The 57,671-nt window shown below is 39.0% G+C and carries 45 protein-coding genes (1 of these 45 running past the window's edge); 19 read left to right on the top strand and 26 right to left on the bottom strand.

The genetic code is table 11. The features are described from left to right. The 7 genes from BM176_RS25545 to BM176_RS25515 form a co-directional block, all read right to left on the bottom strand. Positions 1–24 carry the start of a hypothetical protein gene (locus tag BM176_RS25545; RefSeq protein WP_090107191.1) on the bottom strand. 417 nt of this gene lie to the left of the window's left edge, so only the first 24 of its 441 coding nucleotides appear in the window; its start codon is at positions 22–24; its stop codon lies off the left edge, out of view. 188 nt (positions 25–212) lie between these two features. Beyond that, positions 213–1,880 (bottom strand): recombinase family protein, encoded by a 1,668-nt coding sequence (locus BM176_RS25540; RefSeq protein WP_090107190.1) that lies wholly within the window; start codon positions 1,878–1,880, stop codon positions 213–215. Continuing rightward, positions 1,877–2,095 carry a hypothetical protein gene (locus tag BM176_RS25535; RefSeq protein WP_090107189.1) on the bottom strand — a complete coding sequence of 73 codons (219 nt, stop codon included), beginning with the start codon at positions 2,093–2,095 and terminating at the stop codon, positions 1,877–1,879. The genes BM176_RS25540 and BM176_RS25535 overlap by 4 nt, the downstream gene beginning before the upstream one ends. Positions 2,096–2,175: 80 nt before the next feature. Next, positions 2,176–2,406, bottom strand: coding sequence for a hypothetical protein (locus tag BM176_RS25530; RefSeq protein WP_090107188.1), 231 nt, complete (start codon positions 2,404–2,406; stop codon positions 2,176–2,178). A gap of 317 nt (positions 2,407–2,723) precedes the next feature. Beyond that, positions 2,724–2,906 carry a helix-turn-helix domain-containing protein gene (locus BM176_RS33175; RefSeq protein ID WP_369823757.1) on the bottom strand — a complete coding sequence of 61 codons (183 nt, stop codon included), beginning with the start codon at positions 2,904–2,906 and terminating at the stop codon, positions 2,724–2,726. A gap of 61 nt (positions 2,907–2,967) precedes the next feature. Beyond that, entirely contained in the window at positions 2,968–3,876 is a 909-nt protein-coding gene (locus BM176_RS25520; protein ID WP_090107186.1) for a HEPN domain-containing protein, read from the bottom strand. 51 nt (positions 3,877–3,927) lie between these two features. Next, complete coding sequence (locus tag BM176_RS25515) at positions 3,928–4,665, bottom strand: sensor histidine kinase (protein ID WP_177230545.1); 738 nt, start codon at positions 4,663–4,665, stop codon at positions 3,928–3,930. Between the two features lie 557 nt (positions 4,666–5,222). Between BM176_RS25515 and BM176_RS25510 the strand changes: the two genes are divergently transcribed. The 8 genes from BM176_RS25510 (at position 5,223) to BM176_RS25475 (ending at position 14,789) form a co-directional block, all read left to right on the top strand. Beyond that, positions 5,223–5,441, top strand: coding sequence for a helix-turn-helix transcriptional regulator (locus BM176_RS25510; RefSeq protein WP_090107184.1), 219 nt, complete (start codon positions 5,223–5,225; stop codon positions 5,439–5,441). A gap of 132 nt (positions 5,442–5,573) precedes the next feature. Further along, positions 5,574–6,779, top strand: a complete 1,206-nt coding sequence (locus BM176_RS25505) for a DNA/RNA helicase domain-containing protein (protein WP_090107183.1) — start codon at positions 5,574–5,576, stop codon at positions 6,777–6,779. A 65-nt stretch (positions 6,780–6,844) separates the two neighbouring features. Then, positions 6,845–8,653 (top strand): hypothetical protein, encoded by a 1,809-nt coding sequence (locus tag BM176_RS25500; RefSeq protein WP_090107182.1) that lies wholly within the window; start codon positions 6,845–6,847, stop codon positions 8,651–8,653. Continuing rightward, on the top strand, positions 8,654–10,075 hold the full coding sequence (locus BM176_RS25495) for a hypothetical protein (protein WP_090107181.1): 1,422 nt from the start codon (positions 8,654–8,656) through the stop codon (positions 10,073–10,075). A 4-nt stretch (positions 10,076–10,079) separates the two neighbouring features. Beyond that, the gene (locus BM176_RS25490) at positions 10,080–10,697 is read left to right on the top strand and encodes an alpha-ketoglutarate-dependent dioxygenase AlkB (RefSeq protein ID WP_090107180.1); all 618 of its coding nucleotides are present in this window, start codon (positions 10,080–10,082) and stop codon (positions 10,695–10,697) included. 278 nt (positions 10,698–10,975) lie between these two features. Then, on the top strand, positions 10,976–12,235 hold the full coding sequence (locus BM176_RS25485) for an ABC-three component system protein (protein WP_090107179.1): 1,260 nt from the start codon (positions 10,976–10,978) through the stop codon (positions 12,233–12,235). After that, complete coding sequence (locus BM176_RS25480) at positions 12,232–12,741, top strand: three component ABC system middle component (RefSeq protein WP_090107178.1); 510 nt, start codon at positions 12,232–12,234, stop codon at positions 12,739–12,741. The genes BM176_RS25485 and BM176_RS25480 overlap by 4 nt, the downstream gene beginning before the upstream one ends. Further along, entirely contained in the window at positions 12,741–14,789 is a 2,049-nt protein-coding gene (locus tag BM176_RS25475; RefSeq protein ID WP_090107177.1) for a DUF3732 domain-containing protein, read from the top strand. The genes BM176_RS25480 and BM176_RS25475 overlap by 1 nt, the downstream gene beginning before the upstream one ends. A gap of 142 nt (positions 14,790–14,931) precedes the next feature. Here BM176_RS25475 and BM176_RS25470 read toward each other — a convergent pair whose 3' ends face one another. Then, positions 14,932–15,918 carry a hypothetical protein gene (locus BM176_RS25470; protein WP_143097931.1) on the bottom strand — a complete coding sequence of 329 codons (987 nt, stop codon included), beginning with the start codon at positions 15,916–15,918 and terminating at the stop codon, positions 14,932–14,934. A gap of 1,216 nt (positions 15,919–17,134) precedes the next feature. Here BM176_RS25470 and istA point away from each other — a divergent pair. Beyond that, complete coding sequence (gene istA, locus BM176_RS25465; protein WP_143097930.1) at positions 17,135–18,679, top strand: IS21 family transposase; 1,545 nt, start codon at positions 17,135–17,137, stop codon at positions 18,677–18,679. Positions 18,680–18,723: 44 nt separating this feature from the next. Continuing rightward, positions 18,724–19,458: an IS21-like element helper ATPase IstB gene (istB, locus tag BM176_RS25460; RefSeq protein ID WP_090107174.1), complete on the top strand. Its 735-nt coding sequence runs from the start codon at positions 18,724–18,726 to the stop codon at positions 19,456–19,458. Positions 19,459–19,659: 201 nt separating this feature from the next. Here the strand turns inward: istB and BM176_RS25455 are convergent, their stop codons facing one another. Both BM176_RS25455 and BM176_RS25450 read right to left on the bottom strand, forming a co-directional pair. Continuing rightward, complete coding sequence (locus BM176_RS25455; protein ID WP_090107173.1) at positions 19,660–20,721, bottom strand: nucleotidyl transferase AbiEii/AbiGii toxin family protein; 1,062 nt, start codon at positions 20,719–20,721, stop codon at positions 19,660–19,662. A 1-nt stretch (position 20,722) separates the two neighbouring features. Beyond that, the gene (locus BM176_RS25450) at positions 20,723–21,496 is read right to left on the bottom strand and encodes a DUF6577 family protein (protein ID WP_143097928.1); all 774 of its coding nucleotides are present in this window, start codon (positions 21,494–21,496) and stop codon (positions 20,723–20,725) included. 312 nt (positions 21,497–21,808) lie between these two features. On the opposite strand from BM176_RS25450, the gene BM176_RS25445 reads away from it, so the two are divergent. Beyond that, entirely contained in the window at positions 21,809–24,784 is a 2,976-nt protein-coding gene (locus tag BM176_RS25445; protein WP_218162284.1) for a DEAD/DEAH box helicase, read from the top strand. A 143-nt stretch (positions 24,785–24,927) separates the two neighbouring features. Here BM176_RS25445 and BM176_RS25440 read toward each other — a convergent pair whose 3' ends face one another. The 7 genes from BM176_RS25440 to BM176_RS25410 form a co-directional block, all read right to left on the bottom strand. Further along, entirely contained in the window at positions 24,928–26,874 is a 1,947-nt protein-coding gene (locus BM176_RS25440) for a sigma 54-interacting transcriptional regulator (RefSeq protein WP_090107171.1), read from the bottom strand. Next, on the bottom strand, positions 26,871–29,210 hold the full coding sequence (locus BM176_RS25435) for a tetratricopeptide repeat-containing sensor histidine kinase (protein WP_090107170.1): 2,340 nt from the start codon (positions 29,208–29,210) through the stop codon (positions 26,871–26,873). The genes BM176_RS25440 and BM176_RS25435 overlap by 4 nt, the downstream gene beginning before the upstream one ends. Before the next feature lie 150 nt (positions 29,211–29,360). Continuing rightward, positions 29,361–30,761 carry an alginate export family protein gene (locus BM176_RS25430; RefSeq protein ID WP_255373586.1) on the bottom strand — a complete coding sequence of 467 codons (1,401 nt, stop codon included), beginning with the start codon at positions 30,759–30,761 and terminating at the stop codon, positions 29,361–29,363. Positions 30,762–30,811: 50 nt separating this feature from the next. Beyond that, positions 30,812–31,798, bottom strand: coding sequence for an alpha/beta fold hydrolase (locus BM176_RS25425; RefSeq protein ID WP_255373585.1), 987 nt, complete (start codon positions 31,796–31,798; stop codon positions 30,812–30,814). 62 nt (positions 31,799–31,860) lie between these two features. Continuing rightward, on the bottom strand, positions 31,861–32,643 hold the full coding sequence (locus BM176_RS25420; protein ID WP_090107168.1) for an alpha/beta hydrolase: 783 nt from the start codon (positions 32,641–32,643) through the stop codon (positions 31,861–31,863). A gap of 414 nt (positions 32,644–33,057) precedes the next feature. Beyond that, on the bottom strand, positions 33,058–33,966 hold the full coding sequence (locus BM176_RS25415; RefSeq protein WP_090107167.1) for a helix-turn-helix domain-containing protein: 909 nt from the start codon (positions 33,964–33,966) through the stop codon (positions 33,058–33,060). 10 nt (positions 33,967–33,976) lie between these two features. After that, positions 33,977–34,888, bottom strand: a complete 912-nt coding sequence (locus BM176_RS25410; protein WP_090107166.1) for an alpha/beta hydrolase — start codon at positions 34,886–34,888, stop codon at positions 33,977–33,979. 265 nt (positions 34,889–35,153) lie between these two features. On the opposite strand from BM176_RS25410, the gene BM176_RS25405 reads away from it, so the two are divergent. The 3 genes from BM176_RS25405 (at position 35,154) to BM176_RS25395 (ending at position 39,018) form a co-directional block, all read left to right on the top strand. Beyond that, positions 35,154–35,633 carry a Crp/Fnr family transcriptional regulator gene (locus BM176_RS25405; protein WP_177230544.1) on the top strand — a complete coding sequence of 160 codons (480 nt, stop codon included), beginning with the start codon at positions 35,154–35,156 and terminating at the stop codon, positions 35,631–35,633. Between the two features lie 191 nt (positions 35,634–35,824). After that, on the top strand, positions 35,825–36,715 hold the full coding sequence (locus BM176_RS25400) for an alpha/beta fold hydrolase (protein ID WP_177230543.1): 891 nt from the start codon (positions 35,825–35,827) through the stop codon (positions 36,713–36,715). Positions 36,716–37,044: 329 nt separating this feature from the next. Beyond that, complete coding sequence (locus BM176_RS25395) at positions 37,045–39,018, top strand: hypothetical protein (RefSeq protein WP_090107163.1); 1,974 nt, start codon at positions 37,045–37,047, stop codon at positions 39,016–39,018. A gap of 348 nt (positions 39,019–39,366) precedes the next feature. Here BM176_RS25395 and BM176_RS25385 read toward each other — a convergent pair whose 3' ends face one another. Beyond that, the gene (locus BM176_RS25385; RefSeq protein ID WP_090107161.1) at positions 39,367–40,197 is read right to left on the bottom strand and encodes a class I SAM-dependent methyltransferase; all 831 of its coding nucleotides are present in this window, start codon (positions 40,195–40,197) and stop codon (positions 39,367–39,369) included. Positions 40,198–40,712: 515 nt separating this feature from the next. Here BM176_RS25385 and BM176_RS25380 point away from each other — a divergent pair. After that, on the top strand, positions 40,713–41,750 hold the full coding sequence (locus tag BM176_RS25380; protein ID WP_090107160.1) for a DUF3667 domain-containing protein: 1,038 nt from the start codon (positions 40,713–40,715) through the stop codon (positions 41,748–41,750). A gap of 125 nt (positions 41,751–41,875) precedes the next feature. Here the strand turns inward: BM176_RS25380 and BM176_RS25375 are convergent, their stop codons facing one another. The 3 genes from BM176_RS25375 to rpiA all read right to left on the bottom strand — a co-directional run bounded on the left by BM176_RS25375 (position 41,876) and on the right by rpiA (position 43,480). Continuing rightward, complete coding sequence (locus BM176_RS25375) at positions 41,876–42,151, bottom strand: hypothetical protein (protein WP_090107159.1); 276 nt, start codon at positions 42,149–42,151, stop codon at positions 41,876–41,878. 80 nt (positions 42,152–42,231) lie between these two features. Then, positions 42,232–42,786: a methyltransferase family protein gene (locus BM176_RS25370; protein ID WP_090107158.1), complete on the bottom strand. Its 555-nt coding sequence runs from the start codon at positions 42,784–42,786 to the stop codon at positions 42,232–42,234. Between the two features lie 19 nt (positions 42,787–42,805). Further along, on the bottom strand, positions 42,806–43,480 hold the full coding sequence (gene rpiA / locus BM176_RS25365) for a ribose-5-phosphate isomerase RpiA (RefSeq protein WP_090107157.1): 675 nt from the start codon (positions 43,478–43,480) through the stop codon (positions 42,806–42,808). 95 nt (positions 43,481–43,575) lie between these two features. On the opposite strand from rpiA, the gene BM176_RS25360 reads away from it, so the two are divergent. The 3 genes from BM176_RS25360 (at position 43,576) to BM176_RS25350 (ending at position 46,200) form a co-directional block, all read left to right on the top strand. Then, positions 43,576–44,883: an MFS transporter gene (locus BM176_RS25360; RefSeq protein ID WP_090107156.1), complete on the top strand. Its 1,308-nt coding sequence runs from the start codon at positions 43,576–43,578 to the stop codon at positions 44,881–44,883. A 68-nt stretch (positions 44,884–44,951) separates the two neighbouring features. Next, complete coding sequence (locus BM176_RS25355) at positions 44,952–45,836, top strand: carotenoid biosynthesis protein (RefSeq protein ID WP_177230542.1); 885 nt, start codon at positions 44,952–44,954, stop codon at positions 45,834–45,836. Positions 45,837–45,861: 25 nt separating this feature from the next. Beyond that, positions 45,862–46,200, top strand: a complete 339-nt coding sequence (locus BM176_RS25350; protein WP_090107154.1) for a hypothetical protein — start codon at positions 45,862–45,864, stop codon at positions 46,198–46,200. Here the strand turns inward: BM176_RS25350 and BM176_RS25345 are convergent. Beyond that, the gene (locus BM176_RS25345) at positions 46,190–50,878 is read right to left on the bottom strand and encodes a DUF3320 domain-containing protein (protein ID WP_090107153.1); all 4,689 of its coding nucleotides are present in this window, start codon (positions 50,876–50,878) and stop codon (positions 46,190–46,192) included. The genes BM176_RS25350 and BM176_RS25345 overlap by 11 nt on opposite strands. A gap of 162 nt (positions 50,879–51,040) precedes the next feature. On the opposite strand from BM176_RS25345, the gene cls reads away from it, so the two are divergent. Further along, entirely contained in the window at positions 51,041–52,519 is a 1,479-nt protein-coding gene (gene cls / locus BM176_RS25340; RefSeq protein WP_177230541.1) for a cardiolipin synthase, read from the top strand. Between the two features lie 7 nt (positions 52,520–52,526). Here cls and BM176_RS25335 read toward each other — a convergent pair whose 3' ends face one another. The 4 genes from BM176_RS25335 to BM176_RS32790 form a co-directional block, all read right to left on the bottom strand. Next, a complete protein-coding gene (locus BM176_RS25335) occupies positions 52,527–52,880 on the bottom strand; it encodes a hypothetical protein (RefSeq protein WP_177230540.1) in 354 nt (117 codons plus the stop codon). A gap of 63 nt (positions 52,881–52,943) precedes the next feature. After that, on the bottom strand, positions 52,944–54,077 hold the full coding sequence (locus BM176_RS25330) for a lactonase family protein (protein WP_090107151.1): 1,134 nt from the start codon (positions 54,075–54,077) through the stop codon (positions 52,944–52,946). 657 nt (positions 54,078–54,734) lie between these two features. Beyond that, complete coding sequence (gene mnmG / locus BM176_RS25325; RefSeq protein WP_090107150.1) at positions 54,735–56,603, bottom strand: tRNA uridine-5-carboxymethylaminomethyl(34) synthesis enzyme MnmG; 1,869 nt, start codon at positions 56,601–56,603, stop codon at positions 54,735–54,737. 847 nt (positions 56,604–57,450) lie between these two features. Beyond that, the coding region (locus BM176_RS32790) for a hypothetical protein (protein ID WP_218162283.1) at positions 57,451–57,671 on the bottom strand (221 nt) is incomplete at its 5' end.

Here is a 57,671-nt window from a genome sequence, read left to right as displayed (position 1 = left end):
TTGGTTTACAAACTCTTTATTCATAGTATCTTTTTTATGGATAAATAATTACTCAATTAAAGAAAAATTACGTTTTCTAAATATAAATAACTTTGAAAATAAACCGAATAACTATTTTTTAATAGTAAGCGATCTCTATAATTGTTTAATAAGCGGCCCTAAAATGGCAAAAGGGTGCAGATCATAACCACACCCTTAAATAATTTACTCAACTAGTAAAGCGCCTTTATCTGTTCCTTGTATCTGTCAATAAACGTTTCCACCGCCAAAATATCAGATACTAGAATGTTCGATAAGCTAGGCATACAGTCCACCTTAGCGGGAACAGTACAGTAAAATGTATTGTTCCCGTTTTCTTTTTCCCCCAAGACCTGCACCAGATCAGCCATTTGGCGAAACACTTCATTCACTCGCGGAGTTCGACACTCGTCATTTTTACGATTATATAAAATCCCTTCGGGAAAGATTGAAAACTGCAGCTTCTGCTTTTCTGCATATCCGCCTAAACTCCATGTAGTAGTAAGTTTTGAAGCATAATTAATTATTTCATCTACGCATTTTTCAAGGTTCGACACCCTATTTCCACCTTGGGCCAATTTCTCTGCTATCGCAACGCGTTCTTCCTGAAATTTCGCCTTGTATTCCTCATACATTTCTCTGTCTATTTCTTCAGTAGCGTGGCGATCTCTGAGACGACGGATTTTTTTGTCGATCTCTGCTAACTGCAATTCTACCTCTTTTTCCTGCTCGCGACTTTCTTCTGTCAGCTGGTTGTAGGTAGCAATGGTTTGTATCTTTAACAATTGGCGATAATCCTCATTTACATCCAATGTATAACCTGCCAGCAATTCCTTAAAAGCCTCATGTAAGCTATCGGCCCTTTTATTGCATTTACAACCTGGAGTATTACACTTATAATAGTACTCCTGATTTTTGTAGGCTTTGTAGGCCCGCAGATAATTACCACAGTTATCACATTTAAGGAACCGCTTTAATGGGACTATATCATTCTCCGGTTTAAGATTATACCCCTGATGACGGTTAGAAAGGATTCCATTCACTTTCAGGAATACCTCTTTTGATACTACTTTTTCCTGTATACCCTCAACGACCTTACCTTCCAGTGCATTATGCACAATCAAACCGCAATAAAATGGATTTCGTAAAAAATCAGATACCCGCTGATTACTGAGCTTTAATCCATGATCAGCCAGCCGTAACCTGACCCCTTCATTAGAAATTCCCTCTGCTTTCCAGAGGAACCCCTTCCCTATTAACTTACCCTTTTTATTGATCACAAACTCTTTCCTCCCCTCCCTTTTTACAATATCATAACCCAATGGCGGAGGTGCGCACCAAATCCCGATCAACAATTTCTCTTTTACCCCATCCATACATTTCTCCCTGCGCAATTGGTTATCATATTCACTGAAAATGAACTGGATATTCTGCTGCAATGTGCCACTGGCCGTAGATGCATCTGTCGGCTGGGTAACAGAATATACAATTATTCCTTGTTTTTTCAGCTGAGCAGCAATATACATGGCATTGGCACCGGAACGGCTGAAACGATCTACGCTGTAGACTATGATATAGGCTATTCGCTCTTTACTTTTCTTTACGAAAGCTAACATCTTATTAAACTCCCGCCGTTCATCTGTCTTGGCACTTTCATAAGTACCTCCGAAATATCCATTAATTTGTAATCCTACTTTGTTGGCGTGTTGCTCACATGTCTTACGTTGTGTCCCCAGGCTCATATTATTGTCTGCCTGTTCTTTAGTTGAAACACGGGTATAGATCACACAATTGTTTCTAAGGGTATGCTCTGTCTTCTTCCCTTTAGCAAAGGAATCAAAAAGTGATAGTGCGCGGTTCATGCTGCTTTCTGTTTGTGTTTGATACTTAATATGTCTATTACTTTCCCGGTTTCAAGCTGCTTCATGAAAACGGTGTACCCCAATAGGGTAAATGCTTTTATTGTGTGAATGAGTTGTTCTATTTCTTCCGTCGAATAGTCTTTAAAACTGTTCAATGCTCTGACCTCTTCTACTGTTATGTCGTGTAGTCTATTGGTTGAAATCTGTCCTTTCATGTTAATGGATATGATAGTGAATGAACATTAAATAGAAACAGGAATGAGCGCATTTAATGCACTCATTCCTGTAAACAAGGCTATTCATCGTCGTCATCATCATCGTCCTCACTGTTATCTGCTATCAGATCCTCTATTTGGTGAATCACCTCCCGGTCCTGCTTGGAATATTGTATTTCAAGACTGATCGTATCTGCATCCTCGTCTACCTCCACGATTGCATGTTGTAGCTCATGTTCGCAAATCAATCCGCATACTTCTAACATAATGCCGGACGGTACATCAAATTGTTCTTTTGTAAGTTTAATCATGTTGATATGTTTTATGCATATCAAAACTACGATGGCGCAAAAAATCACTTTAACACTTATGCTCAAACGTTTACAAGAATGTCAAACATTTCCAAATTGTGTCAAAGAATGTTATTTTAGGCAATCATTTTGGCTAAGAAAATGAACACAATCAGATTATTTACAATATATCAACCGGTTTATAAAATCAAACTCTGTGCTATCGCCTACCTATCGACCGCATGTCGATTACACATTGCCCACCTATTGAAAATCTTTAAATTTATTTGCGTTCCATTCAATCTTATTCGAGAACCAGTTAAAATAGTATTATAACTTTATTCACACGATACTATATCTATTATATTCACTTCATAGTATCTGCAAAGCCGGAGTAATCTTGATAGACAAAGGTTATCATATTGCCCCTTTTCCACTTTACTAATTATGCCGGTGGACATTCTTGTAGCCTTCGCAACCATCTTTATGCTTTTATTACGGCTTTTCCGCAATTCAAACATTTTGCTCCCTATACATTGCAGGTAACGATCCAATTTCTGTGCAAGATTATTCTTGTTGATTTCAGGCTGGCTCATTTGCTACGTTTAATGGGAATAAGATAGGTTGGCTGTTTTTCAGGCTAAGTAATTTCTCCTCATAAAGCCTTTGTGCGAGAGTTAATAAATTGGCCACCCGCTCCATTAATATCTGAACTGTCTCCGCAGATACTGTGTATTTCTCATTATACCGGGCCTCTGAATATGCTCTGTTTAATGTATTAAAAAGATCGGTTTCCTCCTCTGTCAAACAAGGGAAAATAGCTATCGGTTGATAAGAGAAAGTGGTGATTAACGCTAGTAACCGGGAAAGGTTATGTGTATTAGACCGGTAACCGGAAAAAGCCTTCAGCATTGCCATGCAGGTATGTTGTGCTGACTGATGCAAGTCAAAAGTAGCTTGTTCATACCATCCATTGTCAAAACAATAGGTTGCTGTCTTGAAAAAGCATTGTGCAATCCCAAAACATTTATTCCAGTTCGTTTCTATTCTGTTTCTTAAAATAGCTATATCTGGTTCCTCTGGAGGTATTGTTAACGGTAAGCCATCACCGTCATATACCAATACCCCTTTACGATAAACGGTAGAAATAAACCGGCTGCCATTTTCCAATGCTTTATTAGCTGCGCCTAGTTGTTGTACAATAACTGTTACCTCACAACCCAATGGGGTTGCTTGTTGTTCTGCTATCTGGACAGTTTCATGATCGGCTCGTTTTTCACCATCATTGGTTAAGATCAGGAAGTCATACGTGGGATGTATTACAGTCTTACAAGTATCTTCTTCCAGGAAAGAATTCCAACCCTGCATGGTCGTAATACGATTACCATAGCAAATAACTTTGTTAGGGCGGATGGCTCGTACTATCTTTTGTACTAATTGTATAAGCTGGGGTAATTGTCCTTGTGGCAAGTATTGGAACGTAGTCAGCATATTTATAGATTAATAGTTTGTAGTTTGATTAGCAATAAGACTTTGGAATAATCAGGCATCAGCCTGGGTTGCTATCAGCAATAAAAATGTGGTTCCCCTTTCATCATTACTACCAAGCATAATATCACCTCCTAAGGAGGTTGCATATAGCTTACTGATGTATAAACCTAACCCTGTTCCGGCAAGCCCCTGATCTAATAGCTGGAATGGCTGGAATAGCAGGTGAGTCTTATCCTCAGGAATACCCCTTCCCTGGTCTGCTATCATAAACAGAAGACGATCTCCTCCTAAAGCATTAAGATAAATGGAGATACTTGTCCCGGTTGGCGCAGATTTTAAAGCGTTGTCTATTAGATTTTTCAGTATCTGGCCGAGCTTTATAACATCTGTGGTAATATATTCCGGCACTGTACGGCGAGCCATAGTCTTGATCTTTATTGATCTGGAGGCTGTAATCAGGTCATACTGGTGGATATGAGATTTTAACCATTTGCGGATATGGATGCTTGTTTGCATTGGCTTTATATCCAGCTTACCGTCAACAACAGTTGTCGATGCCATCATATTATTTAAGACATGCAATACATTTAGGCTCATAGAGTTAATATATGAAAGATAGAAGCCCTTATTCTTTGTACTACCTTTCTCTTGTAATAACATGTTACTGGCGGTACAGATACCCGCTATTTGTGTGCGCATCTCATGGGCGAGCATTCCCATAAAGGTTTGCATTGTTTCTGTATCAGTTTGTGGGATTGATTCGGATGGGGGATTTGTTGCTACTAACATAATAGATGTTTTGAGAGTTAATGACATAGAGAGCTATATCCTATTGGGAATAGCATTGTAGTAATGATTAACATAAATATTTAAGCAAGAGAATTGCAGCAAGAGCAGAGGGGGAAATATAAAAAAAGACGCAGAACTCAACTTGCCATCTGCGACCCGTAGGAAGGTTTGGGAATGGTCAAGAAGAGCCCGCGCCATAGCTTGGGCTTTAACTTCCTGATCTCATCCCATTTGAATTTCCTACGTTCGCAGGTGAGAATCTAAGAAGCAAGCTTCAAATACGTTGAAGATTGCAAAAGTAGTTTTACTAACTGATTTATACCATAGGTGAATATTTAATTCTTATCTGTTATAACGCTTAAAGGCTTTGTAATAATTCCAGTAGAATCTATTTAAATCCTATTAGAATCAAAAATAAAATAAATAAACGAAAAAACAACCTTTTAGAATTAAATATAGTTCCAAATGAATCATTTATCATTCTTTTTGAACTAATTGGTTTAAAGTCAATGCTTTATTCTTTTGCTATATTTAGATTATAAGAGACTTCATTAGAAATGAACAAACCTAAATACAATAGAATTAAAGCCGTTTTAGCTGAAAAAGGAGTTTCGAATAAAGAGTTGGCGGAAGACCTTGGCGTAACAGAAGGCACTGTTTCTACTTGGTGTCGGAATTTTAAACAGCCCAAAATAGAGACCCTTTTTGAAATTGCTAAACATTTGAACGTTGAAGCAATAGATTTGTTAAGTTCAATGAAAAACTATAAGTCATAAAAAGCAGACCTTTTATCCATCCCTTATTATAACTATTTTCATTTTTAATACAAAATGACTTAAAATTGAACTAATATTACTAATAATTTTAGCAATTCATGTTACGCGAGGGGATAATTTAAAATATACTTTATGCCTGATTTTAAATTCAGATTACCTTCTATAAATGATTTAACTGATTTGCAACAGGTTGCCTATTACGATCGCCGTCCGATGCTTATAACTGGAGGCCCGGGTAGTGGCAAAACGGTAGTATCTCTATTCCGGTTCCTACGCCAGATAATGGAAGACCAAAACGCAATTTTTTTTACATTTAATCGAACATTAATGTCTGCGGTTCGTGGCACATTACGTCAGCAAGCGGATATAAGGCTACCACTTTTAAAGCAGCATGAAATAGAAGAGATTATTAACACTAAAGTTGCTTCCGTATTTGAATGGTATGGAGCGAATTTTCATGAGCAATTAACAGCAGAAATTGATGAGGCTATCAAACTTAATTTTCAAAATTTTTCTGTTTTACACCTTGCCGGTAAAAAATATAGCGAGCTATTTATAGATGAATCTCAAGATTTGAGGCCAGGAATACTAGCAGCATCCTATGAGCTGGCGAATAAAGTGTCCTGTGGTGCAGATCGTTCCCAAGATTTACAAGGCCATTATGTTGGCCCTGCTGATGATGTAATTTTCAACCTATTATATGAGCAAGAACGAACAATTCGTCAAGGCTTAACATCAAATTTTAGAAACACAAAAGAAATATTTGATTTTGCTAGAAATTTTGTCCCTGAGGATGATAATGTTCAACAAATAGATATTGACGAGCTTCCTGTTGGTGAAAAACCTGAGATTATGGGCAATTTGTCAGAACAAAAACAGTTATCAACTATCCTTCAAATAATACAACAAAATCCTAATAGTAATATTGGAATACTAGTACACACTAGTCCTCAAATTAAAATTATAAAAGAGTTTTTGGAGAGTAATAATTACTCGTGTGCAGATAATACTCCGGACGATCGCTCCTTCTCTTACTATTATAGCAACATGCCTCATGCGGATAAAATTATTGTAGAAACAAGATTAAAAACGCCTTTTATTCTAACCTTTGAGTCATGCAAAGGATTAGAATTTGATATAGTTATCATGCCATTATTTGAAAAATCTGATTGGGCATTAAACAACTATAAACCTAACAATAGCAACCCGGATAAAGACGCGAAAGGTAATGCTAAAACATGGTCTACACCAAATCATTACTATGTGGGGTGTACGAGAGCAAGGAGTTTGCTATATGTGCTTTATAATCAAAAACCTAGGATTCTTGGTTTTCTATGATTTTAGAGCCCCCTTTGGATAATATATTAGATGATCTGCCTTTCTAATTTCAAAAATACTTGATCATGGCAAAAGATAGAAATAAGATGAATATTAAGAAAAAAAAGAGTGAAAAAGATATTACAGAACTGGCATTCGATACTGAAAAGGCCAATATTACAGAGAATCAAGATATTGATTCAAAAACAACTGACATAAAAGAAGGGGTAATTACCGAACCCGAAAAGGATAAGGATATTACGAGCGAAAATAGCAATATTTCTGAGACAGCATTCTCTTCCTTTACTTTCGAAAAACCAGTATACTTACAGATTCACGTAGGCAATATTTATTCAATTTTCGGTTCTGGTATAGTTGCTCCTGCTGAATATATTTCAAATAGAGCATTTGTGGATGTTCAAACAATAATACCAAATGGTTTTATTCTTTCTAATAGCTACATTGAAAATCTCGGTAATTCTGTTCTCCTTCTTGATATAAATTTTGCCCGTGAAGAATACTCTGATCTTACCATAGAAAATGATCATGCATATTACTTTAGGCCTATTCCAATTTCTCGCATTAAATGCATGTATGCGTCCGACACAAAAGTGAAAAATGATATTATTTTAACAGCATTATCTAATGATGGAGGCATAATTCCCGATTCATTGGTTGTTGAGCATTTTCCCGCAGGTTTGCAAGCAGTGCAATTTCATAATTTTTCTGGAGAACAATCTAAGATAGATTATAGCAGCCAATTGCTAAAATATGATAAAGTATTAGGCACATTTGCTTTTTTGAAAAATTATTCACTACTGCTATCGAACAGAACAAATGCCCTCTCTCCCATTCCAGATCATTATTTATATGCAATACAAGCTCTAAATGATGCAATGCCATTAAAGACGGTTAAAAATGATAGAATAGTTTCATTCTATGAGCAATTATTTAATGTAAACAATAGTATTGAGAACCCGTTATTAAATTGGCTCTTTCAACGAGTGGCTCTATCCAAAAATTTTTCTGATGAAGACATTCAGGAGTTTCAAGAATTGTTAATCAATTTCTCTAAAAATCAAGAGTTTACAAAGGCATCAATAAACATCTTACAATCTCTTTCCAAAAGCTTGGAAAGAAAAAATGTTTTATCTAAAATTCTATCTCAAAATGACGCAGATAAATTTTCACTATATCTATTTGCTTTATTGAGAAGCTACGCTAATATAAATTCTGAAAATAAGTCTATCTCACGTCTAGATATGCCTGGATTTATTGCACTTATTTATGGTGAGTATGTTTTTGCTTTATTAGGATATTTTTTTGGCTATAAAACCTTAAGGAACCATGAGGATAGGATTTCAATATCTGACCCCGTGTTTGCACGATATATCGACTCTCCCAAACGTGTTCCTATGAAATTTGAAATGACAACTATGTTAGATTATGTTGTCATTGAATCCATTTTCCGGAATTGCTTTTCATCTTTCTCGTCAGTAATTGATACTTCATTTATTGAAGCCCATAGTATAAAAAAAGAATGGATTAAAAAACCGGAGCAATTACCTAATGGATACACTTTTAAGGCTGAAGAGATTTTTGGTAAATATTTATATTTATTAAAAAAGGAGTCCGTATTAGATCAATACAATGATATATTTAGCAAGCTACCCTCTAATATTCCTGTAGTATCAGAAGTTGGCATATTTTGCTTTAGAAATGGTATAAATAGACATTATGGTAACTTCGGCGAAATCATACTGAATCCTAAAATGATAATATATTTTATCCAATTTAAGAAAGAGGATGTAATAGAAGCCGCCCAATCAAACAAACTTAACATTAAAGAACTAATCCAAAGAATTGAGTTAAGCAATCAACATAAAGAATGGTAAATGAAACCAGAAGACCTATTAGAAAATGTAGTTTTACTTGATAGTGACAATCTTATACGTTTCGTTACCGATAACGAAAATGGAATGCGTTTATGTTTTTTGCAGGCCCATCCATCGACAGAGACAAATAAAATCTTTCAAAGAGTAATAAGCTCATTAGCACAGAAGTCCCTTGCTGATTGGGAAATTAACACTCCTGAAATACAGTCTCTTTATACACATCTTGCTTTTTTCTTCAAAAAGGCAAATAAATGGCAATACGTTGATACATGCACTACAAATATAGAAGGAAACATTTTTAAAAGACGCTTGTCAGCATGGTTGCATTATAAAAGATATAATACATATCAATTACATCTTGATGAGTTTGAGAATTATTTAAGCAAATTAAGTCTTGCCCTTGATGATGGAGACGATGATTATACTTATGAAATATTAAGCGATTTACATGAGTATAAAACTATTAGCATCGGAAATTTACCCGAAAAATATAAAACAGCAGTAATTGCGCTATTTGAGGATAATGTACTAAATGAAAAATATCCACTTTTAAAACAGCACAAAGCTGAAGAATTAAGTAAACTACCTGATATTGATGTTGTTAAAGACAATGGTAAAATACATATACCAACATTATTTGCACAATCAATTTTCTTAGAGACGTTTATCACTTACGTTAAAGACAACGATTTGTTTGGATATTCTATACAACAGGCTGCTGAAGAAGTAATTAAAAAGGGTCAAGCAAATTTCGATCTTGGATATCAAACATTAACGTCTACACAAGTAGTAAAATTATATTGCTATTGTAATATGAGGATGCATTATTTTTCCTCATTAAGCATTTTTGAGCGAAGCAAGCTATTGGATCTTTTTTACAAGACAAATGGCAAAATTAAATTTATTGATATTGGATGTGGTCCTGCAACCTCTGGCCTGGCATTTGTTGAGTATATATATGCAAGAACAGGCTTACCGAGTATATTTGATTACTTCGGAATAGATATATCTATCACTATGCAGCAGCAAGGAAAAGAAATGATGACAAATGTTGCATTTCCTAGTACAAATACAATAGAATTTTGTACAGACATAGAACAAATAGACGAGTTTTATCTAGAAAACTCCTCCTGTATAATTTTAAATGCGTGCTATGTATTTGCAAGCGAGCACTTGCCAATAGATAAAATAATTACTTATATTAACAGAATAAAAATACGATTTCCCTATACTCCTAAATACTTGTTATTTCAGAATCCGGTATATGAGCCTTTGAATCGACGATACCTCGAGTTTAAAGCTTCCTTAGTAGAAAAAGAGGTTATTTATACAAACAAAGAGAGAATATTCTATTATAATCAGCGTAATCAGTATGGCGAACCGAAGTATAGAGATGTTTTTTTTGAAATTTTAAAATTATAAAGCCATGTACGATTTATTTAATCCAATTCCAGAAGTAACACTGAATGATTCTAACGATTTATCTATTGTTCAGGGTCTTACGTACATACCAAATTATATTACAAAACAGGAAGGGAATAATTTAATTAATGCTATAAATGGAGAAATATGGTTATCTGATATAAAAAGAAGGGTTCAGCATTATGGCTATAAATATGATTATAAGGCACGATCTATTGACTATGCAATGTATTTAGGAGCACTTCCACATTGGGTTTTGCCGATATCAAAAAGATTATATGCTGAAAATCACATAGAACATGAACCTGACCAATTAATCATCAACGAATATCATCCCGGACAAGGAATTGCTAACCATGTAGATTGTGAACCTTGTTTTGGTGAAACAATAATTTCTCTTAGCTTAAGTTCTTACTGTATAATGGACTTTATACATCTGAAAACAAAAGAGAAAGTAGAGGTCATGTTAGAACCATGTAGCCTGGTGGTAATAAATGGAGATGCACGACATAATTGGTCTCATGGCATTGCACAACGTAAAACTGATATTCATAATAATCAAAAAATCAATCGAACATTGCGTATTTCAATGACCTTTAGAAAAGTATTATTAAAACAATGAATGTGAATTACGTCTTCATACAAAAGCCTGTGTAACTAACTCATTGACCGAGCTTCAGGAAAACAAACCTATTAATCTTGTTCCAACCCGATGAAGAGATTGATATCTTACCTGCAAGGCGAACCCTACCTTCGAAAACGGATGGTCGACAATCAAAATGGTGAATCAAGGACTAAAAGAATTGACTATCTCAAGAATATCACTACAAGCAATTGATATTTAATGTTTTGTAGGATTAACTTGAAAACAATATATTAGCAGTACTAATTTGCTTTAATTTGCCACCAAAACCTCTTAAAAAAGATAATGAACTCCGAGATGCTGCTCAAGGATCAATCGCAGGATTCATTTTCCAATTCCAGTATGCGTTAGTCCTTCTATCTGACCTGACCACATCGGGACAGAGCATCTCAATCGAAAAAGTAGATGACGTGGGCGTTCACAATTCCGACGGAACTGTAATCCTAACGGTTCAGGCAAAGCATTCTATCGCAGTTAACGGCGCGACATTCAGAGATACAGGTCGATCCCTTTGGAGAACTATCGAGATTTGGATTAAAAAACTGAAAACCGGTGTATTCTCAAAGGAAACAAAGTTTCGCTGTACAACTAATAAAGGTATTTCTACAACCAGTCTTCTTTATAAGATGACTACGCAATCTTTTGATAATGTTATAACGGAGATCGCAAGATTGATGAAAACGCAAGAAGACAAGCTTGCGAAGGCTGAGGCTAGTGGAAAAAGCGGCCTAAGTCTATCTGAAGGTATTGGATTAATGAAGTTCGCCCTCGAAAACAAAGATGAGCTAAAATTAATAGTGAGTAACCTACAGTTAGATAGTCCAGTGGACGCAAAAAATGCCTTCTTAAACAAGATCTACACCAATACTAAGTATGTTTCTGACGAAGGCCGAGATCAAATTTATCAGTCATTCTATGGATGGATTTTAGATCGTTCTAATGCATTATGGCTACATTTTAAAGACGCCATTTTTACTAAGGAGCAGTTTGATGATAAGCATCATCTAATTGTTCACGCTCATTCTATAGTAAATGCGATATTTAGAACAAAACAGAATTTGGGTTCAATCACCGAGAACGAAATAGTCGGGAAGCATGGAAATATCTTTGTTAAACAGCTTGAGGATATGAACTGGAGAGAGGATGTGAAAGAAAGAAGGATTAAAGAAGCCATTTTAGACTTTATCTGCCACGATATCGAACTTGAGCATGTTGTAGAGAACGGTGATTTCACGAAAACTGATTTTGAACAATTTCTGACAAACTGTACAAAAGCATGGCAAAAGGTTTTCGATAGACATTTTAGTTATGAATTACATAAGTACAACGAAGATGAGAGAAATAAAATCGCTGACTCAGTTTACAATGACGTAATGGATGGGCTAAAAGTTGAGTTTAGCGGAGGATTCTGTTTCAGCACCGAAAATGAATATGTCCGCAACGGTGCATTTTATAAACTCTCAGATGTTCCCTCTATTGGGTGGCATCCTGAATGGGAAGACAAATATAGAAAATGAAACAACAGAACCTCTTCGAATTGCTACAGAATACAGTTCTCGGAACTATTGCACTCCATTCATTTACTCTCGGCTTTCATATGGTCGCCAAAGATAAGAATCCGGATAACCCATACCCTACACTAAACTACTTCTTCTATGTCCTTCCTATCGTTTACAATAAGAAGGCAATGGAAACAGTTAAGGGTTCGAGAGAGCTTTATTCTGTTTTGCTTAAAGATAATTCAATCATCTTGGAGTTGCAGGAAAGAGCTAACAAGATGACTACTATGACTTTCGATTGTTTAAATATGGCATTTAGCAAGGATCTCCTTTACCTAAATTGCGACACAAAGATGATTGAACTCGGGGAACGATTTAAGTCAAAAAGATTGCCGCTACCAGCAAGTCTCAATAACCAAGATAACAGTGTCAAGAAAATTCAAGAATGTGCGGTAAAGCTTGGGGCTATCTTTGCGAAAAGGGATATTAAAAATATTCAGTTCGAATTAAATATCACGTTGTAATGTTCTTAAAAATCAAACATATAATTCTTTTCCCAAAGAATGTAGAGCTTGCGCCTAGAGTAATAGAATTCAAAGAGGATAAAGTAAATGTCATAACCGGTTACAGCCAAAGGGGCAAATCTGCCCTAATCCATATAATTGATTATTGCCTCGGAAGTTCAGATTGCAATATTCCTATCGGCAAAATTCGATCAAACGTACAAAGATGCGCTATTAACATTCGACTTGGCGATAGATACATGTTCATTGCGAGAGATTTACCTGAAGGATCGAAAGATACATTCATATACTATGAAATGTACACAAAAGAAGAAGGTCGGGTGTTTAAATTTGATCGCTGGATTGATAATGCTGATGGCTTTAAAACTAATCGTAACGATTTAAAGGGAATGCTAGGTAAGATTGCTGGTTTCGAAAACATCCTGGAGAAAGATGATTCTGACAAGTCATTAAGCCCTTTCGATTATCCCGCTAGCTTTAGAGATACTGCAGCATTTCAATTTCAACCGCAGAATATTATCGCTAACCCAACAACCATATTTTTCAAGACCGATACTTTTGAACATTTGAAGCGACTGAAAAACATGTTTCCTCTGGTTTTAGGTTATAAATCATTTGAGATACTTCGTACAGAACGTGAGATTGAGATTTTAGAGAAAGAAGAGCGGGGAGTCTCAAATAGGTATGAAGAGGTTAAACTTATGTATGAAAATTGGCAGTCTGACGTATATCAACTTTATTCAAAAGCGGTACAATTGGGATTGTCTATCGCGGATATAAATATTGAAACTTCCAGTGTAGAACAAATTAATCAGGAATTGTCGTCAATACTTCTAAACATTAAAAACAGAGATTATTTTAAGGAAGGGTCAACGTTTCGTTACACTGAAAACGTGGAGGAATTAGACAATCGGAGATTAGAACTTATGCGTTCTCTTGATAGTCTTAGAGCTGATCTGTTAAAGATTGAAAATTTTGATCGGGCAAAGGAAAAATATGTTAATAAAGTAGCTAGTGAAGTTGATGTAAGACTTAGACCAATTGATTGGTTTCTAACCTTGAAGGGAAACAATACCTGCCCTTTTTGTGAATCAGAAACAAGCAAATCAATATATGACCTATTAGATTTAAAAGATAAGCAAGTCGAGAATGCTCAAGCTTTATCTGCCGCTAAGGTTGTTTCTTTTGAAGAGGAAAGGACACAATATAAAAGTAAAATAAGGGAAACCGAAGGAGCTATAAAAAAGATCCAGCTAAATATCGACATTCTTATCGCAGAAAATAAGGAATACTATGCTCGCTATCAAGATATTTTCGAATATGCCGGAATGCTTGAAAATGTACTTGATAATTTGAACAAGATAAAACCTTCTGGTCAATTAGCAATCGATCTTGAAGAGATACGTGGTAAGTTACTAGATAAGAAAAAGAAGCTCAATAGGTTATTGCAGAAATTCGATATGAAACAATGTCTTCGCAAGGTCACAAATTCAATCGATACCTACATTAAGATCCTTCCAATTGAGGAAAATACGAAAAGACGTGTGTTGCTTGATCCGGAAAAAAGTGTAAGTATTAAGATAGAAGATACCGAATCGAAAAATATCACCTTCTTATCAAAGTTAGGCAGTGGTGCGAATCACATGGGTTATCACCTTGCTACTATGCTTGGGTTGCACGAATATTTCTTGAAGTTACCTGCGGAAGGGAAAATCAATTATGTACCATCATTTTTAGTTCTTGACCAGCCAAGCCAGGTGTATTTTCCTGAGAAATTTCCTGACCCTTTAGCCGAAGGGAACATCCCTGATAGCGGAGATAAAAAGACCTCGGAGGATATCGAAAACACCACAGCTATTTTTAAAGCCTGTTCTGAGTTTATGAAACGAACAGAGTGCAAAGGCCAAATTATCATTTTGGAGCACGCTCCTGAATCCACCTGGACTGGAATTGAACATATGCATTTGGTTGCCGAGTGGAGAGGTAATTTAGATACCCCTGAAAGTAAATTTGATGCACTGATACCTGCTAACTGGTTAATCGATTGATAACCATTCAGCTACTTATCAAGTTGGCATTCATTTCTCTGAGCATCTACAGTTGTTCGAAATAGGCTAAATCTCGAATTTAAGCAAATCGATTACTACAATTTCAATTATCTTGTATCATCAGGGGTTAACATTTGGGCGACTATTTATAAAAACAATCCATTTTTTCGTGTACATATTCCCACTTATCTTGGGGTTTTGATGCAGCGATTAGCGAAACTTGAAAACTGGTGCTCGTACCACTTTCTAGTTGAACCCAGTGCACAGCGCGAGCAACAATGTTGCCTTGATATTTCATATAAAACCATATCTGATTACATCGTATGGTCTTAGAGCCTGTATTTGTAACTGTCACTTGTAGCGTGGTACAAAATCTTCCACTAGCATCGTCACAAAAGCTAATTGCCTTAGTCTTCACGACCATAAATTCCATAGCATTGACTTCCCTTAAAGGATCTTGTTGTGGTGGAACTTGTGGAGGGGCGGACCTTTCAATACTGTCAACTGCTTTACAAGCAGGAATCGCGATCCAGTCGGTCTGAAGATCTTGTACTCCCGATTTTTTCTTGATTCGTAACCGCATTTGTGTCTCTACAGAAGAGTTAGGCACCCTCTCAATTGTGTAACCAGGCCCATCTCGTACTATGGATAAGATTGCTTGAGGATTTGATAGATCATAAGTAACACTATAAGTACTGGTGTCAAATTTTGAAAGATCAAGTTCTCCAACACCCCACTGGCTGAATCTAACATTGTAACGACAGTTTGGTTTTCCGACGATTAATACTTTAAAAGAATCAATTTTATTCAGCTGCCAGCCGATTGGCAAGTACTCTACTATTAAATCTCTTTTGACTAACTCCTCGGGATTAATGATTATCACCCTAAATTTATCAGGACCAAGACGTTCAACCTTGAAAGCCTTTTCCGGTTGAACCTCAAACGCATATTCATTGGTGGCACCTGGCACAATCATATCGAAAGTGCGATCACGAAGTTTTGACACTTCTGAGAAAGGCGTTTTTTGAATAGTCTCTTTAAGAATAGCCCAGCCTTGAGGATCATTCCATGAGACTACTGCTGCCTGAAGCATTGCAAATAGGCAAATAATAGATGAGCTATATGTCATAAGCTTAAAAATTAATATTACTTTGACCCGTAAATATTTTCATGATGAGCTAGGCAACTGTAATCTCGGTAAGTGCAAGATTATAAACTGTTGCAAAAGTTTTGTACTTAATCGGTTATGATTAAATTTCTATACTTGCTGATTTGTAAACATCTATTACTTGTATAACAATCAAATAGCATTTAAATAATCTATTTAACTAATCACACCGTATTGGATTATAATGTGTATGCTCCTCTCACAATATAGTTTATACCGCATAACAGCAATTTCTTTGTAGAAGATGACGGAATTAGCTAATAAGGTATCGTATTGCTGCATAAATCGAGGTTACATATCTTAAAAAGGAGCTATTTCTAAATCTTTACGTTGTATTATCATGAAATTGGGATTAAGATCCTATGTAATATAACGATTTAAATACAGTATCGTCAGACTGAAATAAATTAATGCGGCAAAAAAGAGGGCACCCCCAATAGCTTTTATCCTTGGGTTCTGGCACCATACATATGACTTTGAATAAAGATGGAAATTTATCCTGGTCAGCCGGTTTTGGAGCAAAAACTAAATATTTCTGATTAGTTAAAACGCTAGCCTTTACCTGTCTTCTGAATATAATAACTTCATAAGCCTAAATGTGCGTATAACCGGATGAAATCCTCCACAAAATACTTCGACATCTCCCCGTCCCTCTCCACCTTCGCGGGAACAGTACAGTCAAATGTATTGTTCCCGTTTTCTTTTTCCCCCAAGACCCGCACCAGATCAGCCATTTGGCGAAACACTTCATTCACTCTCGGGGTTCGACACTCATCATTTTTACGATTATATAAAATTCCTTCAGGAAAGATTGAAAACTGTAACTTCTGCTTTTCTGCATATCCACCTAAAGCCCATGTAGTAGCGAGTTACTGGTACTTAATTCCCATTTACCTTCAGATTGTCTAGAACGGAGGCCATTGGGCCATCGATTTCGGTGATACTGGGCCACCCATTTCGGGAATCATTGGGCCAAAATTAAACGATCTATTTCGGAGGTCATTGGGCCAAATTGCACAACCGTAAAACGGAGGTCACTGGGCCAATTATCCATACTTATCCGGAAACGGAAGTCATCGAGCCGCTAAGACTGGGATGGTCGTAAAACGGAGGTCATTGGGCCACTTTCCATGATTTTATAATAGCCTTGTATCTGAAACACCAAAATCCAGATACCATGGCAGGTCAACGAATTGAAATCATGGAAATACGCAATTTGATCTCACTAAAAGCCAAAGGGCTGAGCAACCGTAAAATTGCAGATCTGTTAAAGATCAACCGTAAAACAGTCGATTCTTATATCAGCCGATTCTCTTTTCTGAAGCTCAGTAGCGAAGACTTGCTGGGGCTCGAGGAAGCAGATTTACGGGATCTGTTTACAGAAGATAGCCAGACGGAAAAGGCACGCTATGAGTCTTTATCCGGTTATTTCTCTTATTTTGAAAAGGAACTTTGTAAGCCTGGTTGTACCCTCCAGGCACTATGGAAGGAATATATTACCAGACATCCAGATGGCTATAAATACACCCAATTCACCTGGCATTACAGACGCTGGCGTAAGCTTAATAACTACAGCGGTAAACTGGAACACAAGGCAGCAGAAAAACTCTTTGTTGATTTCTGTGGAAATAAACTTTCTTATGTTGAAAGGTCTACCGGTGAGCAGATTGAAGTAGAAGTATTTATCGCTGTACTGCCTTGCAGCCAATATACGTTTGTGAAGGCGGTACCATCCCAGCAACGGGAAGATGTGATCGACTGTTTGGCAGCTTGTCTGCATTGGTTGGGCGGAGTTCCTCAGGCTATTGTATCTGATAATCTCAAAGCGGCTGTTAGCAAAGGATGTAAGTATGCCCCCATCATCAATAAAACACTGGCAGATTTTTCACTTCATTATGGTTGCGCAGTCGATCCCGCCCGTCCTTATCATCCGCAGGATAAAGCCCTTGTTGAACGAAGTGTAGAGATCGTTTATCAGCGCATCTATTATCCATTGAGTAAACAGATCTTCTTTGATATCTCCTCATTAAATAAAGCCATCAGCAGCCTTTTACAAGAGTATAACGACTACCTGTTCTCTCACGGGAATGGTACCAGGCGGAGCCATTTTATAGACCTGGAACAAGCATATCTGCACCCATTGCCATCTGGTTCATATACTATCCGCCACTTCAGACGGGCTAAAGTACAGAAGACTGCACATATATACATGAGCGAAGATCACAGTTATTATAGCGTTCCATACCGCTTTACCGGCATGCATGTAGAAGTACAATACAATCAGGAGGTAGTGGAGATATTTTACAACCATGAGCGCATTGCCTTGCATAAACGCAGCCATAAAGCAGGACATTACACAACTATCTCAGATCATATGCCCTCTACTCATCGGGCTTATGGACAGTGGAGCCCTGAATACTTTGAAAACCGGGCAGTGCAGGTTGGGCCTTGTACACTGGAATATATCCGCAGGCTCCTCGCCCAATATAGTTATCCGGAAATTGCCTATAAGCAATCGCATGGCATCTTATCTTTTGTAAAATCTTATAACAAAGAGCGCCTGGAAGGCGCTTGTAAGCGTGCCTTGGAATACCACAGAGCATCTTATCATACCATCGCTAATATTCTGAAAAGTGGATTGGATATGGAACCAATACCAACAGATCCTGTCATTGATATTGGTGATCACGATAACATCCGGGGAGCCGCCAATTACAAATAGAACTCCACTCACTATTAGAAATACTTACCTAAACTACATGTATTATGAATGAACACAACACCGTAGAAAAGATGCGCAGAATGCGCATGAATGCCATGGCTAACCTTTACCATCGCAGCGTAACTGAACACCTTTATCAGGACTACACCCTGGATGATTTTTTAGCGCTGATGGTGGATACAGAATGGGAGAACCGGCAGAGTCGTAACATTGAGAATCTGGTTCAGCGAGCTGGTTTTAAACAGGCGGCTTCCGCCGCTGATATTGACTATCAGACTCGCAGAAATCTGGATAAAACTACCCTGGAACGACTGTTAGGTCTAAACTTTATGCATAACAAGGAAAACCTGATTATCACCGGCCCCACTGGTTCGGGGAAAAGCTTCCTCGCCCAATGCATAGGGGTTAAAGCCTGTCAAATGCTCAGCAAAACCATATACTATAATACCGCCCGGTTCTTTGACCTTGCCAAGCTGGCGCGCTTGGAAGGAACTTATGCTAAACTGATCAAACGGATACAAAAAGCACAACTACTCATCCTTGATGACTTTGGCCTGGTCGCAATCGACCAGGCTGCACGGAATGTATTGCTGGATATAATCGAAGAAAGGTATGATAAGGCTTCTACTATTATTGCTACGCAAATACCTGTAGCCAAATGGCACGGCCTGATTGGGGAAAATACAATTGCAGATGCTATACTTGATAGGATCGTATTCTCCTCTCACAGAATCGAACTTGAAGGAGAATCTTTAAGAAAGAAAAAACAGTTAAACTGATTAACTAAAACCTTATTATTGCATATGGAAAGTGGCCCAATGACTCCCGAAATACCTGGCCCAGTATCAGCCGTTTTCACTGGCCCATCATCACCGTTATAGACATCAGATAAAGGCAGATAATTATATTCTAATCGCACCAGATGCAGTAGTGCAGGAATCTTAACTCTTGAATTTTCATTGAATGCCATCTACCAGTTTTTATTGGGTTATTATATGGTACCAATAATAAAATGCTTCGGGATTAGACTTTTTGAGTTTATTTAGCTTGTTGAAGGCTGGATCCTCAATGTTAAATTCCTTTATTTCTGAAACATTATTGCTATATCTATTGAATTGTCCATCACCCTTACTTATCCAATTGGCTAAGTAAGCAGCTTTGGCTGCCGCTGTAATGGCCTTATCTAAATGAAACGTTTCAGCGAATATAAACCGCGATACTCTTTGTATCCCATCCTGTAATTGCGAGTAATTTCCTGCTCCTAAAACTCCTCTTGAACAAATTGTAAGAGATGTGTCTATAATATCTTTATAAACATCCTCAATGCTTTTGTCGGTATGATTTCTATATTGTAACTCTACTTGAGCAATATTTGAAAAGCTGTTACGGACTTCTTCCATATTACTTGAAATATCAAATAGGTTGCTAATGTCATATAGCTGTTTGATAATTTCCATAGTCATACTATCGCCATTCTTTTCATACGGGATACCTGTGGTGTTAGGGGCAAAAGCAGTTAACTTGTCGCCCAACAGTCCCTCACAAATAGGAGCCACTACCATTATCTCTTCCCCTTCTAATTGAAGAAAGGATGACTTAATAGGATATTTTGTAAGCGATGGGTAATGGTTGGCTTCAAACAGAATATCTAATAAAATATACTCTTCCTCTTTATTTGTTTTATGTATAGGAGTATAAAAAAACTTATAGTGTGCTTTTTCAATTGTTGACGATTTCTTTCTTGCTTGCTCTTCCCACCTAATAAAATTTGTGTCTGAAGCTATTTGGGTAAAAAGCGCTTCCAAATCAATAGCATGATTATTCAAAATAATATCTATATCAATGGATAGTCTTTTAGGATGTTCAAAGAGTAAAAGAAGGGAAGTACCCCCTTTAAATACAAAATCCAGCTTATTTATTACTAGAGCCTGTAATAAGGCTAACGCTCTTATAGCCTTCTCAATTAGAATAGGATCCGCATTACGGTGGTTACGAGATACGTTCTTTATCCATTCTATTGTATAAGTATCCTTTTTTATCATACTATAAAACGGCACTTTTTTCAAAAAGATGCCAAAAATTAGTTCTGGTTTTTATGTATTCAAGAAACGCTTCCTTTTTCTTCCGTCTCATTGCATATCTCAATAACTTATTGATATTCAAAGTATAAGTAGAAAGAATACTATTATAAATGTTTTTTAGTTCGGTTCCTTGCTGCGCGTTAAATACAATTTCATCACAGAACACGTCTACCATAACCTTTTCTATTGAAGGAGTACTAATTTCAATGTCATTATGTAGCGTCGCTTGAATAGGCGCTTCTGAAACTAATGGAAGAATTAAGATTACACCTGGTTTATTTTTAGAATATCGCTCCAATATTTCCCGATCTGGTTGTAAAAATGAATCGGGAAATCCCTCTTGAATAATATGGAAAGCAGATTCTAAAACGTCTTTCTCAACCTCAACTATATTATAAAAATAGGCGGGTTGGTGAATCATCCATTGGTTAAAAACAGCAGTATTCCATAAACAAGTCTTTGCAAAAGGCAATTGATCTATAAGAATCTTATTAATATTTAACAGTATATCATTAATTTCCGGATGATATTCTATAGAAGTACCAAGAGCATAAAGTCCCCGGCCTAGCCTTTTCATTATACCTTGGTTAACGAGGACATGTATTCTCCAGTTTAATGTTGATTTAGTGATATCTGGAGCTTTATCAAGATAAAAACTCATCAATTCCGAATTAGAAAAAGCACTGTGGTCTTTAAAATGCTTTTTTAACTCATTAATGTAGAGTGACTTTTGCAAGTTAAAAGAGGTTTGCTCAAAAATACTAATTTTTGGCACAAAAAAAGGAAAGTGCCAAAAATTAGAGATAATCGGACATGTAAGTCCTTAACAACAATAGAATCCAGGTTAGAGTTCATAGCCTATTAAAAAGCCGACATTTATGAAGAGTAAAATGCTGTATAACACTTGGACGACGTGAGAACCTATACAACATTTCTTATTTTGTAACCAAATCAGCTACTTGGTTGCGCAATTTCAATTTAATGATAATGAACCAGTTATTAATAAATCTACTTTATAGCAGCCATTTAAACCAGTCAAAAATTACTGATGAATCCCACTGAAATAGAATCATTTACTTCCCTTTTTAAAGGCCGGAATGATGTTTTTGCTTTACACTGGGAAAAGGGCGCAAAATCTGGATACATGCCCGCCTATCATTTTGACCCTTACCGATATAAGGTGCATAAAATGAAAGGCGGTACGCTTAGTAATTTCCCCGAAAAGACTTATCAACACTTAACAGAAGAGCAGATAAAGCGACATTTACAAGGAACCCAGCTTATTGGCCTTTATCCTCTTTTAACAGATAATACATCGTGGTTTATCGCAGCAGATTTTGATGAAGAGAACTGGACTGATGACAGCCGTAAGTTTCTGGCTCTTTGCCAACAAAAAGGCATTCCTGCTTACCTTGAACGTTCCCGTTCCGGAAATGGCGCACACGTCTGGGTTTTCTTTCAACAGCCCTACCCGGCAATGAAGAGCCGGAAAATACTACTTTCATTACTAACAGAAGCCCGTATCATTTCAACATTCGATAAGAATTCCAGTTTTGACAGGCTGTTTCCCAACCAGGATACACTTTCCGGAAAAGGCTTAGGCAACCTGATAGCCCTGCCTTTTCATAAACCAGCTATGGATAATGGGAATAGTTGCTTTCTTGCCCCCGAAACTATGGAAGCCTATCCCGACCAATGGCACTTCCTTACAACCATACAAAAAGCACAGGGATCTACCTTAGATAATCTATATGAGAAGTTAGGCCATATTGCATTATCAATAAATACTAAGCCTAATCAAGGCTTAACCATAATATTAAATAATGTTATCGCAATAGCCAGAAATGGCTTACCCATCATTCTGATTAATTATTTGAGAGAAGAGCTGAATTTTGCTAATACAGAATTCTTCATCCGGCAGAAGACAGGCAAAAGTACCTATGGAAGCAAACGCTATTTCAGATTTATTGAAGAAACAAACGATTATACTATTATTCCCCGTGGATTTACTGGACGGCTTCTTCGGTTTTGCAAGGAAAACAATATTACTTACAAACTAGAAGATCAACGAGACAAAAAGCCTAATCAGCTTTTCCGGTTTCATGCGACATTGCGGGATTATCAGCAAATAGGAGTTTCCGCAACAGAAAAAAAAGATATAGGAGTAATAGTAGCACCTCCTGGTTCCGGCAAAACTTTGATAGGGTTAAAAATAATTTCGGCTAAACAACAGCCAGCACTTATTGTAGTGCATAGGAAACAGCTGATGGAACAGTGGGCAGAACGCATTGCTACTTTTCTCGGAATTCCTGCTGCTGAAATAGGTAGAATAGGTCAGGGGAAGTATAAGCCCGGAGCGATGGTGACACTGGCTACTATTCAAAGCCTGGCAAAAGCTATAGCCAATCAATCTAATAACGACCTTACCAGCTCATTCGGAACTATATTAATTGATGAATGCCACCATATCCCTGCTGAAACTTACCGCAGTACCATCCAGCAGTTCAATAGCTATTACCAGTATGGTCTTACTGCAACTCCATTTCGTAAATACAATGATGGCAAACTCATCTTCATCCATTTGGGTGACGTTATTGCAGAAATAACTAACCAACAGGTAACCAAGTCTTCTCAGGCAACAATAATTATACGAGACACCTCTCTGGATGTACCATTTAACCAGAAAACAGATCGATTTGAAACCTTGTCTAAAATTCTGGTACATGATTCAACGAGAAACATTCTGATTCTTAAAGATATAATAAAGGAACTCAGTAGCGGAAAGCGTGTCGTTGTTCTAACCGAACGTAAGGAACATATTGATTCACTGTACCAATACCTGAAACAGTCCTATGAAGCCATTACTTTAAGCGGAGATGATAGTACTGCCAGCCGTGATGCCAAATGGAAGCTGCTACAATCAGGTAATTACCAGGTATTGATCACCACAGGTCAGTTTTTTGGAGAAGGGACTGATCTGGACAATGCTACCTGCCTGTTCCTTGTTTATCCATTCTCATTTGAAGGAAAACTCATCCAGTATATAGGCCGGGTACAACGATCAGAAATAGCACCTGTCATTTATGACTACCGCGATATTAAGATTGATTACCTGAACAAATTGTTTTTAAAGCGAAATACCTATTACAGGAAGTTAATCCGCCAAAGATCGTTGTTTGATGACCCGGTAGAAGAAATTACGCCTGTTGCCATAAGTGACATACTTACCATAGAAAAAGAGATTAAAGTTCCGCTGGAATCCCTTGAATTCAAATACGGTGCGATAGGCTTTTCATATACTTACAAGGAACCGGACGAGAAACTTGAATTTGAAATAGCACATGAAGATATCAGACCGGAGTTTGAGGTTTTGAAGCCTTATTTTATTAAAGTGCTGAAAACCAAAAACATAACTGTTTCTATATATGCGGAACTGGAAAAGGGGATGCTGGTATCCCAATCAGCAGATTCTGCCGATGTAAAGATGATCAATAAAGAAGTCATTGAGGGCGTACGATTCAAATTTGTTACAAAAACAATCCTAGGTAAGTTCCCATTACCTGAACGCAACGTGCTGGACATAACCCAGCTACAAGCAGGACAGCCACTTTATGAAACCGGAGAGGAATTGATTGCAGATATATTGAAGCAGCCACATTTTAAGCATCATCAACAACTTCGCTACCTGGCCGAAAAACATGCCGGACATATTCTTAAAATCCGGTTTGTACTTCAGCCATTCTCTTTTGTATTCCTGACAGAAGGAGAAGAAATGTATCATGTGATATTAGAAACCCTGGATACCGAAGAAGCCAGCTACTTATGGCATTTTGAAAAGCAGCGATCGCTATTACCAGTCTTTTTAAAAGAATTAGACAGGCAGTTGGATATTATCAGAAAGCAAGGCAGGCACGCCTTTATTACTGCCGCACCAGAAAATTTCAGCCGGATTGTTCATGACTACAGCAACGAGCAGAAAGGCTTCATTACCTGGAAATATATGCTTGAAGAGCGGTTGGTATGATAATCAACCAATTAAAGCAGTGCTTAGCCTTTCAAAATCCTCCAAAAATTTCGACATCTCCCCGCCCCTCTCCACCTTCAAAAGAGATCACAGAAATGTGGTCTCTTTTTTTTTATACGATACTGGTAAGCGTACAAAAACCATCATTCGCCGTATTCCTTCTTTATTCCTAATTTTTTCATTTTAGACCTTAATGTTGATGGAGGAAGGTTTAATATCTCTGCAGCACCGGCAGGGCCCCAGATTTTACCGTTGCATTTTTTTAACACCGCCAATATGTGGTCTCTTTCATTTTCATCAATTGTTTTCATTCTGCCTGCAGATATTATATCCGGCTGCTCATTCGATACGAATTTCGGCAGGTTTATATCTTCTATAACAGAAGTTTTGGCAAGCAGGATATGTCGCTCAATTAAATGTTCCAGTTCACGTATGTTGCCAGGCCAGTCATAAGCCATCATTTTTTTCAGCACTTTATCAGCAACGCCGGTTATTTTTTTACCTGCCTTCCTGTTGTAATAATGAATAAAATACTCAATCAGGGCGGGCAGGTCTTCCCTGCGGTCACGCAGTGGAGGCAATAAGACCGGAAAAACATTGAGGCGGTAATACAAATCCAGGCGAAACCTGCCCTCTGCCACCTCCTTTTCCAGATTTCGGTTAGTTGCCGCTATAATACGCACGTTTATCTTAATGGATGACTCGGCACCCACACGCTCAATTTCTTTCTCCTGTAATACACGTAACAGTTTTACCTGTAGTTCAAGGGGTAATTCGCCAATCTCATCCAGGAAAACTGTTCCTTTTTCAGCCCGTTCAAATTTGCCAATCCTTTTCCCGATGGCACCGGTAAAAGCTCCCTTTTCATGGCCAAACAACTCCGATTCTATCAAAGAAGCCGGTAGCGCAGCACAATTTATTTTAACAAATGGCTGCCCTTTCCTGGGAGAAAGTTGATGGATACTATCGGCTATTTTTTCTTTTCCGGTGCCGCTTTCACCCAGTATTAAAACAGAGGTATCTGAAGGTGCCACCTGGTTTATCATATCCATTATATGGAGCAATGCCGGACTGCTACCCACAATATCTTCAAAATACCCCACCCCACTTTTTAATGCCGCTTGTTCCTCCATAGCAGGTTTGTAATTCATGGACAAAGCGCCTCTTTTTTCATCTGTCGCGATACCATTCATCAACGCGCTTAGAGGCTGTTGCAGGCGAAAAAGCCAATCCATTTTTTCCGCACTATAGCCATCCGGAATACGCCTGAAAAAGCTTAATGAGAAAATAAAATTATCGGCAGATAAAAATGGCAATACCAGATTAGAAGCCATTCCAAAGGTATTGGCAAACAAAGCCTTCATTGGATGCGTGGCAAACAGGCTTTTAAAATCATCCCCGTTATACCAGCCTGCCGTATTATCAACAGGGGTATGCATCAATAGCTTCCTTATTTTTTCCGGATCCAGACCGGACATAATGGAAAGCTCCGTAATGCCTATCACCTGGTATTCATCAAAACCAATACGTGATAAAGCAAAACCGGAAAAATGATCTCCCTCCAGAGATTTGAACTTTACAGCCAGGCAGTCGAAAGAAAGATACCGTTGCAAGGCCCTGGCGGTACTCAAAAACTTTTGTGTCCAATTGTCGTTCGTTTTCTCAATTTGTAACAATTCCTTTTTCACCTGCATTTCCGTTTGCCACTTTGCATTAATGCTATGCTCATAGAGGTAAAATGCAATTTCAAGTGAAACCAGCAGATCTTTCTCTCTAAATGGCTTTACTAAAAAGCCATAAGGTTCTGTTGCCTTTGCCGCTGTTAAAATCTCTTCGTTCGAATTAGCCGAGAGATATATAAAAGCGATATGCTCTTCCTTTAATTGCTTTGCCAGATCAATACCTGTAAATTTCCCTTTTAAAAAAATATCCAGTAAAACCAAATTGGGCTGTTCATTCTTTATAATTTCCTGTGCCTCCGCCACCGAGCGGGCAATGGAGCAAACCGGGTAACCAGCTGCGGTCAGCATCATTCGTAAATAATCAGCTTCTATAAACTGGTCTTCTACTATCAGTATTTTTTGCTTCATACATTAAAGTTTGGGTTGGGAGCAGATGAGAAAAAGTCTTTCGACTGGCCAGGATTATAGACAAAGCTTACGGTAACAATGGTACCATTATTACTTTGCATAGTAAAGTTGCCGTCAATATCTTCACTCAATCCTTTCATCAGGTTCAGACCCATGGATGATTGGCTATTGCCATTAAAGGAGGCCGGCAAACCTATTCCGTCATCCTTTACAGTAAGCACCATCCGGTGATCATCATTGCTGTGGTTAAATAAAATGTATACATTCCCTTGCACTTTATCTGGGAAAGCATATTTAAATACATTGGTAATGGCTTCATTCAAAATAAGCCCTACCGGTATTACATAAGTAAGCTCCAGGTTAATACGATCTATCTGCAAATGAAATTGCAAAGAAGCTCTTTTGTCGAATGACTCTTTTAAGGAATCCACCAGTTCATTAATATATCCCGGCATATCAATAGAGGAAAGATTTTCCGACTGATACAGTTTCTGATGAATAAGTGACATGGCATATATACGCTGCTGACTTTCTTTTATCGCAGCTATCGCTTCATCATTTTTAAGATAACCCGATTGTGTGCCCAGCAATCCCATCACGATATGAAAATTATTTTTAACCCGGTGATGAATTTCTTTTACTAGCCATTCTTTTTCATTAACCAGATGTAACAGCGAAATGTTTTTCCTGTTAATCACAACTTGTTGCGCTTCCAGTTTTTTATTGGTTTTCTGTTTAAACCTATAGCGATTATACCCAACTGCCAATAGTAATATCAGCAACACTGCACTTGCTGTTATCCAGTTTCTTATAATATTGGCTTGTTTTAAATTTGCTTGCTGCAACTGGCCTTTTTTTGTTAAATGGCCTATTTCCTGATCTTTTTTCTCCGTTTCGTATTCAATTTGCAACTGGGCTATCTGCCGGCTTTTCTTTTCGTTGAAAATAGAATCTGTAAGGGTTTTGTATTGCTGGAAATATTTGATTGATGCCCGGTAATTACCAGAGGCTGAATCTACCTTAAACATCAAAAATGCTGCGTCAGCTAATACAGATACGTTCATAGAGTTGGGACTTAACAGCAGCATGTTCAGATAAGGACGTGCCTTTTTAAACTGCCTGTGTTTTACATAAAAATGTGCAATATCAAAACGTGCCATTGATACAAATTCATCATCCATAGCATGTACCTGGTTTGCCAGGTTAAAAGTGGCAATCGATTTTAAAAAATATCTTTCGGTGCTGTCATATATATTGTAAGCGTTATAGCAGTACGCCATGTTCTGAAAAAGTGCTGCACTTTCGGCCAATGTTTTCGGCGGCCTTCGTTTTTGCAGGTCTTTTGTGATGGCCATCGCTTCTTTTATTGCGCCGGATTTAATCAACTGAACTATGAGCAAACCATATGTCCGGTATAAACCAAAGGCGGGGTATCCTTCTGCCAATTCTCTTTTACCAATACATTTTTTGTACCACGCAACGCTTTCTGCGGGCTTATCAAGCGCCTGGTATAGTTCTGCCAATTCACCATAACAGTCTCCAATAGCGGAGGAGTCTTTTGTGACTTCTATGCACTTAAGTGCATGCAATGCATATCCCAGCGCTTTATTATAATTAGCCATGTACCGGTTTGCCACAGATAGCTGGTAGTAAATAGTGGGAAGCATGTAAGAGTTGAATTGTTCGCTTTTTTTTATAGCGGCCAGAAATTGTTGCTCCGCTTTATTGTATTCGTCATTACAACCATACAAAGCGCCCAGGTCAAGCGTTTTATCTATGTCCGCCTGTTGATCTTTTATCTCACGATAAATGGATATTGCATTGATATAGGCAGTTTCCGCCTCCTGTTTAAAAGTGCGCATTCTATCATATCTCCAAAATGCTTCCGCATACCATACCCAACTATCCCCCTCCCTTTTCCTGTCACCAGCAAGATGCGCATTTTTAACCAACTCCATAAAAACACTTTTTCCCCTCGCTACCTTGTTATCAAAAACCAGTGCAGCGCCCATCATGTGAAGAACCTGGACTTTCCACCTCACGAAGTTTAAGCCAAGTGAATCACACAATATGATCGCATGTTGTAAGTAGGTGAAAAGTTCATCATACTCCTCCCTGTTCAATTCATTTTTGGATAAGTAGTTTAGTGATACATTAATAAGTAACCGAACCCGGTTAGAATCCGGTTTGCTTTTTTTCAACTGCCCTATTAGTGAATCAACTTTGAGGTAATCAGACACATCCTGGCTGGCGGCTTTAAACGGGATAACTACTAATGCTACAATAAAAAAGTATATGATAAACTTCAAACTGATTTCTTTATACAGTGGGTTCATTTACCAACTTTTGAATACCATTGGGAACAAAAAGGCAAAATGATGTAAAAAACAACCAGAGAAAGATAAAACTAAATTATCATTTTATAAAACAACGGCTTTACCGGGCAGCAAATCTGCCGCCGGGTAAAGCCGTTAATGGTTAGTTTGCTAAAATTTGAGCTGAACTGTGGTAGCCATAAACATTATGTCTTTACCCGGCCCCACCTCTTTCAAAAAAGAGCCGGCTTTAAACCAGGTACACTCGTACCGGAAGTATAGGAAACTGTTGGGAACATATTCGAGATGAGTAGAATACTGCTGTCCAATACTCTTTTTAGTACTGTTTTTTCCAGAGTAAATCATAGCCACATTGGGGCCATATAAACCATCATTCCGGCTATAGCGCGAGAAAATATCACAATCCATATTAAAGAACAACCGCCTGGATAAATCCAATGTAAACGATGGATGAACGTCAAATAAATTAACAGGCCCTATCAAAGATACCAGACCAAAATACCCTCCCCTGGGAAATAACGGATTAAAAGTTTGCAATTTGTTATCGCCAGATGACGCATCACCGCTTATCAATTCCGTTTTTATCCCTATTTCAGGCTTAAGCCTTGTATCGGAAAATTTGTAACCTGTGTTTACAGACAATGTCCATGCATCAATTTTTTTTCCTGCAAAATCACCAAATTGGTAAAGCCCTTCAATATCGTATCGCCAGTACTTTTTGCCAAGCCATATACGGCTACCAATAGAATGCCTTAGCTCCCGCCCTGCCCCATCATCAAACTTTGCACTTTTTTTCTCCAGCCCGAAGTAATACACATCGATATTGCTGAAGAAAGGCACCTGGTTTTTAACCAGGTAAGCGCCCCAGAATCTGGTGTATTTATTAAAGCCGTCATCAAATAACATTTGCCTCGATTGCACAGAATGAGAAAAGAAAACATCGGCTTTCCAACTACGATTGGTATACAGCAACCGGGCTGCGTCAAATGATTGCCGGTTGTTAGGCCCATCACGTACAGCCACTAACCTTTGAGAGCCATATAATAGTTCCTGCCGACCAAGCCTCATAGTCAGTGTTTGCGAATGTTGAAAAGGCAACACCACATCTACAAATGCCTGGTGCAGGTCTAACTGGTTTTCATCCACCGGTGAAGATGGCCCAACCTTCCCATTTGCAAGGCTGCTTTGCAGTTGCACAAATGTTCTGAAATTTTTACCAGCATGAAAATCAGCATGAGCCAGATACCGGGTAAGAATAAATCCATCCTTGTCGGCAGGAGATCCGCCCCAGTTGTCATTATTAAACCACAGGTATTGATACCTGATGTCACCACCTATGCTCAACCAGGTATTTTTATCATCCGAAATAGCACTGAATTTTGTTCTTTTATACCAATTGCTACTGCTATCATTCTTCAGAAAAAAGTAATCCTCATCATACCGTAACTGCTTGAAAGCAGGGAGCGTCTGTGCATCACTATAATAAAACAGCAAAACAAATAAACTTATACCTGCAACACGTCCGATAGTTTTGATCATTCGCGTTTCCATGTCATTTATTTTGATAGCCACCGTAATACCTTAGCGGTAATGTGGTAATACTAATTGGCCATAAAAAAATCAAGCAAGTCTTTCTGCACCTGTTCCGTATTCTCTTGTACAATCCAATGGCCTGCGCCTTTGATATTGGAGCCTTTCACATTTTCAGCAATAAGCTTGCAGTGATCTACAAGGAAGCCCGCACCAAAGTATTCGCCACCCATTGCCAGCAAAGGCATTTTTAATTTGGTCTTCATAAACACCTTATTATCTTTTGTATCCTGTTCAAAAGCGGCAAACCATTGAAATGCTCCTGCCGTTGATCCTTTTGTTGAATAAGCTCTTACAAACTCATTTGTTTCTTCAGTAGTAAATGCATTTTTTACATGGCCAACTACCGGCCAGAAGTTGGTGAGAAATAAGCGTTCTCTGCCTGCCACCAGTTCTCCCGATGCCGGAAAAGAGAAGAAACCAAACCACCACGCAGATGCTTTAACCTGGCTCCAGACAGGCTCAACACCCGGCAGCAATGCATCCATCAATGCCAGCTTTTTTACCTCGCCCGAAAATTGTGCTGCATAGGCATAAGCTATCATCAGGCCTATGTCGTGCCCGGCCAGGTTTATATTATTATAGCCCAATTGCTTTACAAGCCCGTGTATGTAACCGGCTAAGGCTTTTTTATCATAACCACTGTCAGGCTTGCCCGATTCACCCAGGCCCGGAAGATCAGGCGCTATTACGGTAAAATGTTTGGATAATTCGGGTAACAGACGATTCCACATATACCAGTTTTGTCCAAAACCATGTAATAAAACAAGCGGTTCACCCTCCCCGCCAACTACATAATGAATATCAATGCCGTTTACTTTAGCCGATGCATGTTTAAAGTTTGATGGAGGAGAGGCAGGCTCGGTTGTAATGGCGGTACTATCATTTACTGCTGATGTGGACTGCTTGCCGGGATTGGTTTGGCACCCGGCAATCAACATCACCATTAACCATAGTATGGCCGGGTAGTAACTTATTTCTCTAATAGATGTGCGCATAAACATGTTTTGTTGTTTTAATTGTATGTATAATGTTAAATGGTTTGCTTACCTGCCAAATGCTATTGATTACTTATCCATTGAAGTATATAATCAGCATCTTCTTTCCAGGTTGGCTGGCCCAAAACGAAGTGATTCCTGCCCTTGAATTCTTTGTATTCAATAATCGAATCGTTGTTTTTATATTTCAGATAATTAGCATAATTCAGTGAGGCCGGTATGGTGTGGTCGTCGCTGCCGGAGGTTAATAACAATGGAGCATGCGGGTTATCAAAGTTCACTCTGGCTGCTTTGGTGATGGTATCCCTCACAATAAGCTTTGATTCGGGAATGGCAAATTTGTAATATGCTTCTTTCTGCGAATCGCCATCCATCCCATTAGTAAAAGCATATTGCCATTGGCGGAAAGACATGAGGAACGATTTTTTTGCCGGGGTGAAAAGGCCAAGCGGCCCCCAGCCTGCTTTCAAAAAAGAGAACTTAAAAGTGATGATGCCCTGTGGTGGTACAGAATGAATGGCAACTCCCGCCACCCCCAATCCTCTTTGCAGTAAAAGCTGTACAATAAGCCCTCCGATTGAATGCCCAATTAATATCGGCTTTTCAGGGAGCTTCCTTACAGCATCATCGTAGTAATCAGTTAACGCCGCAAGCCTGTTGGACGCTATTGCTATGTTAGGAAGACTGTTGCGCAGTATTTCCGGAGAAACATTTTTGTGCGGCCAGGGAGGGGCGATTGTTTTATAACCCTTGCTTTCAAAATAGGTTCTCCACTCATCCCAGCAACTATGGTGAACAAAAGCACCAGTTATAAATACAATTGTTTTTGATTGCCTTTTTTCCATTACAGATAATTATGGATTCAATGCGCCAATTGGCATACCATCTTCATAAGCACCTGTAAACAAACTATTTATTAACTATAAGGCCGGGGCAATACCGCGATATACAAGGGTTTGATTCTAAATACCGCGAAATATCACGGTTCATTATTTAGCATTGGGGAAGTATGTTTTTCTGATTGTTATTAAAAACACATAAATACTACTCTTCACGCGGTTTAAGAAAGCAGCTAAACGCTTATTAAGTCGGCGACAACCGGATTCGAACTTGCGGATTAACAAAATACTTCGACATCTCCCCGCTCCTCTCCATAAAAAAGCCTCTCGTAAAAAGAGACTTTTTTATTTAACAACTTTATACGTTTGGGAGATTGTATACAAAACTCGAGGAGCTGGATAAAAATTCCGAATAGTTTATCAATTGAATGAAGATCTAAACTCCAGAGGCGTCACATTGGTTTTATTCTTAAATAGCTTGTTAAAGCTTTGCGAATGTTCAAAGCCGAGTTCGTAGGCAATTTCACTAACCGAAAGATTAGTCGTTATCAATCTTTCCTTTGCTTTTTCAATAAGTTTTCCGTGAATAAGTTGTTGAGTGTTTTGCCCGGTTAAGATGCGAGCCATATCACTCAGATATCGCTGAGATACCTGTAATTGTTCGGCTAGATCCTTCACTACAGGCAAGCCGTTGTGTATTGCTTTGTTTTCATCGAAATAGTTACTGAGCAACTGATCCAACCGGCTTAACAAATCGCTGTTGACCAGTTTCCTGGTAATGAATTGCCGTTGATAAAAGCGATTGCAGTAGTTTAAGATTAAGTCAATTTGCGACAATACGATCTCCTGCATTACCGTATCGATATGTTCACACTCCTGTTCTATTTTGCGAAACAGATGCAGTATATCCTGCTCTTCACGAACAGAAAGATGCAAAGCCTCGTTTATGGAATAATCAAAATAACCAAAGGTGAGTATCTTATATGCTAACGGGTTTTGTAACAAAAAATCGGGATGTAGTAATAATACATATCCTGTTCCGAGTTCTTTTTGTTGGACATCCGCCAGCATCACGTGTGACTGTAACTGCCTGGGCGCAGTAAAGCTCATCACGCCTTTGTCAAAATCATAATAGCTTTGGCCATATTTGCCTTTAGCCTGAACATTCCTTTTGAGAGAAATTGTGTAGAAATTCAAAAAGAAACCTTCCCAAACCACATTCTTCACTGGACGTATATCTTCTACATGCACCACGCTTACCAAGGGATGTAGCGGATCAGGCAAAGACAACAGTCTATGAAATTGAGATATAGAATTAATCGTTTGCACAGGTACTAATTTACGCCAAAAGATGTTCTTTATAAAAAGGGATCAATTGTGTCAGCGCCTCCTTCATCGCTTTGGGCTGGTCGTACAAATCGTAATGACTTGCCCCTTTTACTACGTGGATTTTCTTGTTGGCAGAGGCCGCTTTGTTGAACAATTCAAAACCATCACGATATGAACCGAAGGCTCCCACTTTATCACCTACAACCACCATTAATGGTTGTGTAAGTAAAACCTCAGCCAGATGAAAAGCATCAAAAGTAATCAGGTTAGCTAAACTCGTGAAGCGTAATTTATTACACGAGGCAGGATGCTGCCCACGCGGTGTTCTGTAATAGTCGATAGCCTCCAGCATATCCAATTCATCCATACCGGCTTGCTTCGCATCCTCAACCGAGTTAGGTGTCCAGTTCGTAATCAAAATATCAGCTCCATTAGCCTCCGCTGTGCGCTGCCCGGATACGGCTTCAAGCGTTTGCAAAAACGACTGTTCACGAAAAGCACGGCTGACATTGGTAGCTACTACCGTTCCCACGGCTTTGATGCGTCGCTCTGAAAGTGCGGCATTAGTCGCATACCCGCCACCAGCACAAATACCCAACACGCCAATGCGGCTGTTGTCAACATACTCCAAGGTTGTTAGATAATCTACCGCACAACGGATGTCTTCTACGCGAGTGGCCGGATCTTCAAGGTAACGGGGAACTCCTCCGCTTTCCCCTTGAAAGGACGCGTCAAATGCGATGGTTACAAATCCTTCTGCTGCAAGTTTTGCAGCATACAATCCGGATGTCTGTTCTTTAACACTGCTGCCCGGATGTACACACACGATGGCGGCATTATTTTTTGAAACATCCAGATCTTCCGGCAAATAAAGGTTGGCTGCAACCTTCCAATCTCTATTGCTAAACGTTACTTTTTTCATTGTACCTTCTTTAAAAGTTGATAGCACAAAGTTAGAACCACAATATTCTATATCTGTTGCCGATTTGGTAGATCCTGTAGCCGATTTAGTTGGAAATGAAAATAATCCTGGTCAATTTCTGCACTTCGATAAACAGATAGAAATATCAGCAAATCTTATCTTTGGCTGATTATTCATCATGTTGTTGCATACATTAGAAAATATATTCGGAAATACAAGCTTGTCACACGAGGCCGTGGAGCTTCTCAACAAGCATGTTGTCTTTATGGATGTTGCTAAAGGCTCCTTTCTAATAAAGCAGGGGCAGCGTTGTAACCATATCTACATTATTGAAAAAGGGTTTGCACGAATATTTTCTGTTATTAATGGTAAGGAAGTTACCACCTTGTTTGCCAGGGAAAACGATATCATAACATCAACTTATGCACTGTTTACACAAACTGGCAGTAATGAAAATGTAGAAGTACTAGAAGACTCCTTTATATTGAAATTAAATTACGAAGAGTTTGTCAACCTCTGCAAGGAACACCCTAGTCTGTTTAACCTGTTCCGGTTCATAATGGAAAAGTACTATCTCGCTTTGGAAGAAAGAACTTTGTCCCTCCAATTTGACAGCGCTTTAGAACGTTACCGCAAACTGCTTTCGCGGGACCCCTTTATCTTACAAAGAGCATCACTTGCCTCAATTGCTTCCTTTTTGGGTATGTCGCCGGTAACACTGAGCCGTATGCGGGCTCAGGTCTGACAACCTTTCTTTTTAGCATTTGCTAAAAAATCATCTTCTTACTGCATTTAAATTTGCTTTACCAAAACAGTATTGAAATGGTAAAGACTTATTCAGTGCTATTTATGTTATTGCTGTTTACTAATACTTACGCAAAGCCCCCGGGGCTTATAGACAGCAATGAAATTGTTCAAAATACTAATTACTATCACATGGAAAGACCAAGTTTTAAAAGCAAAATTTACCGCGCACTCATCCGAATAATGGGTATAAAAACAAAAATTGAAAAAGAATTCAGGACCGGAGATTTCAGTAAATTCCACAAAGCCGCCAGTATACCAGATAAAGTAAAAAGCCAGTGTGATGTCTTATACCGAAAATCACCCACTGGGAGAACAATCTGGGAGCTGAAGAAAAAGAATAGCATGCCGCAACGCTACATATTTTTCCTGCATGGAGGCGGTTTTGTTGCTAACATTACAAAATACGACTGGTTTTTTCTAAACAAGATTGTACAACATACTGATTTGGGTATTGTGATACCTGACTACCCGCTGGTTCCTGCAAGCAATTACAAAAATGTGTTCGACATGGTAGTACCTGCATATGAAGAGCTACTACAACAAGCAGGCAGAGAAAACGTAGTATTGATGGGGTTCTCCGCAGGTGGGGGACTTGCTTTTTCGCTTGCACAATATGTCCGTAACAATCAGCTTACCCAGCCTTCTCAAATCATTTTACTATCCCCTTTTCTGGATGCTACAATGCAGAATCCTGAAATTCAGATAATTGACAAGTACGACCCCTACATTGATATTAAGGGGTTCAGCAAAGCAATTTCAATTTATGCGGCAAACACCAATATTTCTAACTACATGATAAGTCCGATATATGGCGCTCTGGAAGGATTAGCCCCCATCCATTTATTTGCTGGAACCCACGAGGTGGTATTGCCCGATGCAAGAAGACTAGTAACTCTGGCAAAAGAAAAAAACATAGCCCTTAATTATTATGAATACAAGGAAATGTATCATGCATGGATTTTTTTAAATATGCCTGAGGCTAAAGACGTATTCAATAAATTGATGCATATTTTGAAATAACTAAAATACCTGCCATTAGCTTTTAATGTATTTAAATTAAAGTAGTAATATTCATGGCAGTAACGCTTTTTAACATCTCAGTACCCAAACCTCCGCAGACCAATAGCGAAGTTTATCATTCCACCAGATTTTAGCATTACAATTCCAGGCAGCATAACAGGAGAATAACTCTTATAATGGCTACTCCCGGATATTCTTTGAAGTTCGCAGGTAACCTTATTTCTGGCCTTATTACCGCTTGTAGATCATTTGTAGTGCTCCGTTTTATGAAGATATAAACTGAACTACCGAAATTTGAGATGTATGAATGAAAAGTAAAATGGAAAAACATGCAAAAATTGCTGGGCACGATTCGCTTTATAAAATCTGATCAGGAAAGCTGGGAATTATTGTCAGGAAGCTATGCTGCCAAAAATGACATTGTATGGAGAGCAGAATTTGATTTTATTGAAGAGGGCATTTATAATGCCCAACGCTATTACGACAGGCAGGGCCTGCCCGTAAGTGCAAGAGGTACAAAATTACCCAAACGGCCAGCCTCGGTACCGGAACGGGCTTATTATGAAGACCAAAATAATTCGTTCCATGTGGATGCCCATTGGCAAATGAGTGAAATAGATATTCGAACGAATAAATATACCGGCTACATTGTTATGTGGGACCGGGACGGTGATCTGCTAAGCAAATATAAATATGATACAAGCAACCGCATACGGGAAGAGGAGTACGAATATGAATACGGAAAGATCAGGTATGCCAAATGGAGTGAAGATGGCGTTCGGTATGAAAGTTTTTATCACCGGTTCAAGGACAAATCAATAATCCATAGAAAAATTGTTCATCGCAACGAGGGAAATGATAGTGAACAAACCATCTTCGATAAAACAGGCCAGCAATTGTATGTTGTACGTGATGAAATGGTAACCGGCTTACACCGGCGCAGGTATTACAATAATATCCTGGTGTATGAAAAAGAAGACCCTCGCATTAGTTATTTTTATCCCAATGGTACTATCCTGGTTGACTATTCTCCCAATAGCGATGGAACAGGTAACTGGCAGTTATATGATGAGCAGGGGCAGGTAGTACTAAAAATGCCGGAGAATTATAAGCATAAGCCGTGGGAGGTATTTATGCCAGGCTGGAAGGACTATGGGAAAGAGGAAACGCCCATTACTGCCTGGGACGCCATTACAGCGAATTTCAGGAAGAAGTATAACGAAGTGCTCATCGAAAATAAAATAGCAGCATTGGAAACGCCTGCAAAGTTGCAGGCGGAGTTTGACAAAATAGACATGGACAATACTTTGTTAACTGCCTTTACCGGACTCTTATCAAAAGAGGAGGAAGTTGCTAACGTATGTTCCCGCCGCATCTGGTCTCAATTGGAGTACGAGGAAACGTTGCTTGAAGTTAAGGTAGGTATTATATTGGCGCGGATGCTGCCTTATTATCTAAAGGAGTCCGTGATCAGGCAACGATTATATAAGTTTCTTTGCAGTGTGGTGGCGTTGCCGAATATAAAAGGACTGCATGACCTGTATGCCGAACTGCAGGCTTCCCTGGAGCCCTTGTTGCCATTGTTTTTCGAACAGGCAGGTGGGCCGGATGATGAAATTGCGCGGCAGGCACAATATGTATTGTTAATTGCAGGTAACGAACATCCAGCAACATCAACCCTGTTACTACAGGAATGGAATAATACAACACATACGCGGGTAAGAAGAAGTTATGCTGTTTTTGCATTGGGGGCGATGTATGCCTTCAATGGGGAGACCGAAAAAATGATCACCAGGTTTTCGCCTGCTTTCAATACAGAAACAGATGCATTAGTTCGGTTGATACTGGCTGTTTACCTGGTGGTTGCTACCAAAGAGGAAGCGGATGAACGTTGGCTGGCCACACTATTGACCACCCTTGTCAATGCATCAGCGCTACGCAATGATTTTGATAACATGAAACCATTCAGGGGCGAAAGTTTTTTGGAAGAGTATATACTGGCAGTGCTTCATGATCTGACGCCGGAAGTATTGGCGCAGCATATCGCCTCGATCATCGCGCAATTACCTGCCATCAGCGGGTCAGAACATGCACCGCTTTTTGAGGCAATATGCGCCATACTGTTGAGCGGAGATGCATTGCCTTACATGGAACCTTTAACAAAAAAAGTATTGCTGGCCATTGCCGATATGGTGGAAAAGAATCCTGGTTTTGTAGACAAGGAGGAAAACTGGTTTAAGAGTTATTGTATACCCACGCATGCCGATCATATCAGGGACCTGGCAGCCAGTAAAGATAAATAATAGGAACAGTTTGTCTTCCCAAAAGGAGTGACCTATAATCACGAAAAAGGGGCATTTCTAACCTCTAAAGTAAATTCACCGTTTGAGCCAATTGCGAGTCTGAACAACATTACAGGTGGGGATAAAGAAAAACGAGGCTGTATCAAAAGTATGATACAGCCTCTTTTTATTCGGGTACCTGATGGAGACTTATAGCCATTTAGACGATTCTCAGACCCTTTATTTATTTTTGATACAGCCTCGTCCAATTCAGTCGGGATAACTGGATTCGAACTTTGATGTCCATTCAATTGCAGATTCAAAATCATATTTTCTACAAATCTCCCTTGCTAATATTGTTATTGATGATCATAATAAAACCGGCAACAGCAATAACTGAAAACTTAACACTTGTTGAATGATCTCATTAGCCCAGGAACTTTTCTTTGCCAGTTGAAAATCATCCGTAGCTACCAGTCCATATTTTTCTATTTCCTCCTGTGTGAATAATGAAATAAAAGGAATAAAGTCTGTTTCAAATCCCTGAGCTGTTAGCTTATCTGCATAGTCTTCTCCATAAAAGCGGATATGACCGGGATCCCCGAAAATGAGGGCGCGTTGTTCCGGACTGGTAATACTATCATCTTCATATGTAATCTCCAGCCCTGGCTTGATTGGTACCTGCAGCAATGCAATTCCGCCAGGCCTAAGTACCCTGAATAGCTCACTAATAGCTTTATCATCTTCTTTGATGTATTCCAATACGTGCGAGCAGAGGATCACATCGTACATATTATCCGGGATCTCCGGCATATGAACAATATCGAGGTAAATAGTCTCCGATGGGTAAGTACTTTCAAATGTCAGTGCAAACTTATCTGCAGGTGTGTAATGAAGCCCTTTCATCTTTTTAAAGTATCTGTAAAAGATGCTTTCGGGACCAATATGCAGGAGCTTTTTGCCTGCATTGATGAAGTCAGGATACTTCTCCATGTATAACCATAAGGCCCGGTCCCGCTCATTAGAGCGACAACGGGGACATTGTCCCGGACGCCGGTCTACACCTAGTGGCAGAAACCGGGAAAAGGAACGTTTACAACAGGGACAGGTTACCTTATTCCCTTTGTGATATAGGCCTCGGAATTGCAGATACAGGGGTAACGCTGTTTGTTTCAGAATTCTTTTAATGACGGGTTGCATGATGTGGAAAGTTGGGCTGACAGGCAATTATTACGTATTACTATGATGCAAAGATGGCAAGTAAAGATGAACCCGGCAGTCAAAATTGACAGGTGGTAACGACGAAATAGTAAATCTTTTAAATTGTTTATTGATTGTGTATGTACGTGTCTATTGCTGGCTATTTTATGAGTAGTCTAACGCATCTCCGGTGGCTAAATCCGCTACTGCAGCCGGGTTTCACCGAGTGTCTTTTCAGCTGTTGCCCATCTTATTTAATTATAATATAGCATGGAATCTGCTAAATAATTCAGCTTGCCTGCCAGTTTAAAAGCAAAATCATTTGTCTCATTTTGGGATAAAATCCTTGTCTCTGTCGGGGTAGAAATGAAATAGAAAACACCTTCTTTTTATACACACATTTCTGTTTTCCTGTCATAACTAAAGTAAAAGCCAATTATTTGTTAATATAACTCCTCAAAAATTACGAATCCTCAACCTTCCTTCCTATTTTTATTTATACAACGCTTTCGCCTATGTCAAAACATCTACGTATAGATAAAACCTGTTTGAATTGTGGTAACACAGTTGAGGAAAGATTCTGTACCCATTGCGGTCAGGAAAACCTGGAACTAAAGGAATCCTTCGGACATTTATTCAGACACTTTTTTGAAGACCTTACCCATTATGATTCCAAGTTGTTCACAACAATGAAGGATCTGTTATTTAAACCTGGCTTTTTAACAAAAGAATACCTTGCCGGCAGAAGATCAAAATATCTGCACCCCATACGGATGTATGTATTTATCTCCTTCCTATATTTCCTGGCGCTTTTATCCTTTAATCACGCTGAAGAAAGAATTGAAGAAGCCATTGCAGAACACGCTTCCCTGCAAACAAAAAAACAAATAGCTGCCAACCTGCATGTTATGCTTTTGACTAAAAGCAATGATACGCTTGCGGATAAAACAAAGGAAGCCCTCATCAATACAATAATGGTATCGAACAAGCTCGATTCGCTTCCTCATACATACCAATTTGAAGTACTCATGGGTATCGATTACGAGTATTTAAAACGGTATGATTCCGTGCAAAATTCGCTGCCGGTAAATAAAAGAGCCCACAATCCGGTAAGCTGGATCTATCATCACTGGCTGGAAACGATTGAACACTATGGTGAAGGGGCAGTCCAACAAGTGTCGGCCAAAACACAACATATCATTCCTAAAATGATGTTTGTACTATTGCCACTGTTTGCGTTATTATTAAGACTCTTTTATGACAGGAAGAAATATTTTTACGTTGATCATGCTATCTTTTCATTGCATTTTCATGCTGCCGCTTTTTTAATCTTCCTGTTTTTCTCCATTATTGAAAAAATATTCCCTTCCCTGACATATATTTTCAATAACCTGGAATTATTATTCATCATCCTCTATATCATCGTTGCTTTAAAGACTGTTTATCAGCAATCAGTATTCAAATCCATTTACAAAGGATTTGCACTGATTACACTGTATTCGATCTTTATCGTGTTGGGATTTGTGATAGTTGCGTTAACTGCTTTAATGTAATTAAACGAAGTTGTATCAGAAATAAATGAAGGACTGGAGAATAACCTAAACAACGACAAGCCTTCATCAAGATCCCAAAATAAACGAGCCTGAATCAGAAATTCAGGCTCGTTTTAAATTAAGTTCTACTTGCGGATGTAAAGATATTTATTGCCGCTAAGGGAAATAAATTGATGTAGATAAAACCTTTTTCTCATCCACTGTTTCCTTTTTTTAGAAACCATTTTCCAGTTCGGATAATCACGATTACCTTTTGTAGATGGATAATGGTGCCCGTTATACCGGTAATATCCTGTAGGATTGTAATCCATCCAATAATATGGATAACGTCGCTTTTCATCATAGATACCTGCCAGACGCCTTATACAATTGTATGTATGGCTATCAACAGTTGCATCCATTCTTTTTTTGTTTTTCACTTGTAAACACTTTGGTGCTACAAGGCGTCAAACTCTTTTTTCATATCCTGCAAAAATATAGTTTAATACACAAATGGGATCAACCGCCACGTTTGTTTTTTATAGTCAACATATTCCTGCCCGAAATTAGAAACCAATAACTCCTCCTCTACTTTCATACGATATAAAAAAGCAACTAGTACCGGAACAAAACAAATGAACAACCCAATCCTGTTATTAAGCGCAAAACCATTACCGAAAAAAGAAAATAAAGAACCGAGATAAGAAGGATGACGCAGATATTTATACAATCCTTCTTTTACGATTTTATGATCTGAACGGATCGTTACATTCACAGTAAAATATCTTCCCAGCGTATACACCGCAAAAAATCTGAATAGCATCCCTGCAACAATCATCCCCATTCCTATATAGGACGTTCCCCTATAAGTGCTGATGGGCGCAGGGTACATGGCAGAAATAAATTGTGCTGCAGGCATCACACTCATGATAGTTATCCAGATAATCATGAGTGACTGCCGGTCGGACTTTTGCTTGTCTTCTTTTCCAGCACGTAAGATCCTGTTCAGGAGAATTTCAGAGGTTAGCCAGATGATGCAAATCACCGCATATAACATAGGATATAGCTTTATACTTTTAGATCGCCTTTATCTCTCCATTCTCATACGCAATAATCACCGTTGGTTGTAAGTTCAGGAATAATCCCGTTTCTACAATACCAGTAATCGCTTTCAACTGTTGGTGTAACTGCACAGGATCTTTTATCACACCAAAAGAGCAGTCAATAATATAGTTGCTGTTATCAGTGATATATGGTTTATCTTCTCTTGTACGGAGTGTAGGCTTACCCTGCAATGTTTGCAGCGCTTTAAATACCAGCTCCCATCCAAAGGGAACTATTTCCAGCGGCAATGGAAACTTGCCCAGTGTTTTAACATATTTACGTTCATCTGCTACAATCACTCTCTTTTTGCTGGCATGCGCCACTATTTTTTCCCGCAACAGGGATCCTCCTCCTCCTTTAATAATCTGCAGGTCTTCACTGATTTCATCTGCACCATCAATATCTATATCCAGTTGTTGTATTTCACTGAAAGAAGTAATGGGGATACCTAGTTCCTTCGCCTGCTTTTCCGATGCGAGCGAGGTAGCCACAGCCTGTATATGCAGCCCTTGTTTCACCATCTCTCCTATTTTTTGAATTGCCCAGTAAGCAGTAGAACCAGTACCTAGTCCTACAAGCATTCCAGTATGTACAAGTGATGCTGCTTTCTCTCCTGCTGCCTTCTTGGCTATTGTAATTGCGTCCATGATGATCTATTTTGTAAAATAAAAGCAATATAAGAATTAACAGATTCGTATGTGTAAGACTATTCCTTATTTTTGGTAGCCACCTATAAATATATATGACCACCGCAAACATTGAAAAACACAAATCAAACGATACCGCCTGGCGTATTAAAGCTATTTTTACCGGCTCTATCGGCAACCTGGTTGAATGGTACGATTGGTACGCCTACGCCGCATTTGCGCTCTATTTCGCCCCTGTCTTCTTCCCCAAAGGTAATCCTACGGCTCAACTTCTGGACACTGCTGCTATTTTTGCTGTAGGTTTCCTGATGCGCCCCGTAGGTGGATGGCTGTTTGGCACTATTGCCGACCGCTCAGGCCGGAAAACGGCTATGACCCTGTCTGTATTGCTGATGTCCCTTGGCAGCCTGATGATAGCACTGGCGCCCACTTTTGCCGTGGCCGGGATCTTCTCCCCCATCATTTTATTAACCGCCCGATTATTACAAGGACTGAGTGTTGGTGGTGAATACGGTACCTCCGCTACCTATCTGAGTGAGATATCCACTCCCGGCAGACGCGGCTTTTACTCCAGCTTCCAGTATGTTACCCTCATCGGCGGACAACTCATCGCTCTGGGTATACAAATGTTGCTGCAAAAGGTGTTCCTTACTCCCGAACAACTGCATGCCTGGGGCTGGCGAATTCCATTTGTAATCGGTGCGGCATTGTCATTGTTCGCCATGATCATCCGGCGGCATATGAAGGAAACAATAACTGTGGAAAAAGAGAATACAAAACGTGGTTCTGTACTTATTCTTCTTAAAGAACATCCTCGAGCAGTGCTAACCGTTATTGGTCTTACAATGGGTGGTACGCTTGCCTTTTATACGTACACTACCTACATGCAAAAGTTTCTTGTAAACACCGTACACCTCACCAAAGAACGTTCTACTTTTTTAACGTTCTGGTTAATGGTGATATACGCCTGCATACAGCCACTCTTTGGTTTGTTAAGTGATAAAATAGGACGTAAGCCACTACTGCTGAGCTTCGGCTTACTGGGTACATTACTTACTGTTCCCATTCTTACTGCTATTAGCCATACTACTTCCGAATGGAGCGCTTTTTTCCTCATTCTGGCGGCTCTCATTATTATCAGTGGGTACACTTCTATCAATGCTGTTGTGAAAGCAGAAATGTTTCCTGCTGAAGTAAGAGCGCTCGGAGTAGGACTACCTTATGCTCTTACTGTAGCAATCTTTGGAGGTACCGCAGAATATTTAGCGTTATACTTCAAAAAGGTAGACCATGAATCTCTGTATTACTGGTATATCACTGGCTGCATCTTCATTTCCCTCATAGTATATGCTGTGGTACGCGATACAAAGCATACCTCACATATCGATAAAGAACTAAAATAATGTTTCCCTACCCTAACATGCCATACGGGCTTCCGCCTTCTTACTGTTATCCGTTAACAGAGTTTTTCATGTACCTCCTTTTTATTATTACGCTGTTCAATGCATGGAAAAAAGGTATAGGGCATGTATCCTATTTGCTTGGTGGTGTTGGCTTTGGTCTTTTACTGGAATATGTAAATGTAATGAGTAGCGCAGGCTATAAATATGGGCAGTTCATGCTGATGCTCGGACATGCTCCCGATAATATCCCGGTATGCATAGGTACCAGCTGGGGCATTATTATTTATACCTCCCGGTTAATATCAGATAACAAGGGCTTACCTCTCTGGGCTGCTGCGGCTTTTGATTCCCTGCTGGCTCTCAGTATAGATCTCAGTATGGATGTTGTGGCCTACCGGTTACACATGTGGCACTGGAGCTGGGAGGATAGACAACTTCCTCAAATGGCACTTACAGGAGATTGGTTTGGCATCCCTTATGGTAATTTTTTTGGATGGCTCTGTGTTGTATTCTTTTATTCCTTGTTTGCCCGAACTCTTGAAATTATTCATTTTACCAAAGCAGGAGCCATTCGTGTATGGAAGGCTATCATCCCACTACTATCAATATTAATTTCACAGTTAATATTGTGGTTAACGCTGTTCCCTGTGTCTACATGGCTGAAAGTTCATTTTAATATTGTTAGTAAAGAGAAGCTGATTTTTTTACTGGTGCTCTTTCCCATTATGACCATTGCAGGATTCACGAAGAAACGGGAAGTAACTCCAACCGTATTACCTTTCATTACCTGGCTGGTGCCTGTATGGTTTCATCTTTATTTCTTTGCCTGGTTGTTTATAGGAGGATTTTCAAGAGAGAATAAATTGATGACTTTCTTATGTGTGACTAACCTGTTTATTGTTCTCGTTATCCACTGGTGGATTCACATTCGCAAACCGAACTTAGGCAGATAATATTTTAATACCGAACTTTGTAAAGATGAAGCAGGAAAATAAAAATATAAAGATCAGCCGGATGGCTGCTAAAACAGCTATCAAGATATTCATTATCATATTATTCTTTGGAATACTTCCATTCATTGGAGGGCACCAACCCTGGGATGCACGTGTGGAAACAACACACCTGTATATCCCAAATAAATGGACGTTGGTATTTCCTGCAATACTATTTCTGGGATTCCTGTCATTGCTTATCATCTGCATGAAAAAGAAATACCAGGAACCAGATTTCAACTGGCTCCTGGTATTCAATATATTGATCTTGATTATTTATCTCGTAATGTTATACAGCAGAATTTTCAAAGCTGTTATGGTTTAGTCTTCAGCCATTCACCATCCGGATAAATAATATCCTGTTCAATGCATTGGTCTATGACTGCTGCAAGATCAGTTTTTATATCTTCTGTAACACGGCTCAGTCCTAATGTTTTTGCCACCATTGGTATTGCTGCTAACAGAGAAATTGCTACGGCATCTTCTACTACTTTTTTCACAGCAACGATCACTTCTTCCGGTGCAATGTATGCCAGCCTGCGGGAAGCCGCAGGCAAATTAGCACGACTGCGTAATGATGGTATTTCCATTTGTGCATGCCACAAGAACTCTTCTTTTACAACAATACTCCCTACACTTTCTGCACTGGTAATAGTCTGTTTTACTATTTCCCTGATCCGGCTGCCAACACGGGAAACTCCCGCCGCTTCTATCATTCTGCGAATTACTTCATCCGTATGTACCGGGCTTTCTATCAGCACTATCTCTTCAAGCCAACCCTGCATTTTTTCTGCCGGATGTAAATGCAAATCTTTTGTTGCTATCTCTGCCGGTAACACCGCTAATTCATATAACGGTGTATCTGTTCCATCCTCTTCTTCTGTTTCTCTAACGATCGTATAAACATCATTTTCTTCTTCAACATTTACTACCTGTTGTGATCGTACATTTTCTATTGCATCCAGTAATCTTTTCAATTCCCGTGCAGGATGACGGAACCAGTCTGTACTCCACACTCTGTATATTTCCCAACCCATATCTTCCAGTACCTGCTGCCGTAAACGGTCTCTGTCGCGGGCAGAACGTGCAGTATGATAAGAAGCTCCGTCACATTCTATTCCCAGTAAATACTTCCCGGGATTTTCAGGATCTGTAACAGCTAGATCTATATAAAAACCTTTACTTCCTATTTGCTTATGTACTGTATACCCTGCTGCTGTGAGCTGTGTTGCTACCAGTTCTTCAAAAGGAGCCCGTGCAGGCGTACTTCCTGAAGATGCCACCGGCAATGTTCCATGCTGTGCATAGTAGAGGAAATTCTTTAACGCATGTACTCCTTCACTTTCTGTTTTACTGATATCAATATCATCGGCAGTAAGATTGGTAAATACCTCACACCGTTGTTTCGCACGGGTTATTAACACATTCAAACGGCGTTCTCCACCTTCATTATTCAGCGGACCAAAAGAAAGATTCACGGTTCCTTCCGGTGTACGTCCGTAACCGATACTGATAAAGATCACATCTCTTTCATCTCCCTGCACATTCTCAAGATTCTTTACAAAGAAAGGTTCATGCGGATGCGCTTTAAAAAACATTTCAATATCCGGGATTGTTTTGCGCGCGGTTTCTAACGATTGCTGAATGGCCTGCATCTGTGCAGTACTAAATGCTACAACACCGAGGCTCATTTCAGGATGTTTGCGCACATGTGCTATCACCGCTGCTGTTATTGCGTCTGCCTCTTTTTGATTGGTACGCGTTTTACCACGATCATATGTTGCATCTTTTAAAAGATGATATGCCAATCCCATTTTCTGATCTCCACCGGGACTTGGGAAAATAACTAACTTATTTTCGTAGAACTCGTGATTGGAAAATGTGATGAGTGATTCATGACGACTGCGATAATGCCAGCGTAACATCCGTTGTGGCGCGCCCTGCGCATCACACATGCCTAATATACTTGGCATATCTGCTGTTACATTTTCTTCATCATCCACTTCTTTCAACAAAGAATCAAAAAAGCTGCTGGGGGGTAACTGCTTACTGTCTCCTACTACCACTAATTGTTTTCCACGGAGTAAAGCGCCCAATGCATCTACCGGTCTTACCTGGCTGGCTTCGTCAAATATTACAAGATCGAATTGCAGAGAACCTGGCGGTAAAAAGTTAGCAATAGAAAGAGGGCTCATCATAAATACAGGCTTGATTGCCTGTATTGCCAGTCCGGCTGCCTGCATCAATTTACGGATGGGCATATGTCTTGCTTTTTTATTAAACTCTGTACGCAAAACATTTACCTGCCCTCCTGCTTCCAATGGTGGTACACCATCCCAATGTTTTAAAGCTGCACGCGCCCTGTTATATTGCAGGTTCAGCATATCCAGTTTTACAAACTGTTTCACTGCAGACTCATGACTGGAACGTTCGAATTTACGCAGAGAAGAATGTTCTGTCAGCGCCTGTTCCCATAAATATTCATACCATGTTTTTTGCAATGCTGCTTTCAATCCTTTACTTCCTTCCGGCCAGCGTATAACCGCATTAATCAATGTCTGAAACCCTTCAGCTGCTGCGGTTGCAGAGAGATTATTCCATGAAATTACCTGATGTATTTCCGGTAATCCTGCTGCCCAGGCCTGCAATAAAACAATCTGTTCTTCGTAGGGGCGTTGTAGTAATGGAGTGACGTTACGGAATCGGAGTAATTCATTTAATGCAAGTGCTTTTACTATATTTTCAATAGCAGATCCATGCTGTTGTAAAGTTCTCAACAGTGTATCATAATAATGCTTTGCATTTTCTACCGGTTCGTTTCTTTCCAGGTAGTCTAATATTACTGTAGTGCAGGAACCTATACTTATCTGACGATGTACTTCTGTGAGATAATTTGTTGCCGTTTCCAGTGCTTCCCAATTCGTATAATTTTTCTGCCAGCGCTGACCGAATAATTCTTTTGTCAGTACTTCCTTTTCCTGGATTATTTTATCCAGCCGGCGGGCCTCCAGTATTGCATCTACACAAGATAGTTTTCCGGTAAGATCCTTTGGCAATCCTGCTTTACACAATGCCGCCAGTTGACGTTTACTACGATTATAATCACTGATCACGAATTTGTACCACTTCTCTCCATACGCCAAAAGGTTCTGACGAATTTCAAGCACCTGCTGTTCCCATGCTTCCGGAATCAGTATGGGATCATATATCTCATGCAACTGTCGTAAGCGTTTCCCTGTTTCGAGTACTTCTTTGATCTCTTCTTTTTGCTGAAGCCATGCAGGGTGCTTGATCAGGATACCATTTATATCCGGAGATATGGATGCCAGTTGTACTACAAAAGATAAATCCATGCTATGCTTTCTGCTCAATGGCATGGGCAGTCCTATCTGTCCGGCAATGACAGCACTTTCATGTTGCAGGGTTGTTGTTGTTTTTTCTCCTTCTTTTAAAACAGGCAACAATTGCTCTTCAGCTAATGGTAGTAATACTGTTAACTGGCTTCCCCAGAATAACAGTGCTGAAGGTAATCCTGTTTCTGCAAGGCGTGCTTCGATTCGTGAAGCCATCGCTTCTGCACGTTGCATCTGATTAATATCCCAGGAAGAAATTTCGGGGATCTGAATCCGGGGTAGTTCTGTATTATCAAATTGTTCTTTCAATTGTAACAGGTAGCCCATTACCTGTTGCGGAGTAAGTCCGCTTTGTGCAACCTGTGTATTTATGGACAGACAATAATCATTCAGCTCCCGGCGGTAATCATTCAGTAATGTTACTTCCTGTTGCAGTTGTTGTATTGCTGGTTTACCAAGTTCCAGTGTTCTTCTTAATTCCTGGTGCAGTTCTTTTTTATTGGCTTTATGGCTATGCAATTCCAAACAGGCTTCTCCCAGCTGAATGCTATCCAGTCTGCGTTTCACCACTTCCAGTGCTGCCATTTTTTCTGCTACGAACAATACCTTTTTACCTTCACCTATTGCATTGGCAATAAGATTTGTAATTGTTTGTGATTTACCTGTACCCGGTGGTCCCTGGATAACAAGATTACGTCCTTCCTGCACCGCCAGCATAGCCAATAGTTGGGAACCATCGGCATCTACCACCTGATGCATTTCATGCGCGTCGGTTTCTGTATCTATAAATGCATCTTCCGGTACAGCGGGTTTACCTTCATTAAAGCCTTCTCCAAAAAGGCTTTGCAGAATGGGATGATTTACGGGTTGTTCATCATCAGGCCATAAGTTACTATCCAGATCATGATACAACATCAGTTTACCAAAAGAGAAAAATCCCAGTTCTACCGCATCCGGGATCACTTCCCAGCCGGGCATTCCATGAATAACTTCTGCTAATTCTCCTATGTAATCCATCACGGCTATTTCATCTGCTTCCGGCATATCGGGGAGATGTATTCCGTATTCAGTTTTTATTTTGGTTTGCAGGCTCAGGTTCATTTCCACTTCTCCACCGGTATAGCGTAAACGAAAACGTTCCCTTGCGCTGGATCTTTCGAGAGACACAGGAATCAATACCAACGGGGCCTGCCGCAGTTCTTTACTATTATCTTTTTCATACCATCGCAGCATTCCCAATGTGATGAACAGGATATTCACACCCTGTTCCTCCAAACTGGTACGCGCTGCATAATAAGTATTCAATAACCTGTTTTGTAAACTTGCTACTGTTTCCAGTGTTTGCAAACGGGTGTCGTAAACAACTTCTTCCTGCCCTTGTAAAACAGGATCCGTCACATCAGCTTCGGCTTTTGGCGAAGCTGGCATTGTCAATTCCAATTCCGGAATTTCCTTATTACCGGGTTTCGGTAAAAAAGTCATTGCCTTCCCCTGCTTTACCAATACTTCATAAATATTGGTAGCCTTCTCCTGTTCAATATGTACCCCCCGACTAGCGGGTAAATGATAATTGAGTAAGGGGTTACGTAATCCCAGGTCGAGTAATTCCCGGCGGGAGGCTTCAAGTTTTGTTAGGATTGATTCCTGCATGTACAGCTTGTTGTAACAACAAAAAAAATGATAATTTACGTTAAGAACGATTTATGGGGATAATTTATTCTCGTCAATTTTTTAATAAGACAATATTAACTTGTAATACAACAAGATAAATTACAAGTACCTTTATCCACATAACTATTATTAGTAACCATTGTGTATCAGATATTCTATTTTCTCTGGGGAACAGATTGGCACATTGCACTAAAAATATCAGGCTACGTATTACTTTCTCTTTCTTTTATTGGAGTTGTAAGTAGTATACTGCTTGAAAACCGTAATGCAATAAAGGCGCTCGCTTATATCATGTTACTGGTATTCGTACCTGTTCTTGGATTGATTGTTTATTATTATCTGGGGCGGGACCTTCGCAAGCGCCGGCGATTTACATTGAAAGGTAGTAAAGATGCCACATTGATGCTGCGTTACTGGGAATCTCAGCGTAAAGAAATAGTAGAGTCGCAATTACAATTACGTCATCTTGTAACGAACAAGCAGGAAATTTCTGCTATGTTATTGAATACCAGGCATTCTGTACTTTCTCATAATAACCGGGTAGAATTGTTACTGAATGGAGAAGAGAAATTTCCTGCAGTAATGGAAGCGCTGAGAGCTGCTAAACACCACATCCATATTGAATATTATACGTTTACATCAGATGATGTGGGAAATGCTATTGCAGAGATCCTGGTGGAAAAATTAAAAGAAGGTATAGAAGTCCGGTTTATATATGACGATTTTGGTTCTGGAGACATTGGCGATATCCCTGAGCTACTCGAAGATAATGGTGCGGAGGTATATTCGTTTTCTCCGGTACTGATTAATTTTTACCTGAATGCCAATTACCGCAATCACCGTAAGATTATTGTTATAGATGGAGATGTGGGTTTTACTGGTGGTATCAATATAGATGATCGGTATCTTAATAATGGTAAACATCCGGTTTTCTGGAGAGATACCCATTTACGGTTAGAGGGGGATGCGGTGAATTTATTACAGCTGCAGTTTTTAATGAGTTACCGTTATTGCAGCAAGCAAATCTTTAATTTTGGTGATCCTTATTTTCATCGTTCAGAAATAAAGGGTAATTGTTTTGTTGATGTGGTAGCCAGTGGTCCGGATTCAGATTTTCCGATGACCATGCAAGCGATCCTGATGGCAATAAATGTTGCCACTCGTAGTATCCGGATAAGCAATCCTTATTTTATTCCAAACGAACAACTCCTCACTGCTTTGCAGATGGCCGCGCAGGCAGGTAAAAATGTAGAGCTGCTACTTCCTCTCCGGGGGGATTCCTATTTTGTACAACATGCTGTTCAATCTTATATCAAATCAATGCTGGATGCAGGAGTGAAAGTTTATTTTTATAAGAAGGGATTCATTCATGCGAAAACAATTGTGATTGATGACAATCTCGCTATTGTTGGTACTGTAAACCTGGATAACAGAAGTTTTTATCTGAACAGTGAAATCGCTGTTGTGGTCTATGACAAACCTACTGTACAAAAATTACAATTATCTTTTGAACAGGATTTACAGGATGCAGAGTTGATTGAACGCCGCTCCTGGAAAAACCGTTCAATCTGGCAACGTTTTATGGACGCTGTTTGCAGATTGCTGACGCCTTTATTATAAAGAGTTACTAATCAATATTGTCATTGCTCTCTTCAAGATCTTCATGTCTGTCACCTCCAAGACTATAAAAATTATTTTCCTCATCTTCTTCACCGAGAACTTCTTCATTATCATCAAGTTCTGCTCCGGGTATATCCAGGCTCTCATCAAAATCTGCAGGTTCTATTCCTTTCTCTCTGGCAATTTCATTATTGATTCTGGCCGAACCAGTCACTTTTTCCACATCAAGATCTTCCTGTTCTTCCTGGTTCATAATATCTTCACTTGCCGGGTAAATGGGATACCCTGGAAATTCTTCATTATCTTCTTTATCTTTTTTACCTGAAAGATCTTTTTCCGTTTTAACATCTTTGTTTTTCATAGTCTACTTTTGTAATTGAGTGTAAAAAAGCAATCCCTATAAAAATTCTACAATTTCCGTACCCTAATTACTTCCAATCATTTTAAGACATACCGGTGCGGGTACTTTAGTTTCCTGCTTGACAGGCCTGAGTAATCCTGTAATTTTATCTCTCTTAAAAACAGCTATATTATCTGAATCCTGATTTGCGGCCAGCAGGAAATTCCCGGAAGGAACAATCATAAAGTTTCGTGGTGTTTTACCACCGGAAGGTTGTTGACCTTTTTTTACAAGCAGGCCCTTTTTCTGATCAATACTATAAATCACAATATTATTAAGACTTCCTCTGTTCGATGCGTATAAAAATTTACCATCCGGCGAAGTGTGGATATCTGCCGCGGAAATTTGTCCTTTAAATTGTTCCGGTAATGTGGATATCATTTGAAAAGGGATGAGTGCCCCATTCTTATAATTGAAGGCGGTGATTTTTCCGTCCAACTCATGAATCACATAAACCCATTTCCCATTTGGATGAAAAATGAGATGCCTGGGTCCTGAGCCAGGAGGGAATGATGCAGAACCTGGAGATGCCGGCGTCAATGGTTGAACATCTCCCTGTTTATATGCATAAATCGCTACCTGGTCTATTCCAAGGTCCGCCGCATACAGGAATTGATGATCCGGACTAAATACCACACAATGTACATGTGGTTTTTCCTGACGGGCCTTATTTACACCGGCCCCTGTATGTTCTATTGTTTGTACGGGTGCATCTATTCTTCCATCTTCTTTAACCGGAAGAACAGATAAACTACCTCCTCCATAATTTCCAACTATTACATACTTACCATCCTGATCAATATTTACATAACAGGGTGAATCACCACCGGAAGGTTGCTTGTTCAGAAAGTTGAGCTGTCCGGTAGTAGTGTCCCAGTCGAAAGCGCTAACGGTTGGCGTTTTTCCTTCATTTGTAGCATACACATGTTTTTTATCTGGAGCTATTACCAGGTATTCAGGGTTATCCACATCTTTCACAATACTAACAAAACGGAGTGTTCCTGTCAGATTATTAAAAGCATAAACATTGATTCCCTGCTCTGCATTTTTTGTATAGGTACCAACCAATAAAAAACTTTCATTCGTGGTAGTATCAATTTTTGTTTGTGGAACCGAAGATAATAGTAAGCTGGTGTAGGTAAGTAGTGTATTAAGCATATTGGAAGCTTATTTAGGTAAGAGTAATTTACGAAATAAGGAATAAACAAGGAAAACGTATTTTAAAGCCCTATTTTTCCAATGACCCCTATTTTGAAGCAATGATATTACAACATCTGCGATCGTTCAAATTCAGGGAGATAATGAGGTCGTTTTAATAATTCTTATTTGATTGATTATCAATAATTTAGATCATTTTACTAAAAAACCCAGCCCGAAGAAACGGACCGGGTGTTTTTATACTTCTAATTTAACCTTTCTCTTTAATTCGATGCCTATAAAATATTTTCATTGTGCACCGCAAAATAAAATATGCTAACACCCATTATAAATGGGGAAAATGTTTTTAATCTATTATGTTATTCAAAAGTTGTTTTTATCGTTGTAGAAAATTATCTGACAGATAAACTGGGTTATGCTTTTACAATTTTTATAAGGGTAGTAATTTTCTATTAAATCAGGAATATCTATTTGTTTTGATAAGTATGAAGTTGCTAGTTTACCATTATTAAAAATCAGTTGTGTGTTCAGTTGTTTTCATAACGCTAGTTTTACTATCCTAAAAGAGATTTCGATTTCGGTATAAGACGAATATAAACAAAAAAATACATGCTTATATAAAAGCATGTATTTTTATTTTGGACAAATTATTTTTTTCTACCTACCCATATAAACCATCAGGATCTGAACATCACTTGGATTAACTCCACTTATGCGACTAGCCTGACCTAAAGTTCTTGGGCGAATTCTATTAAATTTCTGTCTTGCTTCGGTACTTAACGATACCAACTTGGTATAATCAAAACTATCAGGAATGATCAGATCTTCTAACTGGCTCATTTTTTTCACCAGTTCATTTTCCTTTTCTATATATACTTCGTACTTCACCTGAATTTCTGCCTGCTCTAAAGTTTCATTATTAAAGCCAGCCAGCGCGTTTTTCATTTTAGCAACATGCTCTTTCATGATAAAAATATCCATTGAAGGACGGAGCAAAATCTGGTATGCACGGATTCGTTGTGTTAATGGAGCAGTATTTTTTTCAATCAACAGCTGATTAATTTCTTCCGGATCTATCGGTAACTCTTTTAAAATCGTTATTATTTTTTCTACTCCTTCCTGTTTTTCTTTCACTTTATCCATTCTCTCCTGACTGGCCAATCCTAAACGGAAACTTTTTTCTGTCAACCGGAGGTCTGCATTATCCTGACGTAACAATGTTCTGAATTCTGCACGGGAAGTAAACATACGGTAAGGTTCATCAGTTCCCTTATTTATGAGGTCATCTATCAACACCCCAATGTATGCTTCACTCCTCTTTAGAACAAATGCCGGCTGACCGAATGCTTTGAGGTGTGCATTAATTCCTGCCATCAAACCCTGACATGCTGCTTCTTCATATCCGGTTGTTCCATTTATTTGTCCTGCAAAAAATAAGTTTTGAACTTGTTTTGTTTCCAGGGAGAATTGTAATTGTGTTGGTGGAAAATAATCGTACTCTATGGCATACCCCGGACGGAACATTTTAACATTCTCAAATCCGGGTACTAACTGCAGAGCTTTATATTGTACATCTTCCGGCAGGGAAGTAGAAAATCCATTCACATAAATTTCCACGGTATTCCAACCCTCGGGTTCTACAAACAACTGGTGTCTTTCTCTTTCGGCAAACCGGTTGATTTTATCTTCTATACTTGGACAGTATCTTGGTCCTATTCCCTGAATTCTTCCCTGGAACATTGGTGAACGATCAAAACCTGTACGTAACATTTCATGTACTTCTTCACTTGTATAAGTGATGTAGCAACTTTTCTGTTGTTCAGGTTTTATCTTTTCAACATCCAGGTAAGAGAATCCGGTAATCACATCATCTCCTTTTTGTTCTTCCATTTTGGAATAGTCCAGGCTTCTGGAATCTACTCTTGGAGGAGTCCCGGTTTTCAAACGGTCACTTTCAAATCCGAGTTCTACCAGTTGTTCGGTAATTCCGGTAGCCGCTCTTTCTGCTACTCTACCTCCACCGAACTGTTTATCTCCAATATGCATCACCCCGTTTAGGAAAGTACCGTTGGTCAGTACAACTGATTTTGATTTTATTTCATGACCCAGTCCAGTGATTACACCATAACATTGCCCGTCTTTTACCAGTAATCCTTTTACCATATCCTGGTAGAAGTCTACATTCGGAGTTTGTTCCAAAGCTTCTCTCCACTTTGTAGCAAACAACATTCTATCGTTTTGCGTTCTTGGACTCCACATAGCAGGTCCCTTAGAACGGTTTAACATTCTGAACTGAATCATTGACTGATCAGTAACTATACCTGAGTATCCACCAAGTGCATCAATCTCTCTTACTATTTGTCCTTTAGCGATACCTCCCATTGCTGGGTTGCAACTCATTTGGGCAATAGTCTGCATATTCATGGTTATCAGTAATACCTTGGAACCCATATTTGCTGCTGCAGCTGCTGCTTCACAACCGGCGTGTCCTGCGCCTACCACTATAACATCGTAAGATGGAAACATAAGTTAGTTTGAATAGGTAGCAAAATTACATAGAAGGAGGGACATAATTGAGATGTTCCACGTGGAACATACAATTAGTTTTGGAGGGGTGCTTTACGATACTAAATCAGATTAAAAATACAGAGCTGGGGTATGCTCAGAAAACTAGAGTATGCAGAAGAATAAGTCCATCTTAAATTAGTTCTATTCTTTGTACCTCCCCCTGGAAGGTAACTACTAATATTACAAATGTAAGGTTCCTCCCCTCTTTATGTTACTTCCACCTAATATTATTTCAGACACAAAGAGTTTATACCCTTATGTTACTTTCCACCCCATTTGTTCTAACCTTCCCCTGTTTCATAACCAAGGAGCATACATCCCTATGTTACTTTCCACTCCATTTGGTTCTAACCAAACCATTGTTTCATACCCAAGAGGTCGATACTCTTATTTTGCTTTCTACTCCCTTTGATTCTAACCTACCATTAAAGAACAATCCATCAATCTTCACTTCATTTTATACCAACCCAAATAAACCATACTCTTCTATTGCAATAGATACAATAGTTATTGATTCCCTTTTAACAATAAATAACCTCCCGTCCTTTTCAGTTTATAATAAGATGATAGAGTAACTAACAATCATTGCCCATTCCTCCCCCAATGAAAATTACTCATGACTCTCCCAAAAAGAATCCATCCATAACTCCAGCATAGGGCAGTGACCCGAAGCATCCTTTATCTTATGGTAATATAAAGGCTGATTGTTCGTCTGTCTTTTTCTTAATATACAGCTCTTGCCCTCAAGCATTTTCTTTCCTTAAAAACCTGGGAAGGAACTCACTTTAATCTAAAAAAAGAATAACTATTCCAAATTAGCTGTAAAAAGGGCAAAACGGGCAAAAATGAATCGGTGGAAAGTCTCTGTCAATAACGCTTCCAGAGAGATAAAGCATATATAAAGCATACATGAAGCATATATAAAGCATAGATGAAGCATACTTCTAGTCACCCAATAAGGGACTGATGTTTCGCTAAAAATAACTTGGAGATCAGAAGAAGGCTGCAGGATTTGAAGATGAGCCG

It is taken from the genome of Chitinophaga sp. CF118 (genome assembly GCF_900112615.1).
Lineage (GTDB): Bacteria > Bacteroidota > Bacteroidia > Chitinophagales > Chitinophagaceae > Chitinophaga.
The sequence above is the reverse complement of the archived record's forward strand: the minus strand, read 5'-3'. Positions and strand labels throughout refer to the sequence as shown.

Excerpts from the sequence above, each read along its gene's own strand:
- BM176_RS25345 (WP_090107153.1), bottom strand. The coding sequence starts at position 50,878 with ATGCAGGAATCAATCCTAACAAAACTTGAAGCCTCCCGCCGGGAATTA.
- BM176_RS25470 (WP_143097931.1), bottom strand. The coding sequence starts at position 15,918 with ATGACATATAGCTCATCTATTATTTGCCTATTTGCAATGCTTCAGGCA.
- BM176_RS25480 (WP_090107178.1), top strand. The coding sequence starts at position 12,232 with ATGAAACAACAGAACCTCTTCGAATTGCTACAGAATACAGTTCTCGGA.
- BM176_RS25475 (WP_090107177.1), top strand. The coding sequence starts at position 12,741 with ATGTTCTTAAAAATCAAACATATAATTCTTTTCCCAAAGAATGTAGAG.
- BM176_RS25330 (WP_090107151.1), bottom strand. The coding sequence starts at position 54,077 with ATGCTTAATACACTACTTACCTACACCAGCTTACTATTATCTTCGGTT.
- BM176_RS25400 (WP_177230543.1), top strand. The coding sequence starts at position 35,825 with ATGGAAAGACCAAGTTTTAAAAGCAAAATTTACCGCGCACTCATCCGA.
- BM176_RS25350 (WP_090107154.1), top strand. The coding sequence starts at position 45,862 with ATGAAGCAGGAAAATAAAAATATAAAGATCAGCCGGATGGCTGCTAAA.
- istA (WP_143097930.1), top strand. The coding sequence starts at position 17,135 with ATGGCAGGTCAACGAATTGAAATCATGGAAATACGCAATTTGATCTCA.
- BM176_RS25355 (WP_177230542.1), top strand. The coding sequence starts at position 44,952 with ATGTACCTCCTTTTTATTATTACGCTGTTCAATGCATGGAAAAAAGGT.
- BM176_RS25335 (WP_177230540.1), bottom strand. The coding sequence starts at position 52,880 with ATGAAAAACAAAGATGTTAAAACGGAAAAAGATCTTTCAGGTAAAAAA.
- BM176_RS25420 (WP_090107168.1), bottom strand. The coding sequence starts at position 32,643 with ATGGAAAAAAGGCAATCAAAAACAATTGTATTTATAACTGGTGCTTTT.
- rpiA (WP_090107157.1), bottom strand. The coding sequence starts at position 43,480 with ATGGACGCAATTACAATAGCCAAGAAGGCAGCAGGAGAGAAAGCAGCA.
- BM176_RS25385 (WP_090107161.1), bottom strand. The coding sequence starts at position 40,197 with ATGCAACCCGTCATTAAAAGAATTCTGAAACAAACAGCGTTACCCCTG.
- BM176_RS25515 (WP_177230545.1), bottom strand. The coding sequence starts at position 4,665 with ATGTTAGTAGCAACAAATCCCCCATCCGAATCAATCCCACAAACTGAT.
- BM176_RS25360 (WP_090107156.1), top strand. The coding sequence starts at position 43,576 with ATGACCACCGCAAACATTGAAAAACACAAATCAAACGATACCGCCTGG.
- BM176_RS25535 (WP_090107189.1), bottom strand. The coding sequence starts at position 2,095 with ATGAAAGGACAGATTTCAACCAATAGACTACACGACATAACAGTAGAA.
- BM176_RS25445 (WP_218162284.1), top strand. The coding sequence starts at position 21,809 with ATGAATCCCACTGAAATAGAATCATTTACTTCCCTTTTTAAAGGCCGG.
- BM176_RS25395 (WP_090107163.1), top strand. The coding sequence starts at position 37,045 with ATGCAAAAATTGCTGGGCACGATTCGCTTTATAAAATCTGATCAGGAA.
- mnmG (WP_090107150.1), bottom strand. The coding sequence starts at position 56,603 with ATGTTTCCATCTTACGATGTTATAGTGGTAGGCGCAGGACACGCCGGT.
- BM176_RS25435 (WP_090107170.1), bottom strand. The coding sequence starts at position 29,210 with ATGAACCCACTGTATAAAGAAATCAGTTTGAAGTTTATCATATACTTT.
- BM176_RS25495 (WP_090107181.1), top strand. The coding sequence starts at position 8,654 with ATGAAACCAGAAGACCTATTAGAAAATGTAGTTTTACTTGATAGTGAC.
- BM176_RS25530 (WP_090107188.1), bottom strand. The coding sequence starts at position 2,406 with ATGATTAAACTTACAAAAGAACAATTTGATGTACCGTCCGGCATTATG.
- BM176_RS25410 (WP_090107166.1), bottom strand. The coding sequence starts at position 34,888 with ATGAAAAAAGTAACGTTTAGCAATAGAGATTGGAAGGTTGCAGCCAAC.
- BM176_RS25380 (WP_090107160.1), top strand. The coding sequence starts at position 40,713 with ATGTCAAAACATCTACGTATAGATAAAACCTGTTTGAATTGTGGTAAC.
- BM176_RS25500 (WP_090107182.1), top strand. The coding sequence starts at position 6,845 with ATGGCAAAAGATAGAAATAAGATGAATATTAAGAAAAAAAAGAGTGAA.
- BM176_RS25425 (WP_255373585.1), bottom strand. The coding sequence starts at position 31,798 with ATGCGCACATCTATTAGAGAAATAAGTTACTACCCGGCCATACTATGG.
- BM176_RS25370 (WP_090107158.1), bottom strand. The coding sequence starts at position 42,786 with ATGTTATATGCGGTGATTTGCATCATCTGGCTAACCTCTGAAATTCTC.
- BM176_RS25505 (WP_090107183.1), top strand. The coding sequence starts at position 5,574 with ATGCCTGATTTTAAATTCAGATTACCTTCTATAAATGATTTAACTGAT.
- istB (WP_090107174.1), top strand. The coding sequence starts at position 18,724 with ATGAATGAACACAACACCGTAGAAAAGATGCGCAGAATGCGCATGAAT.
- BM176_RS25455 (WP_090107173.1), bottom strand. The coding sequence starts at position 20,721 with ATGATAAAAAAGGATACTTATACAATAGAATGGATAAAGAACGTATCT.
- BM176_RS25490 (WP_090107180.1), top strand. The coding sequence starts at position 10,080 with ATGTACGATTTATTTAATCCAATTCCAGAAGTAACACTGAATGATTCT.
- BM176_RS25520 (WP_090107186.1), bottom strand. The coding sequence starts at position 3,876 with ATGCTGACTACGTTCCAATACTTGCCACAAGGACAATTACCCCAGCTT.
- BM176_RS25540 (WP_090107190.1), bottom strand. The coding sequence starts at position 1,880 with ATGAACCGCGCACTATCACTTTTTGATTCCTTTGCTAAAGGGAAGAAG.
- BM176_RS33175 (WP_369823757.1), bottom strand. The coding sequence starts at position 2,906 with ATGTTTGAATTGCGGAAAAGCCGTAATAAAAGCATAAAGATGGTTGCG.
- BM176_RS25510 (WP_090107184.1), top strand. The coding sequence starts at position 5,223 with ATGAACAAACCTAAATACAATAGAATTAAAGCCGTTTTAGCTGAAAAA.
- BM176_RS25375 (WP_090107159.1), bottom strand. The coding sequence starts at position 42,151 with ATGGATGCAACTGTTGATAGCCATACATACAATTGTATAAGGCGTCTG.
- BM176_RS25440 (WP_090107171.1), bottom strand. The coding sequence starts at position 26,874 with ATGAAGCAAAAAATACTGATAGTAGAAGACCAGTTTATAGAAGCTGAT.
- BM176_RS25430 (WP_255373586.1), bottom strand. The coding sequence starts at position 30,761 with ATGGAAACGCGAATGATCAAAACTATCGGACGTGTTGCAGGTATAAGT.
- BM176_RS25405 (WP_177230544.1), top strand. The coding sequence starts at position 35,154 with ATGGATGTTGCTAAAGGCTCCTTTCTAATAAAGCAGGGGCAGCGTTGT.